Annotated in this window: 54 protein-coding genes and 2 pseudogenes (1 of these 56 running past the window's edge); 31 read left to right on the top strand and 25 right to left on the bottom strand. The window is 54.8% G+C overall.

Annotated features, from left to right (window positions below):
* Together ENTMO_RS0119795 and ENTMO_RS0119790 are read right to left on the bottom strand one after the other, a co-directional pair.
* On the bottom strand, window positions 1–660 hold the 5' portion of the coding sequence (locus tag ENTMO_RS0119795; protein ID WP_041951457.1) for a fimbrial biogenesis chaperone. Its footprint begins 48 nt before the window's first position; the window shows 660 of its 708 coding nt (coding positions 1–660); its start codon is at window positions 658–660; the stop codon falls past the left edge of the window.
* Window positions 661–698: 38 nt separating this feature from the next.
* Complete coding sequence (locus ENTMO_RS0119790; protein ID WP_029485186.1) at window positions 699–1,259, bottom strand: fimbrial protein; 561 nt, start codon at window positions 1,257–1,259, stop codon at window positions 699–701.
* Window positions 1,260–1,809: 550 nt separating this feature from the next.
* On the opposite strand from ENTMO_RS0119790, the gene ENTMO_RS0119785 reads away from it, so the two are divergent.
* The 3 genes from ENTMO_RS0119785 (at window position 1,810) to ENTMO_RS0119775 (ending at window position 4,393) form a co-directional block, all read left to right on the top strand.
* Window positions 1,810–2,985, top strand: coding sequence for an OmpP1/FadL family transporter (locus tag ENTMO_RS0119785; protein ID WP_029485185.1), 1,176 nt, complete (start codon window positions 1,810–1,812; stop codon window positions 2,983–2,985).
* 63 nt (window positions 2,986–3,048) lie between these two features.
* Window positions 3,049–3,678 carry a winged helix-turn-helix transcriptional regulator gene (locus ENTMO_RS0119780; RefSeq protein ID WP_010435262.1) on the top strand — a complete coding sequence of 210 codons (630 nt, stop codon included), beginning with the start codon at window positions 3,049–3,051 and terminating at the stop codon, window positions 3,676–3,678.
* Window positions 3,679–3,778: 100 nt separating this feature from the next.
* Window positions 3,779–4,393 (top strand): outer membrane beta-barrel protein, encoded by a 615-nt coding sequence (locus ENTMO_RS0119775; protein WP_010435259.1) that lies wholly within the window; start codon window positions 3,779–3,781, stop codon window positions 4,391–4,393.
* A gap of 186 nt (window positions 4,394–4,579) precedes the next feature.
* On the opposite strand, the gene ENTMO_RS0119770 is transcribed toward ENTMO_RS0119775, so the two are convergent.
* Window positions 4,580–4,978: a hypothetical protein gene (locus ENTMO_RS0119770; protein ID WP_010435258.1), complete on the bottom strand. Its 399-nt coding sequence runs from the start codon at window positions 4,976–4,978 to the stop codon at window positions 4,580–4,582.
* Between the two features lie 171 nt (window positions 4,979–5,149).
* On the opposite strand from ENTMO_RS0119770, the gene ENTMO_RS0119765 reads away from it, so the two are divergent.
* Window positions 5,150–7,132, top strand: a complete 1,983-nt coding sequence (locus ENTMO_RS0119765; protein ID WP_010435255.1) for an alkyl/aryl-sulfatase — start codon at window positions 5,150–5,152, stop codon at window positions 7,130–7,132.
* A 35-nt stretch (window positions 7,133–7,167) separates the two neighbouring features.
* Here the strand turns inward: ENTMO_RS0119765 and ENTMO_RS0119760 are convergent, their stop codons facing one another.
* The gene (locus ENTMO_RS0119760; protein ID WP_010435254.1) at window positions 7,168–8,052 is read right to left on the bottom strand and encodes an SDR family oxidoreductase; all 885 of its coding nucleotides are present in this window, start codon (window positions 8,050–8,052) and stop codon (window positions 7,168–7,170) included.
* Window positions 8,053–8,119: 67 nt separating this feature from the next.
* Window positions 8,120–8,509, bottom strand: coding sequence for a YdeI family stress tolerance OB fold protein (locus tag ENTMO_RS0119755; protein ID WP_010435252.1), 390 nt, complete (start codon window positions 8,507–8,509; stop codon window positions 8,120–8,122).
* A 139-nt stretch (window positions 8,510–8,648) separates the two neighbouring features.
* Here ENTMO_RS0119755 and ENTMO_RS0119750 point away from each other — a divergent pair, with 139 nt between their 5' ends.
* From ENTMO_RS0119750 to ENTMO_RS0119735, 4 genes are read left to right on the top strand one after another with little or no spacing between them, the layout of a single operon-like run.
* On the top strand, window positions 8,649–9,152 hold the full coding sequence (locus ENTMO_RS0119750; protein WP_029485184.1) for a hypothetical protein: 504 nt from the start codon (window positions 8,649–8,651) through the stop codon (window positions 9,150–9,152).
* A gap of 9 nt (window positions 9,153–9,161) precedes the next feature.
* Entirely contained in the window at window positions 9,162–9,608 is a 447-nt protein-coding gene (locus ENTMO_RS0119745) for a DUF421 domain-containing protein (protein WP_010435249.1), read from the top strand.
* Between the two features lie 11 nt (window positions 9,609–9,619).
* Complete coding sequence (locus ENTMO_RS0119740) at window positions 9,620–10,132, top strand: 2-oxo-tetronate isomerase (RefSeq protein WP_010435247.1); 513 nt, start codon at window positions 9,620–9,622, stop codon at window positions 10,130–10,132.
* Between the two features lie 13 nt (window positions 10,133–10,145).
* Window positions 10,146–11,132 (top strand): SDR family oxidoreductase, encoded by a 987-nt coding sequence (locus ENTMO_RS0119735; protein ID WP_010435245.1) that lies wholly within the window; start codon window positions 10,146–10,148, stop codon window positions 11,130–11,132.
* Here ENTMO_RS0119735 and ENTMO_RS0119730 read toward each other — a convergent pair whose 3' ends face one another.
* The 8 genes from ENTMO_RS0119730 to ENTMO_RS0119695 form a co-directional block, all read right to left on the bottom strand.
* Window positions 11,133–12,758 (bottom strand): alpha-amylase family protein, encoded by a 1,626-nt coding sequence (locus ENTMO_RS0119730; protein ID WP_010435243.1) that lies wholly within the window; start codon window positions 12,756–12,758, stop codon window positions 11,133–11,135. It abuts the gene before it with no gap.
* Window positions 12,759–12,766: 8 nt separating this feature from the next.
* A complete protein-coding gene (cydB, locus tag ENTMO_RS0119725) occupies window positions 12,767–13,777 on the bottom strand; it encodes a cytochrome d ubiquinol oxidase subunit II (protein WP_010435241.1) in 1,011 nt (336 codons plus the stop codon).
* Window positions 13,777–15,180, bottom strand: a complete 1,404-nt coding sequence (locus ENTMO_RS0119720) for a cytochrome ubiquinol oxidase subunit I (RefSeq protein WP_010435240.1) — start codon at window positions 15,178–15,180, stop codon at window positions 13,777–13,779. Before ENTMO_RS0119720 ends, cydB begins: the two co-directional genes overlap by 1 nt.
* A gap of 66 nt (window positions 15,181–15,246) precedes the next feature.
* Window positions 15,247–16,119, bottom strand: a complete 873-nt coding sequence (locus tag ENTMO_RS0119715; protein WP_010435239.1) for a manganese catalase family protein — start codon at window positions 16,117–16,119, stop codon at window positions 15,247–15,249.
* A 17-nt stretch (window positions 16,120–16,136) separates the two neighbouring features.
* A complete protein-coding gene (locus ENTMO_RS0119710; RefSeq protein ID WP_010435238.1) occupies window positions 16,137–16,643 on the bottom strand; it encodes a ferritin-like domain-containing protein in 507 nt (168 codons plus the stop codon).
* A 25-nt stretch (window positions 16,644–16,668) separates the two neighbouring features.
* Window positions 16,669–16,872 carry a hypothetical protein gene (locus ENTMO_RS0119705; protein WP_010435237.1) on the bottom strand — a complete coding sequence of 68 codons (204 nt, stop codon included), beginning with the start codon at window positions 16,870–16,872 and terminating at the stop codon, window positions 16,669–16,671.
* A 23-nt stretch (window positions 16,873–16,895) separates the two neighbouring features.
* Window positions 16,896–17,390 (bottom strand): YciE/YciF ferroxidase family protein, encoded by a 495-nt coding sequence (locus ENTMO_RS0119700; protein ID WP_010435236.1) that lies wholly within the window; start codon window positions 17,388–17,390, stop codon window positions 16,896–16,898.
* A 91-nt stretch (window positions 17,391–17,481) separates the two neighbouring features.
* Window positions 17,482–17,667, bottom strand: a complete 186-nt coding sequence (locus ENTMO_RS0119695; RefSeq protein WP_004136767.1) for a con-10 family general stress protein — start codon at window positions 17,665–17,667, stop codon at window positions 17,482–17,484.
* 559 nt (window positions 17,668–18,226) lie between these two features.
* Here ENTMO_RS0119695 and ENTMO_RS0119690 point away from each other — a divergent pair.
* The 6 genes from ENTMO_RS0119690 (at window position 18,227) to ENTMO_RS0119665 (ending at window position 22,096) form a co-directional block, all read left to right on the top strand.
* On the top strand, window positions 18,227–19,255 hold the full coding sequence (locus tag ENTMO_RS0119690; RefSeq protein WP_010435226.1) for an isopenicillin N synthase family dioxygenase: 1,029 nt from the start codon (window positions 18,227–18,229) through the stop codon (window positions 19,253–19,255).
* Window positions 19,256–19,279: 24 nt separating this feature from the next.
* The gene (locus tag ENTMO_RS0119685) at window positions 19,280–20,083 is read left to right on the top strand and encodes a MetQ/NlpA family ABC transporter substrate-binding protein (protein WP_010435222.1); all 804 of its coding nucleotides are present in this window, start codon (window positions 19,280–19,282) and stop codon (window positions 20,081–20,083) included.
* Window positions 20,076–20,864, top strand: coding sequence for a methionine ABC transporter ATP-binding protein (locus ENTMO_RS24360; protein WP_010435220.1), 789 nt, complete (start codon window positions 20,076–20,078; stop codon window positions 20,862–20,864). The genes ENTMO_RS0119685 and ENTMO_RS24360 overlap by 8 nt, the downstream gene beginning before the upstream one ends.
* The gene (locus tag ENTMO_RS0119675) at window positions 20,852–21,520 is read left to right on the top strand and encodes a methionine ABC transporter permease (protein ID WP_010435217.1); all 669 of its coding nucleotides are present in this window, start codon (window positions 20,852–20,854) and stop codon (window positions 21,518–21,520) included. Before ENTMO_RS24360 ends, ENTMO_RS0119675 begins: the two co-directional genes overlap by 13 nt.
* A gap of 62 nt (window positions 21,521–21,582) precedes the next feature.
* Window positions 21,583–21,813: a 4Fe-4S mono-cluster protein YjdI gene (gene yjdI / locus ENTMO_RS0119670; protein ID WP_010435213.1), complete on the top strand. Its 231-nt coding sequence runs from the start codon at window positions 21,583–21,585 to the stop codon at window positions 21,811–21,813.
* Between the two features lie 10 nt (window positions 21,814–21,823).
* A complete protein-coding gene (locus ENTMO_RS0119665; protein WP_010435212.1) occupies window positions 21,824–22,096 on the top strand; it encodes a GNAT family N-acetyltransferase in 273 nt (90 codons plus the stop codon).
* A gap of 35 nt (window positions 22,097–22,131) precedes the next feature.
* On the opposite strand, the gene ENTMO_RS0119660 is transcribed toward ENTMO_RS0119665, so the two are convergent.
* Window positions 22,132–23,361, bottom strand: coding sequence for an amino acid permease (locus ENTMO_RS0119660; RefSeq protein WP_010435209.1), 1,230 nt, complete (start codon window positions 23,359–23,361; stop codon window positions 22,132–22,134).
* 119 nt (window positions 23,362–23,480) lie between these two features.
* Window positions 23,481–23,943, bottom strand: a pseudogene (locus tag ENTMO_RS24355) (multidrug/biocide efflux PACE transporter).
* A gap of 101 nt (window positions 23,944–24,044) precedes the next feature.
* Between ENTMO_RS24355 and ENTMO_RS0119650 the strand changes: the two are divergent.
* The 3 genes from ENTMO_RS0119650 to ENTMO_RS0119635 all read left to right on the top strand — a co-directional run bounded on the left by ENTMO_RS0119650 (window position 24,045) and on the right by ENTMO_RS0119635 (window position 27,182).
* Window positions 24,045–24,911, top strand: coding sequence for a LysR family transcriptional regulator (locus ENTMO_RS0119650; RefSeq protein WP_010435206.1), 867 nt, complete (start codon window positions 24,045–24,047; stop codon window positions 24,909–24,911).
* 93 nt (window positions 24,912–25,004) lie between these two features.
* Window positions 25,005–26,183, top strand: a complete 1,179-nt coding sequence (locus ENTMO_RS0119645; RefSeq protein WP_010435204.1) for an acetyl-CoA C-acetyltransferase — start codon at window positions 25,005–25,007, stop codon at window positions 26,181–26,183.
* A 315-nt stretch (window positions 26,184–26,498) separates the two neighbouring features.
* Window positions 26,499–27,182 carry an oligogalacturonate-specific porin KdgM family protein gene (locus ENTMO_RS0119635; RefSeq protein ID WP_010435198.1) on the top strand — a complete coding sequence of 228 codons (684 nt, stop codon included), beginning with the start codon at window positions 26,499–26,501 and terminating at the stop codon, window positions 27,180–27,182.
* Between the two features lie 141 nt (window positions 27,183–27,323).
* On the opposite strand, the gene ENTMO_RS0119630 is transcribed toward ENTMO_RS0119635, so the two are convergent.
* Window positions 27,324–28,499 carry an oligogalacturonate lyase family protein gene (locus ENTMO_RS0119630; protein WP_010435195.1) on the bottom strand — a complete coding sequence of 392 codons (1,176 nt, stop codon included), beginning with the start codon at window positions 28,497–28,499 and terminating at the stop codon, window positions 27,324–27,326.
* A gap of 297 nt (window positions 28,500–28,796) precedes the next feature.
* Here ENTMO_RS0119630 and kduI point away from each other — a divergent pair, with 297 nt between their 5' ends.
* From kduI to araE, 3 genes are all read left to right on the top strand, one after another.
* Window positions 28,797–29,633 carry a 5-dehydro-4-deoxy-D-glucuronate isomerase gene (gene kduI, locus ENTMO_RS0119625; protein WP_010435192.1) on the top strand — a complete coding sequence of 279 codons (837 nt, stop codon included), beginning with the start codon at window positions 28,797–28,799 and terminating at the stop codon, window positions 29,631–29,633.
* A 63-nt stretch (window positions 29,634–29,696) separates the two neighbouring features.
* On the top strand, window positions 29,697–30,458 hold the full coding sequence (gene kduD / locus ENTMO_RS0119620; protein WP_010435191.1) for a 2-dehydro-3-deoxy-D-gluconate 5-dehydrogenase KduD: 762 nt from the start codon (window positions 29,697–29,699) through the stop codon (window positions 30,456–30,458).
* A gap of 312 nt (window positions 30,459–30,770) precedes the next feature.
* Window positions 30,771–32,186, top strand: coding sequence for an arabinose-proton symporter AraE (araE, locus tag ENTMO_RS0119615; RefSeq protein WP_010435187.1), 1,416 nt, complete (start codon window positions 30,771–30,773; stop codon window positions 32,184–32,186).
* Here araE and ENTMO_RS0119610 read toward each other — a convergent pair whose 3' ends face one another.
* The gene (locus ENTMO_RS0119610) at window positions 32,187–33,182 is read right to left on the bottom strand and encodes a LacI family DNA-binding transcriptional regulator (RefSeq protein ID WP_010435186.1); all 996 of its coding nucleotides are present in this window, start codon (window positions 33,180–33,182) and stop codon (window positions 32,187–32,189) included.
* 221 nt (window positions 33,183–33,403) lie between these two features.
* On the opposite strand from ENTMO_RS0119610, the gene ENTMO_RS0119605 reads away from it, so the two are divergent.
* Together ENTMO_RS0119605 and ENTMO_RS0119600 are read left to right on the top strand one after the other, a co-directional pair.
* Complete coding sequence (locus ENTMO_RS0119605; RefSeq protein WP_010435183.1) at window positions 33,404–34,645, top strand: MFS transporter; 1,242 nt, start codon at window positions 33,404–33,406, stop codon at window positions 34,643–34,645.
* A gap of 19 nt (window positions 34,646–34,664) precedes the next feature.
* Complete coding sequence (locus ENTMO_RS0119600; RefSeq protein ID WP_010435182.1) at window positions 34,665–36,098, top strand: glycoside hydrolase family 32 protein; 1,434 nt, start codon at window positions 34,665–34,667, stop codon at window positions 36,096–36,098.
* An 85-nt stretch (window positions 36,099–36,183) separates the two neighbouring features.
* Here ENTMO_RS0119600 and ENTMO_RS0119595 read toward each other — a convergent pair whose 3' ends face one another.
* Genes ENTMO_RS0119595 through ENTMO_RS0119580 form a run of 4 tightly spaced genes read right to left on the bottom strand, consistent with a single transcriptional unit; the run spans window position 36,184 to window position 40,409 of the window.
* Complete coding sequence (locus ENTMO_RS0119595; protein ID WP_010435180.1) at window positions 36,184–37,470, bottom strand: ABC transporter substrate-binding protein; 1,287 nt, start codon at window positions 37,468–37,470, stop codon at window positions 36,184–36,186.
* Between the two features lie 13 nt (window positions 37,471–37,483).
* Window positions 37,484–38,611: an ABC transporter ATP-binding protein gene (locus ENTMO_RS0119590; RefSeq protein WP_010435179.1), complete on the bottom strand. Its 1,128-nt coding sequence runs from the start codon at window positions 38,609–38,611 to the stop codon at window positions 37,484–37,486.
* 12 nt (window positions 38,612–38,623) lie between these two features.
* Complete coding sequence (locus ENTMO_RS0119585) at window positions 38,624–39,526, bottom strand: carbohydrate ABC transporter permease (protein ID WP_010435177.1); 903 nt, start codon at window positions 39,524–39,526, stop codon at window positions 38,624–38,626.
* Window positions 39,519–40,409: a carbohydrate ABC transporter permease gene (locus tag ENTMO_RS0119580; RefSeq protein ID WP_010435175.1), complete on the bottom strand. Its 891-nt coding sequence runs from the start codon at window positions 40,407–40,409 to the stop codon at window positions 39,519–39,521. The genes ENTMO_RS0119585 and ENTMO_RS0119580 overlap by 8 nt, the downstream gene beginning before the upstream one ends.
* A 539-nt stretch (window positions 40,410–40,948) precedes the next feature.
* On the opposite strand from ENTMO_RS0119580, the gene wzz(fepE) reads away from it, so the two are divergent.
* On the top strand, window positions 40,949–42,091 hold the full coding sequence (wzz(fepE), locus tag ENTMO_RS0119575; RefSeq protein ID WP_010435173.1) for an LPS O-antigen length regulator Wzz(fepE): 1,143 nt from the start codon (window positions 40,949–40,951) through the stop codon (window positions 42,089–42,091).
* 40 nt (window positions 42,092–42,131) lie between these two features.
* Here the strand turns inward: wzz(fepE) and ENTMO_RS24775 are convergent.
* Window positions 42,132–42,452 (bottom strand): annotated as a pseudogene (locus tag ENTMO_RS24775) (cupin domain-containing protein); the annotation flags it as partial.
* Between the two features lie 137 nt (window positions 42,453–42,589).
* Here ENTMO_RS24775 and ENTMO_RS0119565 point away from each other — a divergent pair.
* Window positions 42,590–43,282: an aspartate/glutamate racemase gene (locus tag ENTMO_RS0119565; protein ID WP_010435169.1), complete on the top strand. Its 693-nt coding sequence runs from the start codon at window positions 42,590–42,592 to the stop codon at window positions 43,280–43,282.
* Here the strand turns inward: ENTMO_RS0119565 and ENTMO_RS0119560 are convergent.
* Window positions 43,277–44,203 (bottom strand): LysR family transcriptional regulator, encoded by a 927-nt coding sequence (locus tag ENTMO_RS0119560; RefSeq protein WP_010435167.1) that lies wholly within the window; start codon window positions 44,201–44,203, stop codon window positions 43,277–43,279. The two genes, ENTMO_RS0119565 and ENTMO_RS0119560, sit on opposite strands and share 6 nt — an antisense overlap.
* A gap of 125 nt (window positions 44,204–44,328) precedes the next feature.
* Here ENTMO_RS0119560 and lysA point away from each other — a divergent pair, with 125 nt between their 5' ends.
* Window positions 44,329–45,591, top strand: a complete 1,263-nt coding sequence (gene lysA, locus ENTMO_RS0119555; protein WP_010435165.1) for a diaminopimelate decarboxylase — start codon at window positions 44,329–44,331, stop codon at window positions 45,589–45,591.
* Here lysA and ENTMO_RS0119550 read toward each other — a convergent pair.
* Window positions 45,561–46,598: a LacI family DNA-binding transcriptional regulator gene (locus tag ENTMO_RS0119550; protein ID WP_010435162.1), complete on the bottom strand. Its 1,038-nt coding sequence runs from the start codon at window positions 46,596–46,598 to the stop codon at window positions 45,561–45,563. The two genes, lysA and ENTMO_RS0119550, sit on opposite strands and share 31 nt — an antisense overlap.
* Window positions 46,599–46,898: 300 nt before the next feature.
* Between ENTMO_RS0119550 and ENTMO_RS0119545 the strand changes: the two genes are divergently transcribed.
* The 4 genes from ENTMO_RS0119545 (at window position 46,899) to ENTMO_RS0119530 (ending at window position 50,983) form a co-directional block, all read left to right on the top strand.
* Window positions 46,899–48,224, top strand: coding sequence for a PTS sugar transporter subunit IIC (locus tag ENTMO_RS0119545; protein ID WP_010435159.1), 1,326 nt, complete (start codon window positions 46,899–46,901; stop codon window positions 48,222–48,224).
* A gap of 7 nt (window positions 48,225–48,231) precedes the next feature.
* Window positions 48,232–49,668, top strand: a complete 1,437-nt coding sequence (locus tag ENTMO_RS0119540) for a glycoside hydrolase family 1 protein (protein ID WP_010435157.1) — start codon at window positions 48,232–48,234, stop codon at window positions 49,666–49,668.
* Between the two features lie 68 nt (window positions 49,669–49,736).
* A complete protein-coding gene (locus tag ENTMO_RS0119535; protein WP_010435154.1) occupies window positions 49,737–50,510 on the top strand; it encodes a GntR family transcriptional regulator in 774 nt (257 codons plus the stop codon).
* Window positions 50,507–50,983: a GNAT family N-acetyltransferase gene (locus ENTMO_RS0119530; RefSeq protein WP_010435150.1), complete on the top strand. Its 477-nt coding sequence runs from the start codon at window positions 50,507–50,509 to the stop codon at window positions 50,981–50,983. Before ENTMO_RS0119535 ends, ENTMO_RS0119530 begins: the two co-directional genes overlap by 4 nt.
* On the opposite strand, the gene galR is transcribed toward ENTMO_RS0119530, so the two are convergent.
* Window positions 50,944–51,960: an HTH-type transcriptional regulator GalR gene (gene galR, locus ENTMO_RS0119525; RefSeq protein WP_010435148.1), complete on the bottom strand. Its 1,017-nt coding sequence runs from the start codon at window positions 51,958–51,960 to the stop codon at window positions 50,944–50,946. The genes ENTMO_RS0119530 and galR overlap by 40 nt on opposite strands.
* Before the next feature lie 623 nt (window positions 51,961–52,583).
* Between galR and aas the strand changes: the two genes are divergently transcribed.
* Window positions 52,584–54,743, top strand: a complete 2,160-nt coding sequence (gene aas, locus ENTMO_RS0119520) for a bifunctional acyl-ACP--phospholipid O-acyltransferase/long-chain-fatty-acid--ACP ligase (RefSeq protein WP_010435147.1) — start codon at window positions 52,584–52,586, stop codon at window positions 54,741–54,743.
* Window positions 54,736–55,929 carry a lysophospholipid transporter LplT gene (gene lplT / locus ENTMO_RS0119515; RefSeq protein WP_010435146.1) on the top strand — a complete coding sequence of 398 codons (1,194 nt, stop codon included), beginning with the start codon at window positions 54,736–54,738 and terminating at the stop codon, window positions 55,927–55,929. Before aas ends, lplT begins: the two co-directional genes overlap by 8 nt.
* Window positions 55,930–55,965: the final 36 nt, after the last annotated feature.

Raw genomic sequence — 55,965 nt, 5'->3', positions numbered from 1 at the left:
AATACGATACTGAGAACCGGCCTGGATTTTGTTGGAAACCAGCGCGCAACCGTAAGGCGGAATAAAAGCGGTATCGCTCAGCAAATTATCGTCTCGATTCTGCTTTAATTTTCCGCCCTGCCAGGTCACAACCTGTGGAATGGTTAAATAGTAAGGGGAACCGTTTTTGAGACAGGTTTGACTTCCTGAGGTGGAAATAGTGACCTTTTCGACAATTTTACTGTCCAGTTCCTGCAACGAGGCGGGGCGATAAAACAGCTTAATGCGATTGCGAATCGCCACCTGGAGATAATTATCGTTGCTGCCTTCCGGCGTTGGCGGAACATCCAGCACGTTTAACCAAAATACGCTTTCTCTGTCTGAGGGCAGAGAGGAGGTGTTAGTCGCGGCGATTTTCAGCGTTTGACCACTGTGGCCATCCATTTTGACAACCGGCGGCATGACGGAAAAGGGAACTTTAATCTTTTCCGGGGCAGCTGAAGCGTCACCTTGATCAAGCCAGGACTGTACCAGGTGAGTTTTATCGCTCTCATTCACTAATTGCACGGTAACGAATTTTGCTTCGCTGGAATAAATCACGCGCGTCTGGTTTATTACCACGCTGGCCTGAGCCGCGTGTGAAGCGAACGCAACGAAGAGAAAGAAAATATGTTTTTTCATGGTCATTAAAAACCGGGGACTGCTCCCCGGTTGGGCTATTAATCGTAGCTAAAGGAGTAAGTTGCGTCGGTAACGACTTTACCGGTCGTCACGGCAGAACCGCCGAAGTTGTAGTAATTCGCGTGCATGGTCAGCGTAACGCCGTCGGTACCGGAAACATCATCAGAAGTCAGACCGGTGTTGAACGCGGTGTCGAACGGAACGGCGGTGGTGCCATCCTTGGTCAGGGTAATACCGACCCCTTCAGCGCCGCTTTCGCTGTAGTTCTTCAGGTATTTACCGTCATCAGACAGGTTGCTGCTTGAGAAGGTTATTTTCAGCGTTTTGGTTGCGGTGTCGGCGGCAGTGCAATTTTTCAGACTCATGGTGAAGTCTTTATTATTGGCGCTGACAACGCCGGTACTGGTACCCATATCGGTCAGTGAAATAGGCGCCAGGTTCACCGTAAAATCGGAACCATTGTTGGTGGTCACGTCACAGGTTGTATCGGATACAGAACCATTGAAGGTGATTGTGCCACCCGCAACGCCGGTGCTTTCCGCTGCCATTGCCGCGCCCGAAAACATCATAGCGACTGCGATAACTGTTTTATTGAACATGCTTTTATTTCCCGTTTTCATCATCATTTTTGTCTCCCAGGCGGTTGAGCGCTGTGTTGCAGAACAACGTACCGCACCCCTTGCCTTTGGTTGGAATATAAGACCATTATTGGTTGTTTTGGTAAACGTAAATATCGTTTAAATGATTTTTTTAAACTTAAATATCCAGATTTAAGTTTATGTATAGATTTATATGCTGCGTGGTTGTGTTGGCGCAGTGGCAGGGAGAGAGGAATGGCTATTTAAAATTATCGTCAAAATCGTCATTTGACGGAATTTACGCGTGCGATGGAGGGATAATTGAACATGCCGTTAAATAATTTAGTGCTTAATATTAATATTTTTAACATTGGATATACATTCATTGCCGTGCGCGCGTGGGTAAAGTGGGTAGAAAAAAACGCGAATTGCGGACATGGCATCCAAATTCACATGCTCACTTTCTGCTACAGGCGTGCGGGAATATTTAAAATTAAACACCCTTTCTTTTTACCCTTGTTGTTTCTGTTGATATACCTGTCGGCAAATTCGTTATTCACCAGGCTGACAGATGAAAACACGACTCCTTCTGTGCTCGGGCTTATTGGCAACATCCTGCGCCCATGCTAGTGCCCTCTATTTTTATGAAGCAGGCACCGAAGATACCGCACTTGCTGGCGCAGGGCAGGCAGCGCGCGCGCAGGATGCTTCAACAATAATGACCAACCCGGCAGGCATGACGCGATTACCCGATCGTATTATCACCGGTGGGTTACAGGTGATGGACGGCTCCATCGACTACCAGCTGAATAACGATGCGCAGAGAAGCCCCGGCGATGTGATGAAAACCGGTCCCAATGCCAGCGCCTTTTATAGCCAGAAAATGACCGACGATCTTTATGCCGGTATTGGGCTTTACGGCAATTATGGCCTGGGGATCGATTACGGTAACTGGGCGGGCGACCGGCTGATCAAAAAGAGCACCATGGTAGCCATGACGCTCAGTCCGTCCGTGGCGTACAAACTTAACGATCGCCTCTCAATAGGGGCTTCCGCCAACGTTAACTACGGCTATTTTTCATTGACCCGCAATGTGAATGACGACGACCGCCAGCAGCATGACCATGACTGGGCGATGAGCTATCGCCTGGGGCTGTTGATGCAGCTGACCGAACAGACGCGAGCCGGTATCACCTGGAACAGCAAGACGGACTATCACTACAGTATCGACGGCAAAGCACGCTTAGCGAGTGGCGCATACGAGCTCCCGGTGACGGCACAGGTCAGTGCGCCGCAGCAAATTATGCTCAGCGTTGTGCGCGATGTTAACCAGCAATGGTCGGTGATGGGCGATCTCGGTTGGCAGGACTGGAGCCAGTTCGGTGCGCCACAAATCACGGTGAGCGGGCAGACGCTTAACAACGTCAGCCGCATGAAAGATACCTGGCATGGTGCGCTCGGCGTGCAGTATCGCCCAACAGAACAGTGGCGGTTGAATGCCGGTGTCGCTTTTGATAGCTCGCCGTACCACAGCCAGAGTGATGTGGCGATGACGTTACCGACCGGCGACGAATGGCGGTTCGGTACAGGCGCGCAGTATCAGATCACGCCAGCCAGCAATATTGGTGTTGCCGTCGAGTATCTTCACATGCAGTCATCGCATGTGAAATCACCCGCTGTCTTTGCGGGAAGCTATGATAACCCCCATCTTTGGTTTGCCAGCGTAAACTATAGCTATCAGTTTTAATTCGGTAACTGTTTAAATTATAGGGTCTATACTGGCAGTTACCCGATGTTATAAGGTTGTGCCATGCATATTTTACCGCCCGTTCGTCCTGAACAATCGATTGAACGACTGACCGCGATCCTTGAGCCGATAGCGGAGAAAATGAAAGTTGTGCCGCGCAAGCGCGTGACGTGGAAACATAAAGGTCGGCAGCAAATGTATCTCTTTTTAGAGGGCGGATTGTCCCTGCTGCGCGCGTCCGACGGCCTGCTGCTGGTCACGGTTTACGAACCCCATCTCTTCGGTATTGCAGAAATGATCCAGCCGACGCAGGGGCATATTCTGCGAGTGGAAACCGAGTCGACGCTTTTACGGGTGGATGCCGAACGTGCGGCGGAACTGTTCCGCGAGCAGGGGGTATGGGAAGAGGTGGGCGCACTTCTCTCCTATCATACAGCCTATTTAATTTATCGGGATGCCCAGGTCCTGCAGCAACGGACTTATTCCGTTATTCGCAACCATCTTCAGGAGATGATCTTATTACCTGAGGAAGCACGAATGCGCACGACGATCCTCGAATATATCCAGGACCGCACACTGTTGTCGCGCAGCAGTATTCTCAACGTATTGTCGGCCCTTAAGCAAGGTGAATATATCTCGTTCAAAAGAGGTGGGTATCTCCTTGAAATCAGAAATTTACCGGAGTCGTTTTAATATCAGTTTAAAATTAAACTAAAAACGAATTAACGACATTCTCGTTTTTGTTTACTGTTTGCTCACCGAAATGAATTTTGACGAAGCAAACAGGATACGTATGAAAAAGACATTGGTAGCTTTAATTCTGGTAAATGCATGTACCGCCACGACCGCTTTTGCCGCCGCAGATGCAGGCACCTGGTATAGTGGGGCGAAATTTGGCTGGTCACATTATTTTGATACCAATACAGGCTCTAAAGCACTCGAGAGTAATAACAGCGCTAACCATTTTGATATCGACCACGATAATGTCGGCGGCGGTGTCTATACGGGTTACCAAATTACGCCATGGCTTGCGGTTGAAGGCGGTTATGATTATCTGGGCAATATGCAGATAAAAGGCCAGCATAGCGCGGGTGGACAAATGAAAGCCCAGGGCCTGCAGATGTCTTTAAAAGCCAGCTATGCCGTGACGAACAATTGGGATATCTATGGCCGTGCGGGTGCGATGGGCTACCGTGCTGAATCTGATGTAAGTGGTCACAATCGTTTTGAGACCGGTGTTCGCCCGCTTGCGGCAGTCGGTACGGAATACGCATTCAATAAAAACTGGGCTGGCCGCGTGGAGTACCAGTGGGTCAGCAACGTGGGTAATGCCAACCAGATTGGCGTCAGCAGCGATATTAGCTCCGTTACGGCGGGGTTGACCTATCGCTTTGGTCAACACGATTAGTCTTTATACCCGTCATACTTCAAGTTGCATGTGCGTTGGCTGCACTCGTTCACCCCAGTCACTTACTTATGTAAGCTCCTGGGGATTCACTCCCTTGCCGCCTTCCTGCAACTCGAATTATTTAGGGTATATGTTCTTTTCGATGATAAAAAAGCCCGGCTACCCTGTAGCCGGGCTTTTTATCGTTTAACCCGTTATTAAGGGTTTCAGGACGAGATTGATATTTCTCAGGCCAGCTTCATTTTTATCTTTCAGGTATTGCTGGTTCACCATATCTAACTGTTCCAGCCTGGTGAGGGAGGCGTAGACGGATTGGACGGGACTGTCTTCTTTAAAGATATCTTTTGCCGAGGCATTCTGAAGATACTGTGATTTGAGGCTGCGTGTTAATGAATCAATTTGCTGTTTATTCTCCTGGTAGAGCGACGCAATATGTGACGTTTGTACTGCGGGTGGTTTCTCGCCAGGTAAAATTAAAGGAACCTGCATGTGGTTAATCTGTTCGACTTTATCGGGTGGAGCAGAGCGACAGGCGGTTAAGGTGCTCAGGCTAAATATAACGATAAAAAATGGCGTTATCTTCATTGGTTATCCTGGAGTGAATAAATGGAGTGAACATTATCCTGCCAGGCAATGACGACAACAGGTTAAGTTTGTTTATTTTTAAACGTTATTTGAATGGGGAAAGAAATAATTGGCTGGTAATCTTATTTCCTAAACACATATCCGAACGTAATGATGACGTGTAGGGGATTTATGAAACTGAAAATTCTTGTTAACGCAATGACCGTTGCCGGTCTGTTATCCACCTCGCTGGTGGCCGCTCCTGCCATGGCGCAGTCAACGGCAAAAGAAGCTACCACCCATACCAAAGCAAATAATGATGCGCTGTATGGCCAGCTGCCATTTTTTGATAAAACCGATTTCAGCAACGCCCATAAAGGCTTTATTGCTCCGCTGCCACAGGATGTTATTAAGGGTGAAAAGGGCAATGTTATCTGGAACCCGCAGCAATACGCTTTTATCAAAGAAGGGCAAAAAGCACCGGATACGGTAAACCCAAGCCTGTGGCGTCAGGCGCAGCTGATTAACATCAGCGGCCTGTTCGAAGTGACGGACGGCGTTTACCAGATCCGTAACCTCGACCTGTCAAACATGACCATCATGGAAGGCAAAGAGGGGATCACGGTTATCGATCCGCTGGTCTCTGCCGAAACCGCCAAAGTGGGGATGGATCTCTATTATAAAAACCGCGGTAAACGTCCGGTGGTGGCGGTGATTTATACCCATAGCCACGTTGATCACTATGGCGGCGTGCGCGGCGTGGTTGACGAAGCCGATGTGAAATCGGGCAAAGTGAAAGTCTATGCCCCGGCGGGCTTTATGAAAGAAGCGGTCTCTGAAAATATCATGGCCGGGAATGCGATGAGCCGCCGCGCCAGCTACATGTACGGCAACCTGCTGAAGCCGGACGCAAAAGGCCAGGTTGGCGCGGGTCTCGGGACGACCACGTCTGCCGGGACGGTGACGCTGATCGAGCCGACTCATTACATCACCGAAGATGGTCAGAAAGAGGTTATCGATGGTCTGACGTATGACTTTATGATGGCGCCGGGGTCAGAAGCGCCGTCTGAAATGCTGTGGTACGTTGAAGAGAAGAAGATGATTGAGGCGGCGGAAGATGTGACCCACACGCTGCATAACACCTACTCATTACGCGGGGCGAAGATCCGCGACCCGCTGGCCTGGTCGAAATACATCAACAGCGCCATTGAGCGTTGGGGTGATAAGGCTGAAATCATCATGGCGCAGCACCACTGGCCTACGTGGGGCAACGACAACGTGGTGAAGCTGATGAAAAGCCAGCGCGATATGTACCGGTATATCAATGACCAGACGCTGAGACTGGCGAACAAAGGGCTGACGCGTGATGAAATCGCGGCCAATTTTGCGCTGCCGGACGGGTTAGCCAAATCCTGGTCGGGCCGCGGCTATTACGGCTCGGTAAGCCATGACGTGAAAGCGACCTATGTGTTTTACCTCGGCTGGTTCAACGGTAATCCGGCAACGCTCGACGAACTCCCGCCCGTCGATGCCGCGAAAAAATATGTTCACTATATGGGCGGTGCCAGCGCCATCCTTGAAAAAGCCAAAGCCGATTATGCGCAGGGGGACTACCGCTGGGTCGCGCAGGTGGTAAGCAAGGTTGTGTTTGCCGATCCATCAAACAAAGCGGCGCGTAATCTGGAAGCGGACGCGCTCGAACAGCTGGGGTATCAGGCGGAGTCGGGCCCGTGGCGTAACTTCTATCTGACCGGCGCGCAGGAACTTCGTAACGGCGTACAGAAATTGCCGACGCCAAACACCGCCAGCCCGGATACGGTTCGCGCCATGTCCCCTGAGATGTTCTTTGACTTCCTCGGGGTGCACATCAATGGCATGAGAGCGGCGAATGCAAAAGCGGTGTTCAACGTTGACCTGGGTAAAGATGGCGGTCAGTACAAGCTGGAGCTTGAGAACGGCGTGCTGAATCACAGCGCGAATACGGTCGCAAAAGAGGCGGATGCCTCAATAACACTCAGCCGCGATACGCTGAACAAAATCATCCTCAAGGAGACCACGCTGAAACAGGCGCAGGAGAAGGGGGATGTAACTGTGACGGGCAATCAGGCGAAGCTTGATGAGCTGCTGAGCTATATGGATAGCTTTGATTTCTGGTTCAACATCGTCACCCCGTAGACGAAGAAAAGGCTGCTCACGCAGCCTTTTTATTTTTAGATAGTCCCGTCGCCCCCGTCCGAGCACCACACTTGCCCGGAGGTAAACGAACATTCGTCAGAGGCTAACGTCACGTACAGCGGCGCGATTTCAACGGGCTGACCCGGACGTCCCAGCGGGGAACTCTCGCCAAAGTGTTTCACTTTCTCCATAGGCTGCCCGCCGCTGGACTGAAGAACCGTCCAGTAAGGTCCCGGCGCAACGGCGTTGACGCGTATTCCTTTAGGTCCCAGCTGTTTCGCTAAGGCCTTGGTAAATACCGCCAGACAGGCTTTCGTCTGCGCGTAATCGAGCAGCACGGCGCTCGGCTGTACCGCCTGCACGGAGGAGGTATTGATGATCGACGCAGGCGCTTTCAGGTGACGCAGCGCCGCTTTGGTGATCCAGAAGGGCGCGTAGACGTTGGTTTTGAAGGTGGCGTCAAAATCTTCGGTAGTGAGTTCTTCCAGCGTCGCGCGATACTGCTGGCGACCGGCGTTATTGACCAGAATATCCAGCCCGCCAAGTTTTGCTACCGCCTCTTCCACCAGGTTCTGGCAAAAGGTCTCGTCACGCACGTCGCCGGGAAGAGCGACGGCTTTCCGTCCCTCGGCTTCGATCAGCGCAATCACCTCAGCGGCGTCCTGCTCCTCTTCGGGCAGATAGTTGATGGCGACGTCGGCGCCTTCGCGGGCATAGGCAATCGCCACGGCGCGACCAATACCCGAATCACCGCCGGTGATCAGGGCCTTCTTACCGGCCAGTCGGCCATGCCCTTTATAGCTCTTTTCCCCGTGATCGGGCACGGGTTGCATCTCGGACGCCAGACCCGGCGGCGTTTGCGGCTGCTCAGGGAACGGCGGTTTTGGGAAAGCGTTGGTACGTTGTGTGGTATCACTCATTGCTGACTCCTTACAGGCCAAGGGGTGAGATTTGATGGATAGTGACAGCGTTAACGCTTCGCTGAATTTATTTCTGCAGATGATCGACGCGTACGACAGGAGGTGATGATTTCTTATCCAGTGAGCCGTTAATACTGATCATCTGATCGGGTTTGACGGTTCTGTCGTCAAACACCGCTTTAGGGATAATGACGTCTATTTTTCCCGTTTTATCCTGGAAAACATATTTGTCGCCGCTTCCGTCAATCAGGTTTCCGCGCAGTGAGATGGTTGCGCCATCATGCATTCCTTTTGCCTGAGTAATGGTCATAATCCGCGCGTCATCAGTGCCTCGATAACCGTCGTCCAGCGCAGGAGGCGGGGGTGGCGCTTCGCCTTTTTGTAACCCGCCGTTATTATCTGCCCAGGCGGCGGGAATCAGTAATATTAATAAGGCTGAAATGACTGATAATTTCATCCGATATCCTTCATTTTGGCTGTCTTGACTTATTAAGTATTGTTGCTATTCCTTTATGTGGCAAATGTGATAAGTCCTAAAAGCATTTGCTTATAGAAATCATAAATTTCGACAAATAAGCGAAGCGGTGATGGCGACGATGAATCGTAAAAATGAAAAGCTGCCCGGGATAAATGAAAGTTATCGTTTGCTGACGTTCGAGTATGCATTTCGGCAGGTCGGTTTTATCCTGTTGCTGGCTATTATTATCGCGGCGATTGCCGGTCTGTTTTCGAGCGGGGTGGTCAGTGATACTGAAAAAATGAATTCGGCAAAAACGCTCACTCTCAACTATGAGCGTTTTGGTCGCCGGGAAACAGAGTTTCCGCTGCAGATCGCCTTCCCGGTAAAAACCCAGGGGGAATACGGCATCAGCATGGCGAGCGAGAGCGGTGATGTCTATGAGCCGGGCAGCATCTGGCCGCAGCCTGACAGCATGTACAGCCGGGGAGATACGCTGTTTTTCGTCTATAACAACCTAAAACATAATGAAAAATTCACGGTCAGACTATTTCTCACGCCGTCGAAGGCGGGGAAGTGGGCAAATGCAATTCGTGTAAACAACGAGCCAGAAATTCGCTTCTGGCAGTTCATTTACCCTTAGGAGACGAATATGGATATGGTCTTTCGAGCCCTGGCCATTTATCTGTTTCTGGTCGTGGTATTCAAAGTGGCTGGACGGCGCGCGCTGCTGCAAATGACCAGTTTCGACCTGATCCTGCTGCTCATCATCAGTGAAGCAACGCAACAGGCGCTGTTGGGACAAGATTTTTCGGTCACCGGTGCGATGATTACGATCACCACGCTGGTGGTGGTAGACATTATATTTGGCTTAATGAAAAAGTATTTTTCTCCCGTTGAAAATATTCTAGATGGCACGCCGGTTATATTAGTGGAAAACGGCATTCCACTCATGGATAAGCTTAAAAAAGTGGATGTTTCTTGCGATGATATTCTGGTTTCAGCGCGTCAAAATAATGGCGTGACGGAGTTGAAAGAAATTAAATACGCTATTCTGGAAAGGAATGGTCATATTTCCATCATTCCTTTTGAAAATTAAGAGGCACCGCTATGCATAATCTGGAGCATGATAAAAATGAAACCGTCGGGGAGTTAACGAAAAAGCTGGCGGCAAAACTCACGGATTTAGGGCTGCGTTTGACCACGGCGGAATCCTGCACGGGCGGCAATCTGGCGGTTGCGCTCTGTGCCGAGGAGAACACGGCAGAATTCTATGATGTCGGGATGGTGGTGTTCAGCGATGAGGCAAAAGAGAGGATCCTGGGCGTTCGTCATGAAACCCTCACGCGCTTCACCGCCGTCAGTGAACAAACGGTCACCGAAATGGCAGCGAAAATTCGCGATATTGCGCAGGCCGATATCAGTATCGCTATCAGCGGTTATGCGGGGCCAGAAGGCGGGAATGACGGTACGGCAGCCGGAACCGTCTGCTTCGCCTGGAATTTAGGCGAGCGTACGGAAACGAGCACTGTGCACTTTTCCGGTGAATGTCAGGATGTGGTGGAAAAAGCGGTCCGTTATGCCTTATCTGAACTGATCGAGAAGCTATCAGGCTTGAAATAAAGGCGGAGGTTGTATGGCTGTAATTGTCATTACCGGCGGGACAGCGGGCGTGGGGGAAGCGACGGCGCTGCACTTTGCGAAAGCGGGTTACGATGTGGGTATTATTGCCCGCGAGGAAGAGAGCCTGCACTCCACGCAAGAGGAGCTACGCCGTTTTGGCGTCAATGCGTATGCCGTGCAGGCCGACGTGGCGGACAGCCAGGCCGTCGTCGATGCCGCCAACGATATTGAGTACCGCCTGGGGGCAATCGATGTGTGGGTGAATAACGCGATGGGGGCCGTGCTGGCACCGTTTCGCACGATGACGCCCGATGAATTTCGTCGCGTTACGGAGGTCACCTATCTGGGCTACGTGAACGGCACCCGCGCCGCGCTGGAACTGATGGTCCCTCGCGATCGCGGGGTAATTATTCAGGTCGGGTCTGCGCTGGCCTACCGTTCTATCCCCCTTCAGTCTGCCTACTGTGGCGCAAAGGCCGCGATACGCGGATTCACCGACGCCGTGCGTACCGAACTGATGCACGAAAATAGCCGGGTTCACCTGTCGATGGTGCAAATGCCGGGTCTCAATACGCCGCAGTTTGACTGGGCGAGAAACAAATTTGCCTGGGCGATGCGCCCCGTTCCGCCCGTCTTTCAGCCCGAAGTGGCGGCCAGCGCCATTTTTAAGGTCGCGCAGAAACCAGTGCGTGAACTCTGGGTGGGCAGTAGTACCGTTCAGTCGATTGTCGGGCAGTTCCTCTTCCCCGGTTTTCTTGACAGGCTGATGGTAAAAAAGGCGTGGGAAGGGCAGATGACCGATAAGCTGAACGCCGAAAACCGCCGGGACTATCTGGATCAGCCGGTCAACGATCTGCACAAAATCCATGGACGCTTTTCTGCCGAAGCGAAGGATCGTGCCACGACCGTCTCCTCCGGCATGCCGGGGAAAGTGTTGCTCGGTTCGCTCGCGGTCGCGGGGCTGGTCATGGCTCGCCTGCTGTCGACCCGGAAAAAATAGTCAGCGCAGCGCGGTGCGGTTGGTCCAGAACCAGCGGTAGCCGTATCCGCCGATATTGAGCTCCACCGTTTTACCGGGCAGTAGCGCATCCTCGTACCGTTTGTCGGCCAGACAGGCGGTCCAGGTGGCGTGCCGGATCCCTTTCGCGGTGAACTGAACCGCCTTGTCGCTGAAGTTCACGAAGGTCAGAATGCTGCGCTCGTCGGTTTCATAATTGAGCCCCAGGACTGCATCGTTGTCGATGTTGATGAGTCGAAACGGCGCCATACCAATTTCCGGGAACTCTGAACGCGTATTGGCAATATCAATGATGCGATGCAGAAGCGAGTTGCGGTGCAGAAGGGAATCCGCCACGTTGATTTTTTGATAGCGGAAAGTACCGCGATCGATGACAGGGGCGATAAAGGTGTCGGGGTCGGCATCCGAAAAACCACCGCCCTGCGAGCCCGCCCACTGCATGGGGGTGCGGACGGCGTAACGCTCTTCCAGCTCCAGATCGTCACCCATGCCGATTTCATCCCCGTAGCGCATCACCGGTACGCCCGGCAGAGAGAATAGCACCGCGTGACAGAACGCCAGCCGTTTTTGATCGCCATTCAGCATCGGCGCCAGGCGGCGGCGAATACCGCGCTGATACACGTTCATGTCGTCATCCGGGGCAAAGGTATCAAGAACGGTCTGCTTCTCTTTTTTGCCGATCCCCTCCAGATCCAGCTCGTCATGATTGCGCAGCCAGTTGGCGAAACAGCAGGAATCCGGCGGCACGATCATTTTCTTCACCGCCTTGCGCAGCGGGCGGGCGCTTTTCTCGGCCAGGCTGACGTAAAAATACTTGTTGAGCCAGAAGTTCAGCACCAGATTCAGGCGATCGTTATCACCAAAGTAGTCTTTATATTCCTCGACCTCGACGTCTACTTCCCCGAGCAGGATCGCATCCGGGTTGTGTTGCTCAATCAGCTGACGCATATGTTCGAGGATCCACAGCCCCTTTTTCTCATCCCCACGCCCGGCCTGTTTTGTCAGATGAGACGCCGCATCCAGGCGAAAGCCCGACACGCCGAGCTTGAGCCAGAAGAGGATGATGTTGTCGATCTCTTTGAGCACCGCAGGCGAGGCCAAATTCAGATCCGGCTCATGGCGATAGAACATATGCCGGTAGTATTGTCCGGCTTCCTCGTCCCATGACCAGATGCTTTTCTCCACGCCGGGAAACATGGGCGGCGTGTCGTCATCGTCGTTATCGGACCACAGGTAATAATCGCGAAAGGGGGACTGCGGGTTGCGGCGCGCCTGTTGAAACCAGGGATGCGCGTCCGAGGTGTGCTGGATCAGCAACTCGATAATCACCTGCATGCCCAGCTCGCGGGCCTGCTCGATAAACGCGATGATATCCTTCAGTTTTCCAAAGCGTGGGTCGACCTGCAGGTGGTCGCTTACGTCGTAGCCTTCATCCAGAAACGGCGTCAGATAAAACGGGGTGATCCAGATAACCGTTGCCCCCATCCGACGGATGTAGCGCAGCTTGGCCCCAATTCCGGCGATGTCCCCGCAGCCATCGCCGTTCAGGTCGTAAAACAGGGCGGTATCAATCTGATAAATAATGGCTCGTGTATGCCAGCCTGCCATAGCGCACCTCAGTGATAGCCTTCCGTATCAGACACTTTGCCCCGGAAGACGTAGTAGCTCCAGGCGGTGTACACCAGAATCACCGGAATAATCAGCAGCGTCCCAACCAGCATAAACAGCTGGCTGGCAGGCGGCGCGGCGGCCTCCCACAGGGTAATACGCGGCGGAATGATATGCGGCCACAGGCTGATGCCCAGCCCGCTAAAGCCGAGAAAGATCAACCCGAGCGTCAGCAGGAACGGGCGGGCATGGCTGTTCGGATTGCGGGTTAGTCGCCAGATCCACAGGCTAAACACCGCCACCAGAAGGGGGACCGGCAGGAACCAGAAGAAATTCGGCAGAGTGAACCAGCGGTCGGCCACGTACTGCCAGCCAAGGGGCGTCCAGATGCTGACCACCGCGATAACCCCAACCAGCGCCAGCAGCACGTGGCGGGTCAACTCGCGCATGCGGGTTTGCAGCGCGCCCTCGCTTTTCATGATGAGCCAGGTCGTCGCCAGCAGGGTATAAGCGACGATCAGCCCCGGCCCGCAGAACAGGTTGAACGGCGTCAGCCAGTCCAGCGATGAGCCGACAAAGCGTCGTCCTTCCACATCGAAGCCGTTGATCATCGCCCCGACGACGATCCCCTGACTGAACGTGGCGAGCAAGGATCCGCCCGCAAAGGAGTAGTCCCAGAATTTGCGGTGCGACGGCGTCGCCTTGAAGCGAAATTCGAACGCCACTCCGCGAAAGATCAGGCCAATCAGCATGGCGGTAAGCGGAATGGTCAGCGCATCAATGATCACCGCATAGGCCAGCGGAAACGCACCAAACAGCCCCGCACCACCCAGCACCAGCCAGGTTTCATTTCCGTCCCAGACCGGGGCCACGCTGTTTACCATCACGTCGCGCTCTTTGGCATCACCTACAAAGGTGAAGAGCATCCCAATTCCGAGATCGAAGCCGTCCATGATGATGTACATCAGCGTGGCGAAGACGATGATTGCAAACCAGATAACCGAGATATCAACGCCCATCAGCTTCTCTCCTCTTCGGGAACCGATTCAGCGGCAGACAGCGGCCGGGCAGGGGTGCCCGAGGTGTTAGAGGTTAGCGTGCCAACAGGCTGCGGCCCTTTCTTAATTAGCCGAACAAGATAGACATAGCCCACGCCAAATACCGAACAGTAGACCACGATAAAGGCCAGCAGGCTGATGCTCATCTGCAGCGTGCTGTGCAGCGATACGGCGTCGATGGTGCGCAGGTAGCCGTAGACTACCCACGGCTGGCGGCCCACTTCGGTGGTCACCCAGCCGGCCAGCAGTGCGAGCAGCCCGGCGGGCCCCATGCAGAGGGCAAACCAGTGGAACGGACGCGAGTGGTATAGCCGGTGCCGATAGCGCAGCCAGACGCTGAGCGCGCCGAGCGCAATCATCAGCAGCCCCATCCCGACCATAACGCGGAACGACCAGAAGACAATCAGGGAGTTCGGGCGATCTTCTTTCGGGAAGTCCTTCAGGGCGGGAACCTGTTTATCCAGGCTGTGGGTCAGGATCAGGCTGCCGAGCGCGGGGATCTCCAGCCCGTATTTGGTACGTTCCTCGTCCATATCAGGTACGCCAAACAACAGCAGCGGCGTGGCTTCGCCCGGCGGGTTCTCCCAGTGTCCTTCGATGGCGGCAATCTTGGCGGGCTGGTGCTCTAGCGTGTTCAGGCCGTGCATATCGCCGACCACCGCCTGGATGGGGGCGACCAGCAGCGCCATCCACATCGCCATTGAGAACATTTTGCGCACGGCGGGCGTGTCGTTGCCGCGCAGCAGGTGCCACGCGCCCGATGCGCCCACAAACAGCGCGCTGCTCAGAAAGGCGGCGATAGACATGTGGATCAGCCGATACGGGAAGGAGGGGTTAAAGATAATTGCCAGCCAGTCCTCAGGGATCACCTGGCCGTTCTGAATACTGAAGCCCTGCGGAGTGTGCATCCAGCTGTTGGAGGCGAGGATCCAGAAGGTGGACATTAACGTGCCCAGCGCCACCATGCAGGTCGCGAAGAAGTGCAGGCCAGGGCCGACCTTGTTCCAGCCGAACAGCATCACGCCCAAAAAACCGGCTTCAAGGAAGAAGGCGGTGAGCACCTCATAGGTGAGTAGCGGGCCGGTGATACTGCCTGCGAACTGGGAAAAGCCGCTCCAGTTAGTCCCGAACTGGTAAGCCATCACCAGCCCGGACACCACGCCCATGCCAAAGTTGACGGCAAAAATCTTTAGCCAAAAATGGTACAGCGAACGCCAGACGTCGTTTTTGGTGCGCAGCCACATGCCTTCAAGCACTACCAGATAGCTGGCAAGCCCGATGGTGATGGCGGGAAAAAGGATGTGAAACGAGACGGTAAAGGCGAATTGTATTCTGGCCAGATGAAACGCATCGAGTTCGAACATGGGCCGTACCTCTGGAACGGAGGGCTAACGAGAATTGCCAGGCAGCGTGCTACCTGGCAAAACCGATTACGGTTTTTTCTTCCCTGCGCCAAGCTCGGCGCCGGTTAGCGGGTCGGCGTTTGGATCGGACTTCGTGCGTGCAGACATAGCTTTGACCAGCGTGGCCTGCTCGGTCGTAAGCGTTACGCTTGCACTGCCGTCTCCTCCGTCAACCGCTGGCTGGGGAGATTCCACGTAGTCGAAATGCTTATCGCTGTTCCAGCTTCCGCGAACTTCTCCACCTTCAGACATATTGTAGTACTTGTTGGTGTACTCCTCGATTGGCGGCAATTTTCCGGGCGGAAAGTTATTGCGGATGGACTGCAGCGCCTTTTCAAAGGAGAGCTGATGCGCCGCCTCACGCGTCATCAGAAACGCCAGCGCATCCTTAACCCCCGGATCGTCCGTCACGTTGATCAGTCGTTCATAAATGATCTTGGCTCTGGCTTCCGCCGCCACGTTTGAGCGCAGGTCGGCGGTAGGTTCGCCGATGGTGTCAATGTAGGCTGCAGTCCACGGCACGCCCGCCGAGTTGGTCAGCGGCGTACCACCGCCGTATAGCAGCGACGTGATGTGGCTGTCGTTGCCGTTTTCGGTCATTGACCGATACAGTTCCGCTTCACTTTCAACACCTTCCGCCAGTTCACCTTTGGCCCCTTTGTTAAGCATACCGACCAGGGTGCCGATAATTTCGAGGTGGCTCAGCTCCTCGGTCGCGATATCCATCAGCATATCTTTGCGGCCAGGATCGTCATCGCTCAGTCCCTGAGTGAAGTAACGACAGGCGGCGGCAAGTTCGCCCTGCGGCCCGCCAAACTGTTCCAGTAACAGATTGGCCAGGCCCGGGTTGGGTTCGGCCACGCGAACCGTATACTGCAGCTGTTTTACGTGTCGGAACATAAACTCTCCCTCTCCAGTTATTTTTTCGCTTCAACGCCGTCCGCGTCCGAGCGCAGCAGGAACTGTTCCGTCGTTTGCGGAATATGGCGAATCAGCCAGTCGGCCATTTCGCGCTCTTCCGCCAGGATGGTCTCAATGGCGGGTATCGAGGCGGTATCACCCGCTTTTTTGGCGGCTGCCAGCAGGGAGGTATAACAGGCAATTTCAAACTGCTCGAAAACGTAGCCGCTGATTGAGCCTTTTACGATCTCATCAGAGGGGAACATGCCGCCAATAGACTGTCCCAGGGCCGCCATTTTGCTCATTGAATCTTTTAAAACCGAACGTGAAATATCATTGCGGTCGAGTATTTCTTCCAGCAATGTAATTTGGCGTTTTGTCTCATTAATATGTTGTTCGATACGAGCACGTAAATCGGGATAATTTTCAATACGGCTGGCCATGGATTCCAGCATCGATTCGGCTTGCTTTTCCATCGCATGGGCATCGCGTAGCCAGTCATGATAGTGTTCTACGTGATTCATCATTATTTCCTCTGCATTGGCCTGGTTATTTGGTCTCACTTTCGGCAGCCTGGTCGGCACGCGCGGCAGTATAGCCAGATAAGTGGCCGACTATATTTGCGTAAATACTGATGATAATGACCCAGAGCACGCTATTCTTCCACCAGATAATGGAGGGTATGGCGAGAATGAGCCATATTATAGCTGCCGCTAAATGGCACCGTTTAATTGTCCTGGGACTGGTGCTCATTTTATTTAACCTGTGTTAAAGCGTTATTTTTGCGCTTTTTGGTTAATATTCCCTACGGCCAGATCGGTAAGTTTGAGATCGGTTTCTTTCTCTTCTTCAAGCGTTTCGGCAAGAAGTTTAACGGCTTTTTTATAGCCAAGTTGCTCAGCTAATGTGGCAAGGGTACCGTAACTGGCAATTTCGTAGTGTTCGACTTTTTGCGCTGCGGCAATCAATGCGGCATCACGTACGTTGTCTTTCTCAGTGCTCTCAATGACTTCATTGGCCTCTTCAATGAGGCCTTCCATCGCAACGCACTTCATTCGCTTCAGCTTAATGCCAGATTCCTGCTCGACAATCTGGTCAATACGCTCAATCTGTCCCTGCGTTTCCTCAAGGTGAGCCGTAAACGCGGCGCTCAGTTTCTCACTGGAAGCAGCGCGGGCAAGCTTACCGAGTGCCCGGGTGAGCTGTTTCTCTGCGCTGTAGGTATCGGACAGAAGATGAATAAAAACGTCTTCGATACTTTTCATGTTCATATTTACGCTCCGGTTAAATAAGTAAAGGGTACTGCGAGCCTGCAGGCCCGCAGCATGCTCTCTGGTTTATTTATAAGAGACTTAAATAAGATCAGGAGTTATCAGATTTACGGCCTCCGCCGTGACTGTTCTGTCCCCCTTTCTTACCTGCTTCAGACGCGCGTTGCGGATCGTTTTTGAAATTACCACCGCTGTGCTGGCCGCCTTTACGTCCAGCTTCTGATGCTTTATCACGGTCTTCAGCGAAATTACCGGAACCACCACGATGTTCTGCCATATATCAACCCTCTTGTTGCGTTTATGTCAGGAGATACGATTTTTTAATTCGTGTCATTTGTCGTTCAGGAATTAACATTAGTCGTTATGCTGGAAGAGTCAAATTACAGTTGCGCTTTATTTTGGGACGGGGGGGTGGCCGCTGCGAAATATACCGCTTCGTTATTTTACAGGTCTGTGCCTATAAATGGTTACGATATCCGTTGCTTACTGGTTCGATTCATCGGAATTGCCGCCTGGTGCAAGGTGTTTTTACCCTAAGCCCGTCGCGAAAATGAATTACATGAGTTTACAAATTGCGCGAAAGAGAATGAAGCGGCAAAGTGTGCAATGAGAATGTTCTCAAGGTGAAAAATATAAGGTGGTAATTATTTGGGGGTGGGTGTAGGCGTTATTTATAAATAAAAGTGTTATTGGCGAAATCTCCGCTGAAATAAATTTTAACCCTTATTCTTGCAAGCCCATTGCTGGCTTTTTGATATCGATAGACAGAAAACTTCGTAGTGCACTATGTGGCGAAATGGCAAGGTGAGCGCATTGTCATAAGCTGGAAAAAAACGATGAGCACAGCGCAAAATCTCTCCTTACCTGTTATTGAACTCTCCCGGTTGCAGGGCGATCCTCAACAGCGTAAAGCCTTTCTTGAAGACCTGGGGAAAGCGGCCCGCGATGTGGGTTTCTTTTATCTTACCGGGCACGGTATTTCTCAGGCGTTGCTGGACGACGTACAGCGCGTCTCGCGTGAGTTTTTTGCCCTCCCGGAGCAGGAGAAGCTGAAGGTCAGGATGGCCAATTCACCGCATTTTCGCGGCTATAACCGCGCGGGTTCGGAAATTACCCGCAGCCAGCCGGACTACCGCGAGCAATTTGATATTGGCGCTGAACGCTCTGCCATCGAAAGCAGCACTGGCCCGGTATGGCAACGCATGCAGGGACCCAATCAGTGGCCCGAAGCGCTGCCGGAAATGCGTGATGTGATCACTCTCTGGCAGCAGAAAATGACCGACGTGGCGCTTGAACTTCTGCGGGCTTTTGCCGAAGCGCTGTCCCTGCCGAGAAACGCCTTCGATGACCTTTACGGCGAATATCCCAACGAGCATATCAAGCTGATCCGCTATCCGGGGCGCAGTGAAAATGAATCCCGCCAGGGCGTTGGCGCGCATAAGGATTCGGGTTTCCTGACGTTGTTATTGCAGGACGAGCAGGGCGGTTTGCAGGTTAAGGTCTTGCCGAATGAATGGGTGGACGCGGTGCCGCTGCCTGGCGCATTTGTGGTAAACATCGGCGAACTGCTCGAACTGGCAACCAATGGCTATCTGCGCGCTACCGTACACCGCGTCGTCTCCCCGCAGGCTGGCCGGGAGCGCCTGTCATACGCTTTCTTCCTCGGCGCACAGTTGAATGCGGTCGTGCCGGTCTTTCAACTGCCCGACTCCCTCGCGCGGTTGGCACACGGACCAACCAGCGATCCGCTCAATCCCCTGTTACGCGAAGTGGGCTGGAATTATTTGAAAGGCCGACTGCGTTCTCATCCTGATGTGGCAAACCGTTTTTACGCGGATCACCTCAACAGCGAACCACAGTTTTAATAAACAATAAGGGATAAGACGATGATGAAATCTGCATTCTTTACGCTGGCTGGGCTCGCTTTACTGGTTTCACAAACGCTCCACGCCGCACCGTTACGTATCGCCGCCGATCCTATTCCCCATGCGGAAATCCTGGAGTATGTGAAAAAAATCGATCCTAAACTCGATCTAAAAATTATCGAGATGAGCAGCGGCGGGATAAACCCGAATGAGTTATTGGCTTCCGGAGAGGTGGATGCCAACTATTTCCAGCATCTGCCGTACCTGAAAGATCAGGAGAAGGCGCTGGGAAAAACCTTCAGCGTGGCTGCTGAAGTTCATATTGAACCCCTGGGTATCTATTCCCGTAAGGTGAAATCACTGGATGAATTACCGGAAGGGGCAAGCATTGCCGTGCCGAATAACGCCACTAACCTCAGCCGTTCATTGTGGCTGTTGCAGAGCAAAGGCGTGCTGAAACTGAAGGCCAGCGGCGACGCGGCCTCTACGCTGGTCACGCCTGCTGACATCAGCGGCAACCCGAAGAAAATCAAGATCGTGGAGATTGAATCGCCGCAAATCCCGCGTGCGTTAGACGATGTGGACGCTGCGGTGATCAACGGCAACTATGCCCTGGAGGCGGGGCTGGTTCCGGCGAAAGATGCTTTAGGGCTGGAATCCGCCAGCAACAACCCTTATGCCAACCTGCTGGTCACCACGCCTGAATTGCTGAAAGATCCGCGTATTGCCGAACTCGCGAAAGACTTAACCTCCCCGAAGGTGGCAGCCTTTATCCGCGAGAAATACAACGGCTCGGTGATCCCCGTTACGGCGCCACAGCATGATTAAACTCGAGCACATCAGTAAACAGTATCCCGGCGCAACCGCGCCGGCCTTGACGGACATTTCGCTGTCGATAGAAGAAGGAACGATCTTTGGCATTCTCGGGCGCAGCGGGGCGGGAAAAAGCACCCTGCTGCGCTGTCTGAATCGCCTTGAAAAGCCGACGTCGGGTCGCGTACTCATCGACGGCCAGGATATCGCCACGCTGGGCGTGGCGCAGCTTCGCCAGCAGCGTCAGCAGATGGGCATGATCTTCCAGCACTTCAATCTGCTGCACTCGCGTACCGTCAACGACAATATCGATCTGCCGCTGGAGATTGCCGGTGTCCCGCGCCCGTTGCGCCAGCAGCGGGTTGCCGCCCTGCTCGAACTGGTGGGGCTGGGGAATTTTGGTCACGCGTGGCCCTCGCAGCTCTCAGGTGGTCAGAAGCAGCGGGTGGGCATTGCCCGTGCGCTGGCGGTACAGCCTCGCTACCTGCTGTGCGATGAAGCGACCAGCGCGCTCGACCCGGAAACGACTCGCGCTATTCTCGATCTGCTGGCTGATATTCAACAGCAGCTCAATATCACCATTGTGCTGATCACCCACGAAATGACGGTCGTGAAGCAGATCTGCCATGCAGCGGCCCTGCTGGAGCAGGGGGCGCTCATTGAGAGCGGGTCGCTTTCGCAAATTATGTCGCGTCGGGAAGGGCGGCTGCGTCAAATGCTGCTGCAGGATGGCGAAACCGATCGTGTTTTCCTGGCAAAATATGAGTCAGAGACGGGGGCGAGATGCGTAGCGTGAACTGGGATCGCTTTCAGGACTTAATGATTAACGCCACCCTGGAAACCCTCTACATGGTGGCGCTGGCGACGCTCTTTACGGTAGCCATTGGATTACCCGTTGGCGTGCTGCTGTTTATCACGCGTAAAGACGGTGTGTTACCCAATCGGGCGGTGGCTGTCGTGCTCAATAGCCTCGTCAATATTGGGCGAGCCTTGCCCTTTGTTATTTTGCTCATTGCCCTTATCCCGGTCACCCGGTGGATTGTCGGCACCACGCTTGGCAGCACCGCCGCCGTGGTACCCATTACGCTTGGTGCCTTTCCCTTTTTCGCACGCATTGTTGAAAGCGCGCTGGATGAGGTGGATAGGGGGCGCATTGAAGCGGTGGAGTCGATGGGGGGCAGCCACTGGCATATTGTCAGCCGGGTGCTCTTGCCCGAAGCGCTGCCCGCGCTGGTGGCGGGAATTACGCTGACCATTGTGATGTTGATCGGCTTTTCCGCCATGGCGGGCGTCGTCGGCGGCGGCGGGCTGGGAGGCCTGGCCATTCGCTATGGCTATCAACGCTTCGATAATACCCTGATTGCCGGCACGGTCATCGTATTACTGCTGCTGGTGCAGACTATCCAGAAACTCGGCGACAGACTGGTACGCTCGCTCGCTTACCGACGCTAACCGCCTCCCGCTTTCCTGTGCTATAACCCATTCACCAACATAATAACAACAGAGGCTATGTCGTGGATAAAGAGCTACTGGAAGCGGGATACCGGGCCTACACCGGTGAGAAGATCGACGTCTACTTCAATACCGGGATCTGCAAACATTCAGGAAACTGCGTGCGCGGCAGCGCGAAGCTGTTCAACCTGAAACGTAAACCGTGGATCGTGCCGGATGAGGTGGACGTTGAGACCGTCATACGCGTGATTGATACCTGCCCGAGCGGCGCGCTGAAGTATCGCCAAAAATAAGCGAGGAACCATGGATATTCTGGAAGGCCATAACAAATTTTACGTGAATGATGCAGACGGGAACCAGGTGGCGGAGATTGTCTTTGTTCCGACCGGTGAACACCTCAGCATTATTGAACATACCGACGTGGACGAGAGCCTGAAAGGGCAGGGCGTGGGTAAGCAGCTGGTGGCGAAAGTGGTGGAGAAGATGCGTGGTGAAAACCGTAAAATTATCCCGCTGTGCCCGTTTGCCAAACATGAATTTGATAATACGCGGGAATATGACGATATTCGGGCGTGAGAGAGGTGCCCGGCATTGTGCCGGGCACCGCGGGCTTAGCCAACAAACATCACCGACACGCACAGCACGCCGACGATCAGCGTCAGCAGGTTGCCGATGGAGCGATACTGTTTCAACGACGGGATCAGGTACGTCGACAGCGTCGGCATAATAAACAGGATCATGGCGATAAGCGGGCCGCTAATGGCATAAATCATCGAAATGGCGTTCGGATTGATGCAGCAGACCGCGAAGGTGATCAACGACACGCCAAGAATTGAAATCGCGCGGTTAAAGGCGCGGCTCTTTTTGACCCCCACCTGATTCAGCGACGATTTGACAATTTCCGTCGCCCCTTCAATCACCCCGAAATAGGTGCCGAGGAACGATTTCGACATCGCGATAATGGCCACAATAATCCCGGAAATGCCCAACCATGCAGGTGAAGAGGGCATCATCGACAGCGCTGACAGGATCGTGACCCCTTGCTCTTTCGCCGACACAATGTACGACGGCGGGATAGAGAGCAGGCAGCTAAACACGAAAAACAGCACGCTCAGGCAGATAATCAGATACGCCACCTTCATGATTTTCTTGCATTTACCCATGGCCTCATCACCGAACTTCTCACGACGGTCAACCGCGAACGTCGAGATAATCGGGGTATGGCTAAAGGCGAAAACCATCACCGGGATCGAGATCCACACCTGATGCAACGTATGCCGATCGAACGCCATCTGGCTGGTGAGCAGCGAGGGCTGCCAGCTTCCCGTCAGGTACAGCGAGACAAACAGAAAATAGGCAATCAGCGGAAACACCAGGAATCCCATCACTTTGATGGTGATGTGCCGTCCCATCAGGAAGATCAGATTCAGTACCAGCACCACGCCAAAACTGACCAGCACGCGAACGGCGGTATCCACGGTCATCTGTTTTGCCAGCTGCTCGGTTAACGAGTTGGTGATAGCCACGGCATAAATCTGCACCACCACAAAAAAGGCGATGAAATAGAGCGTGGTGATCAGATTCCCAATCTTTCTGCCGTAGTAGTGGGAAACGGCACCGGTGATCCCCTCATTACCTTTTGTCTTCGACGACAGAATAAACTGCGCCAGCGCTCTGTGCGGCCAGTAGGTTAAGGGGTAGGCCACGAGGGCGGTAATAAACAGGACAATGGCGCCTGCGGAGCCCAGCTGAATGGGCAAGAACAGCGTTCCTGCGCCCACGGCCGTGCCATAGAGAGCGAAACTCCAGAGAGTCTCATCTTTTGACCAAATTTTCGACATTAGAGCAACGTTTCAACTATCAAACCATCAGAAAGGCGTGCAATTTACCATAATTATGCGTGGAGAGCGCAGTTGCTTCGAAGGAGTTTGGCCGGAACGGGCGTCCGGCCAGAGGGGGTTTAGCCAACCAGGGCGCGTCGTTGCTGGCGACGCTTAAGGAATTTTTCGCGCAGGGTATCGTACGCCCAGTTATAGAACATGGTGTACGGCAGGAAGAACAGGAAGAAACCTATTTCCAGCGTGAATGCCTGAAGCAACGTCACGCCGAGAACGGCGGCGACAATGGACACGCCAATCACAATAAACCCGCATTCGAAGCCCAGGGCGTGCAGGGCGCGCACTTTCGCCGGTGCGTTTGACCCGCTGAACGGGCCAGAAACGGTCAAAGCCAAAGTTATAGATAATGTTCCACAGCATCGCCGTGGTCGCCAGGATAATGGTTAACCCACCCATTTCCACCACGGAGCGCTGCATGAGCCAGGCTGCGGTTGGGGCGAGGATCGCCGTGGCAATCCCTTCAAAGCAGACGGCATGGAAGATCCGCTCCGGCAGTTTGCGGTGGAGTGCATCTTGATGTTGCATAGTGACCTCATTAATTCGCCAGGATGGGCGTCGATGTGGCCTATTTTTATCGCTAAAGCTGATATATTAAAGATAGTATCCATCGATAAAGTAGATAGTTCATGCGCTATTCCCCTGAAGCCCTCACCGCGTTTGTCGAGACCGTTGCCGCAGGTTCCTTTTCCGCCGCCGCCCGCCGCCTGCGTAAAAGCCAGTCCACGATCAGCACGTCCATAGCCAACCTGGAAGCCGATCTCGGGTTTGATCTGTTTGACCGCTCGGCGCGTCAGCCGGTGTTAACCGTCCAGGGCGAGCAGGTGCTGGGCTATGTGCAGTCGATCCTGGCCGCCAGCGCGCGGCTGGACGAACTGGCGGTGTCATTAACCGCGCAGACCGAGGCGCGGCTGACGTTTGTGCTCTCCGATACGCTCAACCCGGACGTGCTTGAAAACCTGATGAAACAGTTCGACCAGCGTTTTCCACATACGGAATTCGAATGTCTGATTGGCGAAGAAGAGGATGTCATCGATCTGCTGCAGAAGGAGAGGGCGCAAATTGGCCTGACGGAAGCGCGCGGCAGTTATCCTACCGATATCGGCGTGACCCGACTTCCCCTGCAGACCCGGATGGCGATTTACGTCAGCGCGGAACACCCGCTTGCCGGGCAACACGAAACCAGGGCTGATGAGCTTCAGGGCTGGCGCGAGTTACGCCTGAGCACCTATCTCGAACGCGAAGCCACCCTTGCCCGGGGGCCGGTCTGGTCAGCACCGAATTACCTGTTACTCTTGAGTATGGCGGTTGAGGGGTTTGGGTGGGGTGTACTGCCCTGTGCGCTGGTCGATGAATTTGCGGCGGCGAAATCGCTGGTGCAACTGAATGTCCCCGGCTGGCCACGCGCGATTGGTGTCGATCTGCTCTGGAACAAACGATCTCCCCCTGGCGTCGCCGGAAGCTGGCTGCGACAGTATTTGCAGGACGCGCGCTGATCCTTGTGATTTAACTCACTAATTTTAAACAATCGCGATAATTGTTGATAACAATACTCTACTATCGTCAGGTCATTTAACACTGAGGTCGTGATGAAAGATGTCGTTATAGTGGGTGCGTTGCGTACAGCTATCGGCTGTTTTCAGGGGGCATTAGCGCGCCACTCGGCTGTCGATCTGGGTAGCGTGGTGGTGAAAGCGCTGGTGGAACGCAGCGGGATTGCCGCCCATGAAGTCGATGAGGTGATCCTCGGCCAGGTGCTGACCGCCGGAGCCGGGCAAAACCCTGCCCGACAGGCGGCGCTGAAAGGCGGGCTGCCCAACACGGTTTCCGCCATTACCATCAACGACGTCTGTGGTTCCGGTTTAAAAGCGCTGCATCTCGCCACGCAGGCCATTCAGTGCGGCGAGGCGGATGTGGTGATTGCCGGTGGGCAGGAGAACATGAGTCGCGCGCCGCACGTTCTGACCGACAGCCGTACCGGCGCGCAGCTTGGAAACAGCCAGTTGCTCGACAGCCTGGTGCATGACGGCCTGTGGGATGCGTTCAACGATTATCATATGGGCGTCACGGCGGAAAACCTGGCGCGTGAATATGGCATCAGCCGCGAGCTTCAGGACGCCTACGCGCTGAGTTCGCAGCAAAAAGCCCGCGCCGCAATTGATTCCGGACGGTTTCGCGATGAGATCGTCCCGGTCAGCACCCTGCGTCAGAACGGTGAAGCCGTGATGGTGGATACCGACGAGCAGCCGCGCACCGACGCCAGCGCAGAAGGGCTGGCGAAGCTTAACCCGGCCTTTGAAACGCTGGGGTCGGTAACCGCAGGGAATGCCTCTTCCATTAACGATGGCGCTGCGGCCGTGATGATGATGAGCGAAAGCAAAGCGCAGGAGCTGGATCTTCCCGTGCTCGCACGTATTAAAGCCTTTGCCAGCGTGGGGGTGGATCCGGCGTTGATGGGGATCGCCCCTGTCTATGCGACACGGCGCTGTCTGGAGCGTGCAGGCTGGCAGCTTAGCGACGTGGATCTGATTGAAGTCAACGAAGCCTTTGCCGCGCAGGCGATCTCGGTGGGCAAAATGCTGGAGTGGGATCCGCTGCGGGTTAACGTCAACGGTGGCGCTATCGCGCTGGGGCACCCTATCGGCGCGTCCGGCTGCCGTATACTGGTCTCCTTAGTGCATGAAATGAAAAAGCGTAACGCCCGTAAAGGCATTGCCACGCTCTGTATTGGCGGTGGGCAAGGGGTGGCGCTGGCGATTGAGCGGTGATCCTTCCCTTTCAAAAATCAAACCTCCCTCGGGAGGTTTTTTTACACATAGCGTGATGTTTTTACGATTGTCAGTTCAATCTCAATGCAGAGTGGAATAATTACGCACTGTATTATTATCCCCGCTAACATCTTACTGTGATCTCTCCCCTGAAATTTAAGGTTAATAATCCCCTTTTGTTGACTGACATCACGTCCATCTTTGCCAAAAAAAATGAAACAAATAATTACGATCGTGATCACTAAAATAACGTTTATTAAAAAATAAACTGCAGTTCCATAAAAACGAAACGCTATTTTATTTGAGGATTTTTTCATGTTTAATAAATCTCTGGTCCTTGCCTCTCTTATTGGTGCGTCTTTTGCGGCACAGGCGGTTACCGTCGATCTGCGCCATGAATATATTGATAACGGCGCGAACGCAGACCGCGTTGCGGTCTCGCATCGCTTTGCTAACGGCTTCGGCTTCTCTGTTGAAGCGAAATGGAAATCCGGTGGCGACAAGGCCGACCAGCCGTTTGCCGATGTTGTGGGTAACGGTCATGAAGACCAAATTAGCTGGCGCTGGAAAGCAACCGACAATATTGCGCTGACGCCTGCATTTACCATTGAGAGTAATGACAGTCGTACCATTTATAAACCGAACCTGCACCTGCAATACAGCTTCGATAATGGTTTTTACGTGGCGGCACGTTACCGTTACGAATATACCCGTTATCCGTCCAGCTCAAATAAAGATGATGACAAAGTTAACCGTGGCGATGCATGGGTGGGTTGGGTCATGGGGGACTGGCGTACCGAGCTGAATTACGTTTATGCGAAAAGTACCGAGGGTATGATTCGTAATAATAATAAAGATTATTCTAACGAATATAACGCCAAGCTGGCTTATAAATGGGATCAAAACTGGGCGCCGTATGTTGAGGTGGGTAACGTGGGCGTAAAAGACACTGACGAGCGCCAGACCCGTTTCCGTTTAGGCGTGGCGTATTCCTTCTAAAATCCAACGTAGTCTCTAAAAACTGCCGGGGGGCGCTAGCGCTTACCCGGCCTGGTCATTCCCTCCAGTCTGGCAGCCACCTACCAAAAAAAAGCCCTCCGAAACGGAGGGCAAGGCCAGTTACAGAAACACTAACTCAAATCAGGCATGCAACATTTCAGGTTGCTCGGGGAGTTTCGCGATATAGAGCGCTGGTTTGCCGTCTTTATCGGAACTGTACAGCACCGCTTTATCATCCGGAGTAAAGGATGGATGCGGGTGGGTGACCTGGCGGCTGTTTGCCACCGTCGCCCAGGAGGTGTCGTGACGCGCGATGCGGAAATAAGCTTTTTTCGCGACGTCGAAGGCATACAGGTACGGGTCGTTATCGATGGTGTAGCCCCCGGTGTCCTTGACGTCGACCGGCGTGCCTGAACCGTCGCCCACCAGCAGCGTGCCGTCAAAATTACTCATCAGATGCGAGCAGGCGGGCATCTGCATCACTGCCTCGTTAACGCCGGTTTCCGGGTCAAAACGGGAGATGGGGCGGCCCTGCTGACCCTTCAGATACGAGACGTACACCAGCGCAGATCCGTTCGGCACCCAGAATTCATGCGTGCAGCTTTCGCCTTCTGCATGTGTTTTCACCTTACGCACGTTGCTGCCGTCTTCGTTAACCAGCCACATACGCGCGTCGACCAGGTCGTGCGGGCCTTCGTGGCAGAAGGCCACCGTGTTGTCGTCGAACGGACGGTAAATAGGATGGCCCAGCCAGTTCTTCTCTTCATGGATAGTGGCGCTTGCGCCCGTTTTCAGATCCACGCGCAGCAGGCGGCAGTGCGGCCCCTTGTGGAAGAAATCGTGGAAAATCTTCCAGTCGTTCAGCGGCGTCCAGTCGCTTTTGGCGATCTCAATACCCACCAGTTTGGTGCAGTCGCTGTTGGCAACCCAGGTGCCGTAACCGACCCAGTCGTCAGAAACGCGATACACTTCGCGTTCTTCCAGCGTCTGCAAATCCACTTCCAGCAGGGTGCGATCGTTCTTCACATAGTAGAAGGCGCTGTCATCCGGCGAAAGGAACCCACCAAACGTGTTATCCCCCGCGCCTTCTGTCAGCTGCACCGCTTCAGCCTTTTTCAGATCCAGCAGATAGTAGTTCCAGTGACCGTCGAACGCCCCTGCAAACAGCAGATGGCTGCCGTCGTTGAAGAAGCACTTCTGGTAAAAGTAGTTGCGATGACAGGTGACTTCCGGGGGGGTCAGGCGGGTGACTTCCACGCCTGTATCCGGATCGCGGCTGACCTCGTAGTTCAGCTTGACCCGCATACCTTTAGCCATAATGCACTCCTTTGGATGAGGTTGAGTTAAAAACTGGGTGTTAAATTATCAAAACAATGTTTCATTATGTGTGACTGGTGGCGCAATTCGTAAGAATCATCGGGATAGATAAGGATGTTCTGACATTATCGTGATCGAAACATCATTTTCGGTATTAAGATGCAGAAAAAGTGAAACGTTGTTTTAAATGCAATTGAAAAGCCAAATCTCAGCGGATACTATGTGCTCATCAAGAAAACGGAACGTCGTTTCGTTAATCATCTTTGCCCTTGGGCACGATCATTTCTGGAGGTCAACGTGGACATCAGACAAAGCATCCACAGTGCGCATGCTAAGGCGCTGGATACGCAGGGATTGCGTAATGAGTTTTTGGTGGAACAGGTATTTGAAGCCGACAAGTACGCCATGGTCTACAGCCACATCGATCGCATCATTGTGGGCGGGATTATGCCCGTGGCGAAAACCGTCTCCGTGGGTGGAGAGGTGGGTAAACAGCTGGGCGTGAGCTATTTCCTTGAGCGTCGTGAACTGGGCGTGATCAACATCGGCGGACCGGGCACCGTTACCGTCGACGGCCAGTGCTATGAGATTGGCCATCGCGACGCGCTGTACGTCGGAAAAGGGGCGAAAGAGGTGGTCTTTGCCAGCATTGACGGCGGTAAGCCAGCGAAGTTCTACTACAACTGCGCCCCGGCGCATACCACCTACCCAACCAAAAAAGTGACGCCAGCGGACGTCGCGCCGGTCACGCGGGGCGATAACCTCACCAGCAACCGCCGCACCATCAACAAATACTTCGTTCCGGACGTGCTGGAAACCTGCCAGCTCAGCATGGGGCTGACCGAGCTCGCGCCGGGCAACCTGTGGAACACCATGCCGTGCCATACCCACGAGCGCCGCATGGAAGTCTATTTCTACTTCAACATGGATGAAGACGCCTGCGTATTCCACATGATGGGACAACCTCAGGAAACCCGCCATATCGTGATGCACAACGAGCAGGCGGTAATTTCGCCAAGCTGGTCCATTCACTCAGGCGTGGGAACGAAAGCCTATACCTTCATCTGGGGAATGGTCGGTGAAAACCAGGTCTTTGATGATATGGACCATGTCGCTGTTAAGGATCTGCGCTAGTCGCAGGCAGTGAAGCATAAACCTGCCTGTTGGTGACAGGCGCTGAACGATTAAGGAACAAACATGATTCTGGATGCATTTTCTCTGCAGGGTAAAGTGGCTGTGGTTTCCGGTTGTGACACCGGGCTGGGTCAGGGTATGGCGCTGGGTCTGGCGGAAGCGGGCTGCGACATTGTCGGTATCAACATTGTTGAGCCTACCGAAACCATCGAGCGCGTCACCGCGCTGGGCCGCCGATTCCTGAGCCTGACCGCCGACCTGCGTAAAATCGACGCGATCCCTGAACTGCTGGATCGCGCGGTGGCGGAATTCGGTCATATCGATATCCTGGTGAACAACGCGGGTCTGATCCGTCGTGAAGACGCGATCAACTTCAGCGAGCGCGACTGGGACGACGTCATGAACCTGAACATTAAGAGCGTGTTCTTTATGTCTCAGGCAGCGGCGAAGCACTTTATCGCCCAGGGCAAAGGCGGCAAGATCATCAACATTGCCTCTATGCTCTCCTTCCAGGGCGGTATCCGCGTGCCGTCTTATACCGCGTCGAAAAGTGCGGTGATGGGCGTTACCCGTCTGCTGGCCAACGAGTGGGCGCAGCACAACATCAATGTTAACGCGAGTGCGCCAGGCTACATGGCTACCAATAACACCCAGCAGCTGCGTGCGGATGAAGAGCGCAGCGCGGCAATCCTGGAGCGTATCCCTGCGGGACGTTGGGGTCTGCCGAGCGATCTGATGGGGCCGATTGTGTTCCTGGCATCCCCGGCTTCTGACTATATCAACGGCTACACCGTGGCCGTTGACGGCGGCTGGCTGGCGCGTTAATTCCGCCTGCATGACGAACCTCTGCCCCCGGGCGGAGGTTTTTTTGGCTAAAAATTGCCATTATCCATATGGCATAAGATGAAAAATCCATACTGAAAATTCATAAATGATGCGCATCACAGTTTTATTGCTTAAATATTAGGTGATTAATAAAAAACGGTGCTATTTCAGCATTAGTTGAAATTGTAATGTCCATCACAGAACGCTATGCCATAGCGAAATAATCCATATCTTCACGAATTCCCGCCTGACACTTTTCTTCACTATCTCGTAATTTCACTTAACGAATTTTGCTGTTGAGGCAGGAAAAATATGACATCTATAAATGACTCTACCCTGATGCCCGCCGCGTTGCGCGATACCCGACGCATGAATCAGTTCGTCTCTATTGCGGCAGCCGTGGCCGGTTTGCTGTTTGGTCTGGATATCGGCGTCATTGCCGGGGCCCTACCGTTTATTACCGATCACTTTACGCTGAGTAACCGCCTGCAGGAGTGGGTGGTGAGCAGCATGATGCTCGGCGCGGCTATCGGGGCGCTGTTTAACGGCTGGCTCTCGTTCCGCCTCGGGCGCAAATACAGCCTGATGGTCGGGGCGATCCTGTTCGTCGCGGGGTCGATTGGCTCGGCGTTTGCCACGAACGTGGAGGTGCTGCTGCTCTCCCGCGTGCTGCTGGGCGTGGCGGTGGGGATAGCGTCTTATACCGCGCCGCTGTACCTCTCCGAAATGGCGAGCGAGAACGTGCGCGGGAAGATGATCAGCATGTACCAGCTGATGGTGACGCTCGGCATCGTGCTGGCGTTCCTGTCCGATACGTACTTCAGCTACAGCGGCAACTGGCGCGCGATGCTGGGCGTACTGGCGCTGCCTGCGCTGCTGCTGATCGTGCTGGTGATTTTCCTGCCGAACAGCCCGCGCTGGCTGGCGCAAAAAGGGCGTCACGTGGAGGCGGAAGAGGTGCTGCGTATGCTGCGCGACACCTCGGAAAAAGCGCGTGAAGAGCTGAATGAAATCCGCGAAAGCCTGAAGCTGAAGCAGGGCGGCTGGGCGCTGTTTAAGGTCAATCGCAACGTGCGTCGTGCGGTGTTCCTCGGCATGCTGCTCCAGGCGATGCAGCAGTTCACCGGTATGAACATCATCATGTATTACGCGCCGCGCATTTTCAAAATGGCCGGGTTCACGACCACCGAACAGCAGATGATTGCCACGCTGGTGGTGGGGCTGACCTTTATGTTCGCGACCTTTATTGCGGTATTCACCGTGGATAAAGCCGGACGTAAACCGGCGCTGAAGATTGGCTTTAGCGTGATGGCCCTCGGTACGTTGATCCTCGGCTACTGCCTGATGCAGTTTGATAACGGCACGGCCTCAAGCGGGTTGTCCTGGCTCTCCGTCGGCATGACCATGATGTGCATCGCCGGTTATGCGATGAGCGCCGCACCGGTGGTGTGGATCCTGTGCTCTGAAATTCAGCCGCTGAAGTGCCGTGACTTTGGTATCACCTGTTCCACCACCACCAACTGGGTGTCAAACATGATCATCGGCGCGACCTTCCTGACGCTGCTGGATGCGATTGGCGCAGCGGGAACCTTCTGGCTCTATACGGTGCTGAACGTGGCGTTTATCGGTGTCACCTTCTGGCTGATCCCTGAAACCAAAGGCGTGACGCTGGAGCATATTGAACGCAAGCTGATGGCGGGGGAGAAATTGCGGAACATCGGCATCTAATTATAGCGACTCTCGGGGGAGCCACGGGCTGGCGACCCGAACCGTCTCACGATGGCTGTCACCGTTGATAATATGCAGGGCGCTCAGGCGCCCGATTTCATAATGAGGTAACTGCACCGTTGAGAGGGGCGGTAAGAACAAATCGCCAATCCCCACCATGTTATCGTACCCCACCACGGCCACATCCTGCGGAATGCGCAACCCATGTCCCAGCAGCGTTTGATAAACCATAAACGCAATGCGGTCGTTGCCGCAAATCACGGAGTCGAACAGCGGCGTTTGCTGCTGAATATGCGCCAGAACGCGTGCCGGAATATCGCGATAGTGCTCATCGCCATATTCCATATAGCAGTGAACCAGGGTATTTGGGTCGATTCCCGCTTCCCGACAGGCGCGCTCCAGTCCCTGGCGACGGCGAAGGGTAGCCAGATGGTTAGCTGGCAGATGCAGGCAAAGGGGGCGGCGGTAGCCCGCAGCCAGCAGAGCCTGAACCGCAGAGAACTGGCCCTGCTCGTCATCGGGTATGTAGCTGGCCACCGGATCGTGCAAACTTTCGCAGTTTGCCAGCACGCAGGGAAGGGTTAGCAGCTTGGACGGGAGCGGCACCTTGCGCAGCCCCATGGTTGTGTAGATGATCCCGTCCGGGCGATGAGAGAGCAGAAGGTCTACCATGGTTTCCGGGCTATCGTCGGTAAACATGTTAACCACAAAGCTGTTCCAGCCGTGCGCCCGCGCGGTTTCTTCAATCGACAGTGTGATGTCTACCGAAAAGGGCGTGGTCACCGTATCCAGCGCCAGCACCCCTATGGTGTTCGGCATGGCGTGAGCCCCGCGAATTTTTTTCGCTGACAGGTCGGGCACGTAATGGGTCTGTTCAATAGCGGCCTGAACCCGGGCCAGCGTCTCCGGTTTTAGCCTTTCCGGGCTGTTTAGCGCGCGGGATACCGTCATCAGTGACACATTGGCCAGCTTTGCCACATCCTTAAGCGATGCCATGTTGATTACTCCGCCCTTGCTAAGCTGCTGATGTAAAAGATCGTTCGATATTCTATCTTACGCGTGACGCGCGCGCAGGTAAGAAATAGTTGATCGCGATCGCACTCCATTAATGTTAACGTTAACTTTTGTGATTAACATCATGAATCTCAACAAAATGACATGAGTTAACTCATTTGTTAACGTTACCATTTTAGACATTCCTCCACGATGAGAATGTCATGATGAAGAAACATCACTCTCACAGCTACCCGTTACTCAGTGCGTTACTGTTTTTCTTTTTTGTCTGCTGGTCCTCTTCCGGATCGCTGCTCTCTATCTGGCTGCACCAGGAGGTAGGGCTCAAGCCGGGGGATACCGGCATTATCTACGCGGTGCTCTCCGTCTCCGCGCTGTTTGCACAGGTCTGCTACGGTTTTATTCAGGACAAGCTTGGCCTGCGTAAAAATCTACTCTGGTACATCACCGTACTGCTGATCCTCTCTGGCCCGGCCTTTTTACTGTTTGGCTATCTGCTGAAGATTAACGTGTTGCTTGGCAGCATTTTCGGTGGGATTTACATCGGCTTGACCTTTAACGGCGGTATCGGTGTTTTAGAGTCCTATACCGAGCGTGTGGCACGACAGAGCCAGTTTGAGTTTGGCAAGGCGCGGATGTGGGGCTCGCTGGGCTGGGCAGTCGCGACGTTCTTTGCCGGTTTACTCTTCAACATCAACCCAAAACTCAACTTTGCGGTGGCCAGTTGCTCAGGGCTGGTATTTTTCATTTTGCTGGCGCGGCTGCGGGTTTTCTCCGCCTCGCAGGCGATGGAAGAAGCGGTGGCGGGCGGTAAGGTGACGCTGGAAGATGCGCTGCGCCTGCTCACCCTACCGCGCTTTTGGGCGCTCGTGTTCTTCGTGATCGGCACCTGCATTTACGGCGTTTACGACCAGCAGTTTCCGGTTTACTTCTCTTCTCAGTTCCCGACCCTCCAGGAAGGGAACGCCATGTATGGCTATCTGAACTCATTCCAGGTTTTCCTTGAGGCGGCTGGCATGTTTTGCGCGCCATGGCTGGTTAACCGCATCGGCGCGAAAAACGGCCTCATCTTCGCCGGAATGGTGATGGCGAGCCGCATGGTCGCCTCCGGGCTGGTGGAAGGCCCGCTGCTTATCTCTATCACCAAGCTGCTGCACGCGCTAGAGTTGCCGGTTCTGCTGGTGGCCATCTTCAAATACAACAGCCTTAACTTCGATAAACGACTTTCATCCACGCTGTATCTGGTGGGCTTTGCGTGCACCAGTTCGGTCATCGCCACGGTACTTTCGCCGCTGGCAGGCTATAGCTACGAGAAGTACGGCTTCGCCCAGTCCTATCTGATTATGGGGCTGCTGGTGTTTAGTACCACCTTTATCTCCATTTTCTTGCTGCGCTCCTCGCGGTCGTCCTCAGACCCGCTGGTCTCGCAACCCTCCGCTATCTGAATCAAAAAGAGTGAAGACTATGATGTACACCATTTCTAACGCAGAACAGGAACTCCAGGCTAAACGCGAGGCGCTGAACCTGCGCTGGTATCCGCGCTACCACCTGGCCGCCCGTGCGGGCTGGATGAATGACCCGAATGGGCTGGTTTGGTTCGATGGCTGGTACCACGCGTTTTACCAGCATCACCCGTATTCAACTGAATGGGGACCCATGCACTGGGGGCATGCGCGCAGTAAAGATCTGGTGCACTGGGAGCATTTGCCGGTGGCGCTGGCCCCGGAAGGCCCGGAGGACAAAGACGGATGCTTCTCCGGTTCGGCGGTGGTCGATGGCGATACGCTGGCGCTGATTTACACCGGGCATAAATTTCATGGCGATCCCAGTGATGAGGCCAACCTTTATCAGGTGCAGTGCCTGGCGACCAGTCGCGACGGTATTCACTTTGAACGTCAGGGTATTGTGGTGGACACCCCGGCAGGGATACATCATTTCCGCGATCCGAAAGTGTGGCGTGATGGGGATGACTGGTACATGATCGTTGGCGCGGGCGACGGTGATACCGGGCAGGTGCGGCTATATCGATCGGCCGATCTCCGCCAGTGGCAAGATGCGGGTGTGCTTGATGAAGCGGAAAAAGAGATGGGCTATATGTGGGAGTGCCCGGATTTTTTCACCCTCAACGGCAAGCGCGTTCTGATGTTCTCTCCCCAGGGACTGGAGGCAAACGGCTACCAGAACCGCAATCTGTTTCAGAGTGGGTATCTGCTCGGCGAATGGCAGCCAGGGCAGGCGTTTGCCCGCGAGGGCGACTTTGTTGAAATGGATCACGGTCACGACTTTTATGCGCCGCAAAGTTTCCTGACGCCAGATGGCCGACGCATTGTCATTGGCTGGCTGGACATGTGGGAATCGCCATTGCCGGAGCAACGGGACGGGTGGGCGGGCATGCTTTCACTGCCGCGCGAGCTGAGTCTGAGTGCGGACAACCGCCTGCAAATGCGTCCAGCCAAAGAGGTCGAGGGGATGCGCGGTGCCTGGTTCCCGTGGCCGATCACCACCGTTAAAAACCAGCAAAGCGTTATGATGGAAAACGGCGAGGCGCTGGAGGTTATCCTTCACTGGGACTGCGCAAACAGCAGTGCAGAACAGTATGGACTCCGTTTCGGTAATGGCCTGCGCGTGTATGTTGATGCGCAGATGCAGCGACTGGTGCTGGAGCGTCATTATCCGCAGTATGGACTGTGCGGCGTGCGCAGCGTGCCATTAACCGCCGGGAAGGCGCTGGCGCTACGGCTGTTCTTCGACAGTTCGTCAGTGGAAGTTTTTGTTAACGACGGTGAGGCTTGCCTGAGCAGCCGTATTTATCCGGATGCCGACCATCGGGATTTAGCGTTATTCGCCTGGAGCGGTTTGGCCGTTTTAACCGAGGCTGGTGCCTGGCAACTTGAGTAATCTCTAATACCGCTGTGCCTTTCCGGATCGCGGAAAGGCACAGTTTGCCGCCCTGCTAAGCGCAGGACGGGCAGGGAGGAGACTATTACCGCATCGCGCGTTTCAAAATACGCTCTGCCTGACGCTGGAAATCAGCCGCTGTCTCTTCCACGGTTTTCTGACCGTAATCGATATACTGCAGCGACGTCCCGAACTGAGCCACAATCTGCGGGTCGTCAAAGTAAGGCGACACGGTAAGCTTCGCTGGCAGCGACTGCGCCAGGCGCAGGCCCGCAACGGACGGGTCGTTCTCCTTGATGGTGCCGTCTTCGGTCAGGAACTGCACCGCCGCTTTGCTCAGCGGAACGCCGCGCTCCAGACCCAGCGTATCCACTCCCTCTTTGCTGTTCAGCAGGAAGTTAATCAGCTTCGCCGCCGCTTCCGGGTTTTTGGTGGATTTACCAATCGACAGCATCTGCGCCGGTTTGAAGAACAGTCCCGCATCGGTGGCGCCCGGCAGCATAGGGTAGCTGCCCAGTTCCAGCTTCGCCGGTGGCTTCAGGTTGTCGGAATACTTGTTGATGGTCGAGTTCCACATGTAAGTGCCGCCCCATTCGCCCTGGATCCACGGCTTCATCTCATACATGTTGCTCTTACCAAATGACGCGTAGTATTTGGTATCCGGCATCACGTGGCTATCCACCAGCTTTTTGTAGGTCTGGAAGAACTCCACCCACTGCTCTTTGGAGTAGCTGAATTTTTTGGTTTTCTCGTCCACCGCAGGGATGTTGTATTTCTGGATCATGTACGAGTTCAGCAGCGCCAGCGTGTCCTGATGCTCCAGCACGACCGGGTAATACTGCTTGCCGAGCTTGCTCTCGAACGTCTTGCCTGCCGCCATCAGCTCGTCCCAGGTTTTCGGGTATTCAACGCCTGCTTTTTTCCAGGTCTCGTCGTTGAAGTAGAACACGCGCGCGGTCACGGAAATCGGAATGCCATTCAGCTTGCCGTTAACGGTGGTGGACTGCAGCTCTTTCGGATCAAACTGCGTCAGGTCGATGACGTCCTTCATCTTATTCAGATCGTAGAAGCCGTCGCCGGTTTTGGAGAAGATCGGCAGCCAGTTCCAGTTGGTCTGCATCACGTCCGGCTCGGTACCACCCGCAATCTGGGTGGTCAGGCGGGAGAGGTGACCGTCCCAGCCGGTGTACTCAGCCTTCACGTTGATGTCCGGGTTCTGCTTGTGGAACGCCTCCAGGGCTTTCAGGGTGACCTGGTGACGACCGTTGCCGCCCCACCAGGACATACGTAAATCAACATCTTGCGCCATCGATGGCAAAGCGGTAAGGCCCAGAGTCGCGGAGATTGCTGCGCTTAAAAGCACTTTTTTCATTTTTATTACTCCATCAGAGAGAGAGGTTCTGTTCAGTTTTTGCGTCAAAAATATGACACTTGTTCATATCAAACGTGAAATACACCTTACGGTGAAGGCCTTTATCAATCATAGACTTAGCTTCTTCGGAAGGAATTCGGGCGGTCAGTTCGTAGTCCGCGACTTTCAGATATACAAAGAATTCGTGGCCCATGTTCTCGACGCGCACCATCTCGCCGCTGCAGCCGCCGTCCTGGAACGGCTCGTCAGAGAGGGACACGAACTCAGGGCGCACACCGTAGAAGACCTCCTGACCGGCGTAAGCGGAAACCTTCTCGTGCTTTTCCGCGTTCAGCGGCATGGTTTCATTGCCGATGGCGATGTGCAGCTTCCCTGCTTTTTCCACCAGCAGGCTTTTACGAATGTTCATTTCAGGCGCGCCGATAAAGCCCGCCACGAACATGTTCTTCGGCTTGTGGTAGAGGTTATCCGGCGTATCCACCTGCATGATGTGGCCGAGCTTCATCACGCAGATGCGGTCGCCCATGGTCATGGCTTCGGTCTGGTCGTGGGTGACGTAGACGGTGGTGGCCGGTTTGCCGGAGGCTTTCAGCTGCTTGTGCAGGTCAGAAATACGAATTCGCATCGAGGCGCGCAGTTTGGCATCGAGGTTGGACAATGGTTCGTCAAACAGGAACACGTCCGGCTTTTTCACAATCGCGCGGCCTACCGCCACGCGCTGTGCCTGGCCGCCGGAAAGCTGGCGCGGCAGGCGGTCGAGCAGCTCTTCCAGCTCCAGGATTTTCGCGGCTTCGTTCACCTGAGACTCAATCTGATCTTTCGGCAGCTTGCTCAGCTTCAGGCCGAAGGCCAGGTTCTCGCGCACCGTCATGTGCGGATAGAGCGCGTAGTTCTGGAACACCATCGCAATCCCGCGCTCCTTTGGCGCGAGGTTGTTCACAATCTTATTGCCAATACGCACTTCACCGCCGCTGATGGTTTCCAGTCCGGCCAGCATGCGCAGGGTAGTGGATTTGGCGCAGCCGGACGGCCCGACAATCACCATAAACTCCCCTTCGGAGATGGAAAGGTCGATAGCATGTACCGCTTTGAAGCCGTTGGAGTAGACCTTTTCCAGTTTATTGAAGATTACTTCAGCCATGATATTTCCCTCTTAACCTTTAATTCCGCTGCTGGTGACGCCCTGTACGAAGTAGCGCTGTGCCAGGAAGAAGACAATGATGGATGGCAGAATGGAGATGCTCGCCATTGCCAGAATTTCGTTCCACGGCGCACCTTCGGTGACGTCGATGGACATTTTCAGCGCCAGTGCAATCGGGTATTTATCCACGCTGTAGACGTAAATCAGCGGCCCAATAAAGTCGTTCATCGACCACATGAACTGGAACAGGGCGACGGAGATAATGGCCGGTTTCAGGATTGGCACCACCACGTACCACAGCACCTGGAAGGAGTTACAGCCGTCAATTTGCGCCGCTTCCTCCATGTCACGCGGCACGCCGCGCAGGAACTGGATCAGCATAAAGACGAAGAACCCCTGCGTGGCGAAGGCCAGTGGTAGGTACAGCGGCATATAGCTGTTAAGCATGCCCATTTCACGGAACATCAGGTACTGCGGGATCAGCAGCACGGTGCTGGGCAGCAGCATGGTGGTGATGAGCGTGGCGAACCAGAATTTCTTCCACGGGAGCTCGAAGCGGGCAAAACCGTACGCCACGATGGTGGACGAGATAATGGTCAGGATCACTTTCGGGATCACATACTTAAAGGTGTTGAGCATGTAATGGCCGAAGTTGTATTCGGTCCCGGTTTTCCAGCCGTTCACAAAGCCGTCCCAGGTGGCATGGGCAGGCCACAGGCTCAGGGTGGTGAAGATCTCGTGGTTCGGTTTGAACGAGGCCGAGAACATCCACACCAGCGGGTAGAGCATCAGCAGGCCGACAATCAGCAGGATCGCGTAGCGAATGCTGGCGTTGATTTTCTCTCTGCGCAGCGTACGGGCGACTTCGCGCTCTGCAACGCGTCTTGCCGTGGAGAGTTCCTGAATATCAGCCATTTTTGCCTCCTTTATCGGCGGAGTAGAACACCCAGTATTTCGACGACTTAAAGGCGATACCGGCAAAGACGGCCACCACCAGGAACAGGATCCACGCCAGCGCCGCCCCGTAGCCCATATCGAAGTATTTGAACGCGGTGTCGTAGATATAGAGCGAGAACAGATAGGTCGAGTAGGTTGGCCCGCCGCCGGTAATCACGTACGGTCCGGTAAATTCCTGGAACGCCTGGGTGGTCTGCATGATGAAGTTGAAGAAGATTACCGGCGTAATCAGCGGCACCGTCACTTTTGTGAACATTTGCCATTTGGATGCACCGTCGATCATCGCTGCTTCATACTGCGACTGCGGAACGTTTTGCAGCGCGGCCAGGAAGATGACCATCGCAGAGCCGAACTGCCAGACGCGCAGCAGGGTAACGGACATCAGCGCTAGCGACGGCTCGCCGAGCCAGTTCACCGGGTCGAAACCAAACACGCCGATAAAGCTGTTCAGCAGGCCATCAATGGCAAACAGCGCGCGCCACAGAACGGCAATAGCCACGGAGCTGCCGAGGATGGACGGAATATAGTAGGCCGTACGGAAGAAGCCGATGCCGCGTAATTTAAAGTTCAGAACAAACGCAATCCCTAATGCGAACGCGAGCTTTAACGGGATGGTTAAAAATACGTAAGCAAAGGTCACGCCCATGGATGTCCAGAAGAGCGTGTCTTCGGTAAACATGTAGCGATAGTTCTCAATGCCGTTAAACACCGGCGGACTCATTAAATCGTAATCCGTAAAACTGAGGAAAAACGATGAAACAAAGGGGAAGGCGGTAAAGAGTATCAACCCGATGATGTAGGGAGATATCCACGCTAACCCCAGCAGCTTGTTTTCATTCATACATACCTACCTGGCAATCAATGGTTAAAACGGAATCTGGTTTGTTACAACTTTCTCGCGCTTGCCCTGCTCAGCATGAGAGGAAATATGTCATGTGATGTGTTGGTTGTTGCTTTTTACATTATGTTTTATAAGGCTTTTATTGGTGTTGCCTTAATACGTCATGGTCAGGTTTCAAAACTTACGAACCGGCGTTCTTGAATACTAAAACAACGTTTTATTTTATATTATTGCTATTTATTTCTGCGTCATTCGCTTAATGATGGAAATGTGATCGGCGTCGAAACGCTGTTTCAATAAGGTGATGAGGGTGGCATTTTTGCGCTATTTCACACAATCGCACCCGACAGTAAGGAAAGGAGGGGGAAGAAACTGAATGATTAATAAGAACAATACCGCTTAGAAACTTCCTACTAAATCTGATAGTCGGTCTACAGATAGATCAATCTGGCGTTCAGATTATTCTTACTTTCTTGTATCATCCGACCACTGCAACCAATCAGGCAGAAATTTACTGCACTCCAAAAAGAAGAACGGTTATGTCAGCGATGGATTTCAAGAAAAACACGGACCTCGATTTTCCCCGTTACGCCACTCCGGCGGTAAGCACCAAAGAGATAGATCTTCTCGGATTGTTAGACGTACTTCTGGCGGCCAAAAAACGTATTGTGACGATCGTCCTGGCGTTTGCCGTGGTAGGGGTGGCCATTGCGTTTTTAATCCCGCAAAAATGGACCAGTAAAGCCGTGATCACACCGGCCGAGCAGACGCAGTGGAACACGCTGCGCCAGATGATGGTGACGCTGCAGGTGCTGGATGTCGACGCGAAGGTGAGCCATGGAGACGTGTTTAACCTGTTCATCAAAAAGTTTCAGTCGCAGTCGCTGCTCGAAGAGTACATGAAAACCTCCCCGTACGTGATGTCTCAGCTGGAAGGCACCGAGGTAGACCCGCTGGAGCTGCATCGCGCGGTGGTGAATATTGCTGAAAAAATGAAAGCGGTAGATAACACGCAGGCAAAAGACGCAGACAAAGCGCCCTATACCTCATGGACGCTGAGCTTTACCGCTCCGACGGCGGGAGACGCGCAGACGGTTCTGGAAGGTTACATCAACTATATTTCCCGCATTGTTGAGCAGGAGACGATGGAAAATATCCGTAACCAGATCACGCTGAAAACGAAAGTCGTTCAGCAGCAGCTGGAGCTGGATCGCGTGCGTCTGACCAATATCCACAACACCAACCTGCAGCGCCTCAGCTATTCGCTGGAAGTGGCGAACGCGGCAGGCATTAAGAAACCGGTTTATAGCAACGGACAGGCGGTAAAAGGCGATCCTGACTACTCCGTGGCGCTGGGTGCTGACGGTATTGCGCAAAAGCTGCAGATTGAAAAGAATCTGAAGGACGTGGCCGAGCTGAACGCGGATTTCCAGAACCGGGAATTCTATCTGGCTCAGCTGCAAAAACTGTCCGTGGAAGACGTGAAGCTTGAGCCCTTCAAGTATCAGCTTTCACCGTCACTGCCGGTGAAAAAAGACGGTCCGGGCAAAGCCCTGATTGTGCTGCTGGCAGGGATTCTGGGCGGCCTGTTTGCCTGCGGCAGCGTGCTGCTGCGTGAGGCAATGCTCTCGCGCAATCCGCTGCCAGAACCGATAACGGCCGTAACGCCAGCAACAGAGTAACGACGATATAAAAAAGGCGCTGATTCAGCGCCTTTTTTTGTTTCAGGAAATCGTCGCGCACCGGCGTAAAGGTATCCAGAAGGGTGCCGGGCTTCAGGCAAACGCAGCCGTGCATCACGTGCGGCGCTTTATAGAGCGTATCGCCCGCCGTCACGATCTGCTTTTCTTCACCTATCGTAAACTCGAACTCCCCGGAGAGCACATAGGTAAGCTGTTCATGCGGGTGATTGTGCATCGGGCCAATCGCACCCTGCTCAAAATTGACCTCCACCGCCATCATCTTTCCATCGTGCGCCAGAATACGCCGCGTCACGCCATTGCCCAGATCCTCAAGCGTGGTCTCTTTGTGGAAAATAAACATCTCTCCGCTCCGTTATGTAATGAAACAATGTTTCATTTAACTTATCTCACCCTGCGATAAAAAGAAATGACGCGACAAAGAAGTGGAAAGAGGATCACAAGTTTGCTTCACTGGGAGAAACACATTAGGAGGGATGCATGAAAACGATCGGCCTGTTGGGTGGGATGAGCTGGGAATCGACCATCCCCTATTACCGCCTCATTAATGAAGGGGTGAAACAGCGTCTGGGTGGCCTGCACTCCGCGAGCCTGCTGCTGCACAGCGTCGATTTCCATGAAATCGAAGCCTGCCAGTCGAGCGGCGAGTGGGATAAAGCCGGGGAGATCCTGGCGCAGGCGGCGCTGGGGCTGGAGCGTGCGGGGGCGGAAGGCATTTTGCTCTGTACCAACACCATGCATAAAGTGGCGTCTCATATCGAAGACCGCAGTTCGCTGCCGTTCCTGCATATCGCGGATGCGACCGGGCGCGCGATTCGTGCATCCGGGATGTCGCGCGTGGCGCTGCTGGGCACACGCTATACGATGGAGCAGGATTTTTATCGCGGCCGTCTGAGTAGTGAGTTCGGCATTGAAAGCTTAATCCCGGACGAGGCTGACCGGGCGCGCATCAATCAGATCATCTTCGACGAGCTATGTCTCGGCACCTTCAGCGAAGCGTCCCGCGCGTACTACCTCAGCGTCATCGAGAGGCTCGCGCAGCAGGGAGCGGAAGGGGTGATCTTCGGCTGCACGGAAATCGGTTTGCTGGTGCCGGCCGAGCGCAGCGCCATTCCGGTGTTCGACACCGCGGCCATTCACGCCGCCGATGCCGTCGAGTTTATGCTGTCATAGGGCGTTTTGTAGGTCAGGTAAGCGAAGCGCCACCTGACGCGCGTGCTCGGTCAAATGCCCGGTGAAAGCGTCCACCAGCGCCGAAGCCGGACGATGCAGGGGGCGAATAAGGCTCACAGTGAAGGGAACGGACACGCTAAACCGGCGGATGACGATCCCGCTTCCGGCATAGTCCAGTGCCGTGAGGGGATTGACGACCGCTACGCCCACGCCCGCGCGCACCATGGCGCATATTGACGCCGCGCTGTGCGTTTCCACTACCATCCGCCGTTTCACCTGATGTTCGGCAAACAGCGAATCCAGCAGCTGACGGTAGCTGTCGGTCTGGGACAGGCTGATGTAGTTTTCCCCGTGAAAATCTGCAGGCGTCAACACGGCCTTACCGGCGAGCCGATGCCCGGCGGGCAAGACGCAAACTTCATCCAGCGAGAGCAACTCCGTGCGCTCGGTGCCAGCGGGTGTGGCAAGCGTTTCCGTCAGGCCCAAATCGTGGCGCTGGGCGGAAAGCCACTCTTCAAGCAGCGGTGACTCCTGCGGAACAATGGTGAGATTGACCTCAGGATAGCGGGCCAGAAACGGTTGTAGCAGCGTCGGCAGAAACGACTGGGAAAAGACGGGCAGGCAGACGATGGAAAGCTCACCCTGGCGAAACTCCCGCAAACTCTCCGCCGCGCTGACGATCCTGTCCAGCCCGTACCACGAGCGCTGGACTTCTTCGAACAGACGTAATCCCTGCACCGTCGGGTGAAGCCTGCCGCGCGCGCGTTCAAACAGCTTAAGCCCCAGCACCTTTTCAAAACGCGCCAGCTCACGGCTGACCGTTGGCTGCGAGGTATGCAGCATCTGTGCGGCTTCCGTGAGATTACCGGCGGTCATCACGGCGTGAAAAATCTCGATGTGGCGTAGGTTAACGGCGGGCATAGGGCACCTGAAAGCGGGTGAGGGTTCCATATCATTTTTGCATAGAGTCGGGATAAAACGATATTTTTTATTCCCTTCTTTTTGTGGCGTAATCATAAAAAATGATTCATGCCCCGGAGATAACCATGCCACGCCCGCTGAACCAGACTGATACTGATTTGAACGCCGATAACCTGCTGCGCCTGCCTGCCGAATTCGGCTGCCCGGTGTGGGTCTACGGCGCGCAGATCGTTCGCGAGAAGATCGCCGCGCTGCATCAGTTCGACGTGGTGCGTTTTGCCCAGAAAGCCTGCTCGAATATTCATATTCTGCGCCTGATGCGCGAGCAGGGGGTAAAGGTTGACTCCGTTTCTCTTGGCGAAATTGAGCGCGCGCTGGCGGCCGGGTTTGATCCGAAAGCCGACGGCGACGCAATCGTCTTTACCGCCGACGTGATCGACGACGCTACGCTTGCGCGCGTGCATGAGCTGCAGATCCCGGTCAACGCCGGTTCTGTGGATATGCTGGAACAGTTGGGTCAGGTGTCTCCCGGCCACCGCGTCTGGCTGCGCGTGAACCCCGGTTTTGGCCACGGTCATAGCCAAAAAACCAATACCGGCGGCGAAAACAGCAAGCATGGCATCTGGTTTGCCGATATGCCCGCCGCGCTTGAGGTATTGCAGCGTTATAACCTGAAGCTGGTGGGGATTCATATGCACATCGGGTCAGGCGTGGATTATGGTCACCTTGAGCAGGTGTGCGGTGCGATGGTGCGCCAGGTGCTCGACTTCGGGCAGGATCTGGAGGCGATCTCCGCAGGCGGCGGGTTGTCCATTCCTTACCGTGAAGGGGAAGAGGCGATCGATACCGATCACTATTACGGACTGTGGAGTGCGGCGCGCGACAAAATTGCTGCCCATCTGGGCCATCCGGTAAAACTGGAGATCGAACCGGGGCGTTTCCTGGTGGCGGAGGCTGGCGTGCTGGTGGCACAGGTGCGTAGCGTGAAAGAGATGGGGAGCCGTCACTTTGTGCTGATTGATGCAGGCTTTAACGATCTGATGCGTCCGTCTATGTACGGCAGCTATCACCACATCACGGCGCTCGCTGCGGACGGTAGCGATCTGATTAACGCGCCGCGCGTAGACACCGTCGTGGCGGGACCGCTGTGCGAATCCGGCGACGTGTTTACCCAGCAGGAGGGCGGCAAAGTGGAAACGCGCGCGCTGCCAGAAGTGAAGCCGGGTGATTATCTGGTGCTGCACGACACCGGGGCGTACGGCGCGTCGATGTCCTCAAACTACAACAGCCGCCCGCTGCTGCCGGAAGTGCTGTTTGATAACGGCGTGGCGCGGCTGATTCGCCGCCGCCAGACCATTCAGGAACTGCTGGCGTTAGAACTCGTCTGAGTAAAATACGGCCCCGTTGTCACCGAGTCGCGCAACACCAGCGTGCCGGTAAACGGCGGGATCGCTTCGACCGGCTGGTTTTTTGCCAGCCGGATCGCCTGATCGATCGCCGTGATGATCATGTTGTCAATCGGCAGATACGCCGATGAGAGCGCAGGCTCCAGCCATTTTGCACTCGGCGCATCGTCAAACCCAAACAGCGAAATATCCTGCGGGATCTTCAGCCCGGCCTGGTGTAATGCTTTGGACGCGCCCAGCGCCATATCATCGTTACAGGCAAACAGCGCGCTGAACGGTACCTTTTCCTCAATCAACGCTTTGCACAGCTCATATCCCCGCGTCATTCCCGCATCGCCGTATTTAATCCGCCGCTCGTCCAGCCGAATACCGTGCTTTTCCAGCGCCTTGCGGTAGCCCATCAGACGCGCTTTTCCGGTTGGGGTGTGGATAGGAACGGTGATGCAGGCGATCTCCCTGTGGCCCTGGCTTATCAGGTAATCTACCGCTTTGAATGCCGCATCCTGCTGTTCGAAGAAGACGCAGCGATCCGCCGCCTGGCTGACCTCCCGGTTGATCACCACCAGCGGGGTCTGCACCCTGTTCATCAGCTTGATGATCGCCTTTTCGCTCATGTAGCGGGTGTACAGCACGATGGCATCGCACTGACGATCCGCCAGCATCTGTACCGCCTGTTCTTCCTGCTCCGGCGCGTCGTGACCGTCGGTCACGATCAGCTGTTTACCGTGCGTTTCTGTTTGTCGGGAGGCCTGCTGCAGCAGGCGGCCGAAGTAAAATCCGTCGAAGGTGGAGACCACCAGACCAATGCTGTTGCTGGTCTGGTTGGCGAGCGAACGCGCGAGAAAGTTTGGGCGATAGCCCAGTTCTTCCATCGCCGCGAACACCTGCTGACGCGTACTCTCTTTAACCTGACCCGTGCCGTTCAGCACGCGCGAGACGGTGGCCTTTGACACGCCCGCACGCAGTGAGACATCCAGCATTGTTGCCATTCGAAATTCCTGCTTCCACGTAATGGCATGCAGTTTAACACAGACCATCCGGCGCATAAGCGATGCGGGAAGGGCAAAACGCCCACCAGGATCACGCTTTTCAGTAACGATCCATCAGGTCAGGACAAACGGCTGTAAGTGGTATGCCAAATCAGTCATAAATCATAATCTGGAATACCGGACGTCGCGTTGAGAGCTTAATCACAGAACAAATCGGGGCGTGAAGCTATTTTTGGTATGCCAATAGTATCCGGCTGTACACCTTATTCAATAAAAGCCCTTTTACTGAGGTATTACCCTATGGCATTACAGGAAAAACTGATCGACGCTCTGGGCAGTTTTGCCACCAAATTCAACAGCTATCGCTATATCATGGCGATCAAGTCTGCCTTTATTACCTTAATGCCGGTCATCATCGTTGGGGCATTTTCTGTGCTTATTTCCAACATGGTGCTGGATCCGAAAAATGGCCTGGCGAGCTTTGAGTCTTTGTCATTTCTCGCTGCGCTAAAACCGATTACCAGCGCGCTCAATTACGCCACGCTGAACTTCCTCAATATCGGCGCAGTGTTCCTGATTGGTATTGAGCTGGGGCGCATTAATGGCATTAAATCGCTGTTCCCCGGCCTGCTGGCGGTGATTTGCTTTATCTGCGTCACGCCGACCACCGTAGAGATGCTGGTGGACGGCGAAATGCATGTGGTGAAAGACGTGCTTCTGCGCCAGTTCTCCGATACCCGCAGCCTGTTCCTCGGCATGTTTATCGCCATTCTGTCGGTTGAGATTTACTGCTGGCTGGAGAACCGCAAGGGGCTGAAAATCAGAATGCCGGACACCGTGCCGCCTAACGTGGCGGCGTCGTTCTCCGCGCTGATCCCGGCCATTATCACCACCACCGCCATTGCCACCTTTGGCTTCGTGTTCCACCAGCTTACCGGCATGTACCTCTACGACGCGGTTTATCAGGTGGTGCAGCAGCCGCTTGAGCGCGTGGTGCAAAGCCTGCCGGGCATTCTGCTGCTGATGTTTGTCGCCCAGCTGTTCTGGGTGATCGGCATTCACGGCAACCAGATGATCAAGCCGATCCGCGAGCCGCTGCTGCTGGGGGCGATCACTGTCAACATGAGCGCGTTCGAGCAGGGCAAAGAGGTGCCAAACATCATCACCATGCCGTTCTGGGATGTGTATATGAGCATTGGCGGCTCAGGGCTCACTATCGGTCTGCTGATCGCGGTGATGATTGCCACCAAACGCAAAGAGATGAAGGAGATAGCCAAGCTCTCCATTGGTCCTGGCCTGTTTAACATCAACGAGCCGGTGATTTTCGGTATGCCAATCATGCTCAACCCGATCCTTGCCATTCCGTTCATCATTACCCCGCTGGTGACGGGCTCCATCGGTTATTTTGCGACGGTGACCGGTTTTGCCGGCAAGGCCGTGGTGATGGTGCCGTGGACCACGCCGCCGCTGATTAACGCCTGGCTCTCTACCGCAGGCTCGATGGGGGCGGTGATCACCCAGCTTATCTGTATTGTGACGGCGGTGATTATCTATCTGCCGTTTGTGAAAATTGCCTCACGCCGTGCGGAGCAGGCCGCGTTGAAGCAAGCCACCGATAACGTATGAGGACGTGATGAGCACAAAAAAGATTACGATACCCCAGGATTTCATTCTGGGCGCAGCGGCATCAGCCTGGCAAACCGAGGGATGGAGCGGTAAAAAACCGGGTCAGGATTCGTGGATCGATCTCTGGTACAAGAACGATCGTCACGTCTGGCATAACGGCTACGGCCCGGCGGTGGCGACCGATTTTATCAACCGCTTTCGCGAGGACGTGGCCCTGATGAAGCAGGCGGGGCTGACGCACTACCGCACCTCCATCAACTGGTCGCGTTTTTTGACCGACTATGAAAACGCGACGGTGGATGAAGAGTACGCCGCGTACTACGACGCGCTGTTCGATGAGATGCATCGTCAGGGCATCGAACCGATGATCTGCCTGGAGCATTACGAGCTCCCTGGCGCGCTGCTTGAAAAATACGGCGGCTGGGCGTCGAAGCATGTGGTTGAGCTGTTTGTCCGCTACGCGGAAAAGGTGTTTGACCGTTACCACGGCAAAATCACCCGCTGGTTTAGCTTCAACGAGCCGATCGTGGTGCAGACCCGCGTTTACCTGGACGCGCTGCGCTGGCCGTACGAGCAGAACACCGGTACGTGGATGCAGTGGAATCACCACAAGGTGCTGGCGACGGCGAAGGTCGTGAAGCTATTCCGGGAAAAGGGATATGACGGCTCCGTCGGCTGTATTCTCAACCCGGAAGTGACCTACCCGCGTTCCCGCGCACCACACGACGTGCGGGCGGCGGAGATCTACGATCTGTTTTATAACCGCGTGTTCCTCGATCCGCTGGTGCACGGCCGCTACCCGCAGGAACTCGTTACCCTGCTTGAGCAGCATCAGGTTGAATGGGACTACACGGCGGAAGAGCTGGCGCTGATTGCCGACAACACCGTGGACGAGCTGGGCATCAACCTCTATTACCCGCACCGGGTGAAAGCGCCTTCCCGCGCCTGGCATCCGGAGACGCCGTTCCACCCGGCGTACTACTACGAGCCGTTCGAGCTGCCGGGGCGGCGGATGAACAGATCCCGCGGCTGGGAGATTTATCCGCGGATTATCTATGACATGGCGATGCGGATTAAAAAGGAGTACCGCAATATCGACTGGTTCGTGGCAGAGAGCGGTATGGGGGTTGAAAACGAAGCCCAGTTCCGCAATCGTGACGGCGTTATCGACGATACGTACCGCATCGATTTTATCAGCGAGCACCTCTACTACGCGCTGCTGGCGCATGAAGAAGGGGCAAACTGCCACGGCTATATGCTCTGGGCCTTTACCGATAACGTCTCGCCGATGAACGCCTTCAAAAACCGCTATGGGTTAATTGAAATCGACCTCGAAAACAACCGCGCCCGCCGCGCGAAAACATCGGCCTCCTGGTTTCGTCAGTTGCGCGATGAGCGCGTGCTGACGCTCAGCGTTGACGATGAATGGAACCAGGCATTCTGATAAAATAGTGCACAAACTGGCCGGGAGGACGCCCGGCCTGCGCTTAACTGAAAAACACAGGTGAAAACGTGGATAAGGCTGTCATCCTGCCGGAAAAAAAACAGTACCAGGAAATTGGCGAGGATTTACGGGCGCAAATTATCCAGGGGCATTATCCCGTTGGGTCGCGCCTGCCGCCGGAGCGCAACATTGCCGAGACCTACGGCGTAAGCCGTACTATCGTGCGTGAGGCGCTACTGATGCTGGAGCTACAGGGCACGGTGGATATTCGCCAGGGGTCCGGCGTCTACGTGATGCGTATTCCTGAAGAACATGAAAACGAGGAAGAACGCTTCCTCAATAGCGACGTTGGCCCGTTTGAGATCTTACAGGCGCGCCAGCTCCTCGAAAGCAACATCGCCGCCTTTGCCGCCAAAATGGCAACGCGAGCCGATATCGATAACCTGCGCCGCATCATCGAGCAGGAGCAGCGGGCCATTGCCGCGGACGATCGCAGCCAGGACAACAACAAGATGTTCCACCTGGTACTGGCGGGGGCGACGCAAAACCAGATGCTGCTGGCGACCGTCGAGAGCATCTGGCATCACATGGACAGCAGCCCGCTGTGGCAGCAGTTTAACGTCCACATCGCCAGCCGCGCGTATCGCCTTAAATGGCTGGGCGACCGGCAGACCATCCTTGCAGCCCTGCGCCGTCGCGACGTCATGGGCGCGTGGCAGGCCATGTTCCAGCATCTGGAAAACGTGAAAAAGAGTTTACTGGAGCTGTCGGATGAAGATGCGCCGGATTTCGACGGCTATCTGTTTGAATCTGTTCCCCTGTTCCAGGGGAAACTGGTATGACGATCCTGCCGCTGTACGCCGCGCCGCAGTTTGCGGAGCTGGCGATCGACTGGATTTGGCGGGCCTTCGGTGACGGCCTGCCGCGTGAATTTTTCCAGAGCGTTATCGATCACAGCCAGACACCCGGTGCGCTGCCGCTGACGTTTATTGCCGTTGAGGATGAACGGCTTCTGGGCACCGTCGGATTATGGCGCTGCGATCTCATCACGCGTCAGGATCTTTATCCCTGGCTGGCGGCGCTGTACGTGGATGAGGCGGCGCGAGGAAAGGGACTCGCGGGGAAGCTTCAGGAGCATGTTATTGCGTATGCCGCGCAGGCCGGGTACACCGAGCTACATCTGTGGTCTGCCTGCCGTGACTTCTACGAACGCTACGGCTGGCAGTACATTGGCGATGGGCTGGAATACCCGAATACGCAGGTTCACCTCTACCGTTATTCGCTCTGTGCTTCTGCAAGAGACGCAACGGAATGACGGCGCACCAGCGTCGGGCTGAACAAATGCGTAATATCCGGCGGCTGGCGCTGTTCAGCCAGCGCTAACGCCAGCTCGGCAGCTTGCGTCGCCATGGTGATAATGGGGTAACGCACTGTCGTCAGGCGCGGGCGCACGTAGCGTGAGACCAGCACGTCATCGAAGCCAATCAGCGAAATTTCTGCCGGAACCTCAATGCCGTTGTCATTTAACACGCCCATTGCCCCTGCGGCCATCGAGTCGTTATAGCTGGCCACCGCCGTGAAATTTCGTCCGCGACCTAACAGTTCCGTCATGGCCTGCTCGCCACCGCTTTCATCGGGTTCACCATACGCCACCAGCCGGTCGTTACACGGCAAACCGTTTTCACGTAGCGCGTCGTAATAGCCCTGCAAACGATCTTCCGCGTCGGAAATAGGGTGGTTTGAGCACAGGTAGCCAATTCGGGTATGACCTTGCTGAATCAGGTGTCGCGTGGCAAGCCAGGCACCGTAGCGGTCATCAAGCGCCACGCAGCGCTTTTCGAAGCCGGGAATGATGCGGTTGATGATCACCATACCGGGCATTTGCTTCATCAAATGAATGAGTTCGGCATCGGGGATCATTTTCGCGTGAACCACCAGGGCGGCACAGCGGTGACGAATCAGCTGTTCAATGGCCTGGCGCTCTTTGAGTTCATTATGATAGCCGTTGCCGATCAGCAGAAAATTACCCGTCTGGTAAGAAACCTGCTCAACTGCTTTTACCATCGCCCCGAAAAACGGATCGGAAACATCGCCCACGACCAGCCCGATGGTTTCGGTAGATTGCTGCGCAAGGGCGCGCGCATTGGCGTTGGGGTGATAATTCAGGTTTTCCATGGCGTCCTGCACGGCCTGGCGTGATGCGTCACTGGCTTTAGGAGAGTTATTGATCACGCGGGAGACGGTCGCGACGGAAACACCAGCCAGACGAGCCACATCCTTAATTGTCGCCATTTATTACCTTCTTATTAGGGGTAAGCGTTTACACACTAACTAGTGTTACGGAAAAGCGGCACGCATTCAAGGGGAGCGGGGTAACACCCTCACCAAACGTGACGCAGAACACCCCTGGTCGTGTAATCGTTACACGGGCAGACGTGTCAAAATAATGTTAATCCGAACCTTTAGTTACACTTTGCCTCAGGCTGTTGCGATTGTCCGGTAGCGAGGACAATGTCGGGGTTGATAGAGTCGAGATCCCAGAGGTATTGATAGGTGGAATCAACTCCGGTTGATTAACACGATTTACACCAGCCTGCGTTTATACGCAGGTTTTTTTTGCCTGTAAGTTCAACCTGTAACAGCAAAAGAGAATATACACACCTGGTTGCACTTAGGCTCATTCCCTTGCGTTTTCTCACTGGCGAAGCGCCGGGTGAACAGCCACAATCAAGATCCCAGAGGTATTGATTGGTGAGAATTCTTAGTACGGTTTCGTACTCATCTCTTGCACCAGCCGGCGCGGATGCGCAGGTTTTTTTTCGCCTCCGTTTTTGCTGTCGCTCCCTCCCCACTTCTCGTGTAATCTGCCACCATTTACTATCAACCCTTCATTCTGGCTGGCAAAGGGAGTTGAAATGCTTTTTGGGTTCTTCCGCACACTGTTCCGTATTCTCTTCCGTCTCCGCGTCACGGGCGATGCGCAGGCACTTTATGGCGAACGTGTTCTTATCACGCCGAACCACGTTTCTTTTCTTGATGGCATATTGCTGGCGCTGTTTTTACCCGTGCGGCCAGTCTTTGCGGTCTACAGCTCCATCAGCCAAAAATGGTACATGCGCTGGCTGGCGCCGCTGATTGATTTTGTCCCGCTCGACCCAACAAAACCGATGATGATCAAACATCTGGTGCGTCTGGTTGAGCAGGGGCGTCCGGTGGTCATTTTCCCCGAGGGGAGAATTTCCGTGACCGGTTCGCTGATGAAAATTTATGACGGGGCCGGTTTTGTCGCGGCGAAGTCACAGGCCACCGTGGTGCCGCTGCGCATTGATGGAGCAGAACTGACCTATTTCAGCCGCCTGAAGGGGTTAGTGAAGCAGCGCCTGTTCCCCAAAATTACCCTGCATATTCTGCCGCCCACAACGCTCCCTATGCCGGAAGCGCCGCGCGCGCGCGATCGTCGTAAAATCGCCGGTGAAATGCTCCATCAGATAATGATGGAAGCGCGCATGGCCGTCCGTCCGCGCGAGACGTTGTACGAATCTCTGCTGTCGGCGCAGTACCGCTACGGCGCGAAGAAAAACTGCATTGAAGACATCAACTTCACCCCGGACACCTATCGCAAACTGCTGACCAAAACCCTGTTCGTGGGCCGTATTCTTGAGAAGTACAGCAAGCGGGGCGAAAAAATTGGCCTGATGCTGCCTAACGCCGGGATCAGCGCGGCGGTGATTTTTGGTGCCGTTTCTCGCGGGCGTATTCCGGCGATGATGAACTACACGGCGGGTGTGAAAGGGCTTACCAGCGCCATCACTGCCGCCCAGATTAATACCGTCTTTACTTCCCGTCAGTTCCTGGAAAAAGGCAAGCTCTGGCACCTGCCGGAGCAGCTTACCCAGGTACGCTGGGTCTTCCTGGAAGATCTGAAAGCGGACGTCACGACGCTCGACAAGCTGTGGATTTTTGCTCACCTGCTCGCGCCTCGCCTGGCGCAGGTCAAACAGCAGCCGGAAGATGATGCGATTATCCTTTTCACCTCCGGATCTGAGGGCAACCCGAAAGGCGTCGTCCACAGCCACAAAAGCATTCTGGCGAACGTTGAGCAGATCAAAACGATTGCCGACTTTACCGCTAACGATCGCTTTATGTCCGCGCTGCCGCTGTTCCACTCTTTCGGCCTGACCGTCGGTCTCTTTACGCCGCTGCTCACCGGTGCCGAAGTATTCCTCTACCCAAGCCCGCTGCACTACCGCATTGTGCCGGAGCTGGTTTATGACCGTAACTGTACCGTGCTGTTCGGCACGTCAACGTTCCTTGGCAACTATGCGCGCTTCGCCAATCCGTATGATTTCTTCCGCGTGCGCTACGTGGTTGCCGGTGCGGAAAAACTGCAGGACAGCACGCGGCAGATTTGGCAGGACAAGTTTGGCCTGCGCATTCTGGAAGGCTACGGCGTCACGGAGTGCGCGCCGGTGGTCTCTATCAACGTGCCGATGGCGGCGAAACCGGGGACGGTTGGCCGCATTCTGCCGGGGATGGATGCGCGCCTGCTGGCGGTACCGGGAATTGAAGAGGGGGGGCGCCTGCAGCTGAAAGGACCCAACGTGATGAACGGCTATCTTCGTGTAGAAAACCCAGGCGTGCTCGAAGCGCCAACGGCGGAAAACGTCAACGGGAACGTTGAGACCGGCTGGTACGACACGGGTGATATTGTTCGCTTCGACGAGCAGGGCTTTGTGCAGATCCAGGGACGAGCAAAACGCTTCGCTAAAATTGCGGGCGAAATGGTCTCCCTTGAAATGGTGGAGATGCTGGCAACAGCGGTCTCCGCTGACAAACTGCACGCCACGGTTGTGAAGAGCGATGCGAATAAAGGTGAGGCACTGGTGCTCTTCACCACGGACAGTGAGCTTAAGCGTGACGCGTTGCTTAAGCATGCGCGCGAGCATGGTATCCCTGAACTGGCCGTGCCGCGTGATATTCGCTACCTCAAACAGCTTCCGGTGCTGGGCAGCGGTAAGCCCGATTTCGTGACCCTCAAGGGCATGGTGGAAGAGGCGGAACAGCAAAATGCATGAGTCAGCACAGGCCAACAACTCACTCCGGTCGAAGGGCATGATGGCGGTTATCGCCGCGCAGTTTCTCTCTGCGTTCGGTGATAACGCACTGTTGTTTGCCACGCTGGCGTTGCTCAAGGCCGAGTTTTACCCCGACTGGAGCCAGCCGATCCTGCAGATGGTGTTTGTGGGCGCTTACATTATTTTCGCGCCGTTTGTTGGGCAGGTGGCGGACAGCTTCCCTAAAGGTCGGGTGATGATGTTCGCCAACGGCCTGAAGCTGTTGGGGGCGGCAAGCATCTGCTTTGGTATCAACCCGTTTATCGGCTATACGCTGGTAGGCATTGGCGCGGCATCTTACTCTCCGGCGAAGTATGGCATCCTGGGCGAGCTGACGACGGGCGATAAGCTGGTTAAAGCCAACGGTCTGATGGAGTCCTCTACCATCGCGGCGATTTTGCTCGGGTCCGTGGCGGGCGGTGTACTGGCGGACTGGCATGTGCTGGCGGCTCTGGGCGTTTGTGCGGTGGTGTACGGCGGGGCGGTTGTCGCGAACCTGTTTATTCCCGGACTGCCGGTGGCGCGTCCGGGTCAGTCCTGGCGTTTCGGGCCGATGACCGGCAGCTTCTTTAACGCCTGCCGTGTACTGTGGCGCAACGGTGAAACGCGTTTCTCATTGATGGGAACCAGCATGTTCTGGGGGGCGGGCGTCACGCTACGTTTCCTGCTGGTGCTGTGGGTACCGATGGCGCTGGGGATCACCGACAACGCAACGCCAACCTACCTGAATGCAATGGTCGCCGTTGGGATTGTCGTCGGAGCAGGGGCGGCGGCGAAACTGGTCACGCTTGAGACCGTTGCGCGCTGTATGCCAGCAGGGATTTTAATCGGTGTCGGCGTGCTGTTCTTCTCGCTTCAGCATGCGTTGTTGCCAGCGTACGTGCTGCTTATCCTGATTGGTATTCTGGGTGGTTTCTTTGTGGTGCCGTTGAATGCGCTTTTGCAGGAGCGCGGAAAGCAGACCGTGGGGGCCGGAAATGCCGTTGCCGTGCAAAACCTTGGCGAAAACGTGGCGATGCTGCTGATGCTGGGCCTTTATTCGCTGGCGGTCAAAGTGGGTGTGCCGGTGGTGGCCATTGGCGTCGGGTTTGGCGCGCTGTTTGCGCTGGCGATTACGGGATTATGGATCTGGCAGCGTCGGCGTTGATAAGTGCGGCCTGATGCCCTCACCCCGGCTCTCTCC

The organism is Enterobacter mori LMG 25706 (assembly GCF_000211415.1).
Lineage (GTDB): Bacteria > Pseudomonadota > Gammaproteobacteria > Enterobacterales > Enterobacteriaceae > Enterobacter > Enterobacter mori.
This window is presented reverse-complemented; position numbering and strand designations above follow the sequence as displayed.

What these genes read in the sequence shown, in the direction of transcription:
- ENTMO_RS0119790 (WP_029485186.1), bottom strand. Translation starts at nt 1,259, where the DNA reads ATGTTCAATAAAACAGTTATCGCAGTCGCTATGATGTTTTCGGGCGCG.
- ENTMO_RS0119785 (WP_029485185.1), top strand. Translation starts at nt 1,810, where the DNA reads ATGAAAACACGACTCCTTCTGTGCTCGGGCTTATTGGCAACATCCTGC.
- ENTMO_RS0119780 (WP_010435262.1), top strand. Translation starts at nt 3,049, where the DNA reads ATGCATATTTTACCGCCCGTTCGTCCTGAACAATCGATTGAACGACTG.
- ENTMO_RS0119775 (WP_010435259.1), top strand. Translation starts at nt 3,779, where the DNA reads ATGAAAAAGACATTGGTAGCTTTAATTCTGGTAAATGCATGTACCGCC.
- ENTMO_RS0119770 (WP_010435258.1), bottom strand. Translation starts at nt 4,978, where the DNA reads ATGAAGATAACGCCATTTTTTATCGTTATATTTAGCCTGAGCACCTTA.
- ENTMO_RS0119765 (WP_010435255.1), top strand. Translation starts at nt 5,150, where the DNA reads ATGAAACTGAAAATTCTTGTTAACGCAATGACCGTTGCCGGTCTGTTA.
- ENTMO_RS0119760 (WP_010435254.1), bottom strand. Translation starts at nt 8,052, where the DNA reads ATGAGTGATACCACACAACGTACCAACGCTTTCCCAAAACCGCCGTTC.
- ENTMO_RS0119755 (WP_010435252.1), bottom strand. Translation starts at nt 8,509, where the DNA reads ATGAAATTATCAGTCATTTCAGCCTTATTAATATTACTGATTCCCGCC.
- ENTMO_RS0119750 (WP_029485184.1), top strand. Translation starts at nt 8,649, where the DNA reads ATGAATCGTAAAAATGAAAAGCTGCCCGGGATAAATGAAAGTTATCGT.
- ENTMO_RS0119745 (WP_010435249.1), top strand. Translation starts at nt 9,162, where the DNA reads ATGGATATGGTCTTTCGAGCCCTGGCCATTTATCTGTTTCTGGTCGTG.
- ENTMO_RS0119740 (WP_010435247.1), top strand. Translation starts at nt 9,620, where the DNA reads ATGCATAATCTGGAGCATGATAAAAATGAAACCGTCGGGGAGTTAACG.
- ENTMO_RS0119735 (WP_010435245.1), top strand. Translation starts at nt 10,146, where the DNA reads ATGGCTGTAATTGTCATTACCGGCGGGACAGCGGGCGTGGGGGAAGCG.
- ENTMO_RS0119730 (WP_010435243.1), bottom strand. Translation starts at nt 12,758, where the DNA reads ATGGCAGGCTGGCATACACGAGCCATTATTTATCAGATTGATACCGCC.
- cydB (WP_010435241.1), bottom strand. Translation starts at nt 13,777, where the DNA reads ATGGGCGTTGATATCTCGGTTATCTGGTTTGCAATCATCGTCTTCGCC.
- ENTMO_RS0119720 (WP_010435240.1), bottom strand. Translation starts at nt 15,180, where the DNA reads ATGTTCGAACTCGATGCGTTTCATCTGGCCAGAATACAATTCGCCTTT.
- ENTMO_RS0119715 (WP_010435239.1), bottom strand. Translation starts at nt 16,119, where the DNA reads ATGTTCCGACACGTAAAACAGCTGCAGTATACGGTTCGCGTGGCCGAA.
- ENTMO_RS0119710 (WP_010435238.1), bottom strand. Translation starts at nt 16,643, where the DNA reads ATGAATCACGTAGAACACTATCATGACTGGCTACGCGATGCCCATGCG.
- ENTMO_RS0119705 (WP_010435237.1), bottom strand. Translation starts at nt 16,872, where the DNA reads ATGAGCACCAGTCCCAGGACAATTAAACGGTGCCATTTAGCGGCAGCT.
- ENTMO_RS0119700 (WP_010435236.1), bottom strand. Translation starts at nt 17,390, where the DNA reads ATGAACATGAAAAGTATCGAAGACGTTTTTATTCATCTTCTGTCCGAT.
- ENTMO_RS0119695 (WP_004136767.1), bottom strand. Translation starts at nt 17,667, where the DNA reads ATGGCAGAACATCGTGGTGGTTCCGGTAATTTCGCTGAAGACCGTGAT.
- ENTMO_RS0119690 (WP_010435226.1), top strand. Translation starts at nt 18,227, where the DNA reads ATGAGCACAGCGCAAAATCTCTCCTTACCTGTTATTGAACTCTCCCGG.
- ENTMO_RS0119685 (WP_010435222.1), top strand. Translation starts at nt 19,280, where the DNA reads ATGAAATCTGCATTCTTTACGCTGGCTGGGCTCGCTTTACTGGTTTCA.
- ENTMO_RS24360 (WP_010435220.1), top strand. Translation starts at nt 20,076, where the DNA reads ATGATTAAACTCGAGCACATCAGTAAACAGTATCCCGGCGCAACCGCG.
- ENTMO_RS0119675 (WP_010435217.1), top strand. Translation starts at nt 20,852, where the DNA reads ATGCGTAGCGTGAACTGGGATCGCTTTCAGGACTTAATGATTAACGCC.
- ENTMO_RS0119665 (WP_010435212.1), top strand. Translation starts at nt 21,824, where the DNA reads ATGGATATTCTGGAAGGCCATAACAAATTTTACGTGAATGATGCAGAC.
- ENTMO_RS0119660 (WP_010435209.1), bottom strand. Translation starts at nt 23,361, where the DNA reads ATGTCGAAAATTTGGTCAAAAGATGAGACTCTCTGGAGTTTCGCTCTC.
- ENTMO_RS0119650 (WP_010435206.1), top strand. Translation starts at nt 24,045, where the DNA reads ATGCGCTATTCCCCTGAAGCCCTCACCGCGTTTGTCGAGACCGTTGCC.
- ENTMO_RS0119645 (WP_010435204.1), top strand. Translation starts at nt 25,005, where the DNA reads ATGAAAGATGTCGTTATAGTGGGTGCGTTGCGTACAGCTATCGGCTGT.
- ENTMO_RS0119635 (WP_010435198.1), top strand. Translation starts at nt 26,499, where the DNA reads ATGTTTAATAAATCTCTGGTCCTTGCCTCTCTTATTGGTGCGTCTTTT.
- ENTMO_RS0119630 (WP_010435195.1), bottom strand. Translation starts at nt 28,499, where the DNA reads ATGGCTAAAGGTATGCGGGTCAAGCTGAACTACGAGGTCAGCCGCGAT.
- kduD (WP_010435191.1), top strand. Translation starts at nt 29,697, where the DNA reads ATGATTCTGGATGCATTTTCTCTGCAGGGTAAAGTGGCTGTGGTTTCC.
- araE (WP_010435187.1), top strand. Translation starts at nt 30,771, where the DNA reads ATGACATCTATAAATGACTCTACCCTGATGCCCGCCGCGTTGCGCGAT.
- ENTMO_RS0119610 (WP_010435186.1), bottom strand. Translation starts at nt 33,182, where the DNA reads ATGGCATCGCTTAAGGATGTGGCAAAGCTGGCCAATGTGTCACTGATG.
- ENTMO_RS0119605 (WP_010435183.1), top strand. Translation starts at nt 33,404, where the DNA reads ATGATGAAGAAACATCACTCTCACAGCTACCCGTTACTCAGTGCGTTA.
- ENTMO_RS0119600 (WP_010435182.1), top strand. Translation starts at nt 34,665, where the DNA reads ATGATGTACACCATTTCTAACGCAGAACAGGAACTCCAGGCTAAACGC.
- ENTMO_RS0119595 (WP_010435180.1), bottom strand. Translation starts at nt 37,470, where the DNA reads ATGAAAAAAGTGCTTTTAAGCGCAGCAATCTCCGCGACTCTGGGCCTT.
- ENTMO_RS0119590 (WP_010435179.1), bottom strand. Translation starts at nt 38,611, where the DNA reads ATGGCTGAAGTAATCTTCAATAAACTGGAAAAGGTCTACTCCAACGGC.
- ENTMO_RS0119585 (WP_010435177.1), bottom strand. Translation starts at nt 39,526, where the DNA reads ATGGCTGATATTCAGGAACTCTCCACGGCAAGACGCGTTGCAGAGCGC.
- ENTMO_RS0119580 (WP_010435175.1), bottom strand. Translation starts at nt 40,409, where the DNA reads ATGAATGAAAACAAGCTGCTGGGGTTAGCGTGGATATCTCCCTACATC.
- ENTMO_RS0119565 (WP_010435169.1), top strand. Translation starts at nt 42,590, where the DNA reads ATGAAAACGATCGGCCTGTTGGGTGGGATGAGCTGGGAATCGACCATC.
- ENTMO_RS0119560 (WP_010435167.1), bottom strand. Translation starts at nt 44,203, where the DNA reads ATGCCCGCCGTTAACCTACGCCACATCGAGATTTTTCACGCCGTGATG.
- lysA (WP_010435165.1), top strand. Translation starts at nt 44,329, where the DNA reads ATGCCACGCCCGCTGAACCAGACTGATACTGATTTGAACGCCGATAAC.
- ENTMO_RS0119550 (WP_010435162.1), bottom strand. Translation starts at nt 46,598, where the DNA reads ATGGCAACAATGCTGGATGTCTCACTGCGTGCGGGCGTGTCAAAGGCC.
- ENTMO_RS0119545 (WP_010435159.1), top strand. Translation starts at nt 46,899, where the DNA reads ATGGCATTACAGGAAAAACTGATCGACGCTCTGGGCAGTTTTGCCACC.
- ENTMO_RS0119540 (WP_010435157.1), top strand. Translation starts at nt 48,232, where the DNA reads ATGAGCACAAAAAAGATTACGATACCCCAGGATTTCATTCTGGGCGCA.
- ENTMO_RS0119530 (WP_010435150.1), top strand. Translation starts at nt 50,507, where the DNA reads ATGACGATCCTGCCGCTGTACGCCGCGCCGCAGTTTGCGGAGCTGGCG.
- galR (WP_010435148.1), bottom strand. Translation starts at nt 51,960, where the DNA reads ATGGCGACAATTAAGGATGTGGCTCGTCTGGCTGGTGTTTCCGTCGCG.
- aas (WP_010435147.1), top strand. Translation starts at nt 52,584, where the DNA reads ATGCTTTTTGGGTTCTTCCGCACACTGTTCCGTATTCTCTTCCGTCTC.
- lplT (WP_010435146.1), top strand. Translation starts at nt 54,736, where the DNA reads ATGCATGAGTCAGCACAGGCCAACAACTCACTCCGGTCGAAGGGCATG.